Source organism: Arthrobacter sp. SPT-J7 (assembly GCF_059089965.1).
In genome coordinates this window covers 1-51,023 of record NZ_JBNHFF010000014.1, presented here as the reverse complement: position 1 = coordinate 51,023, position 51,023 = coordinate 1, and the positions used below count along the sequence as shown (strand labels likewise).

The following is a 51,023-nucleotide window of genomic DNA, read 5'->3' as shown; positions in this document are numbered from 1 at the left end:
GAGGACAGAACCATGGCCGGACTGACAGCCCCGCTGCTGGGACTGGAAAAGCAAAGCCTGCGCGAGCAGGCGTTAGCGGCGCTGAGAACCGCCATCACCAGTGGGGAACTGGAACCGGGGCGGCATCTCGTCGAAACCGAACTGTCCGAAATGCTCCAGATCAGCCGCGGAACACTCCGTGAAGCACTCCGCCAGTTGGCACAGGAAGGCCTGCTGTCTGCAGGGCCTCGGGGCCGCCTCTCCGTCCGTAACCTCGACGCGAAGGAAATTCGCGACATCTTCGCCGTGCGAGCGGCCCTTGAAACACTAGCGGCACGGACGCTGTGCGAGCTCCCGGACCGGGTTCATGCCATCGAGTCCCTGCACCAGACCATAGACGTCATGGAGGCGGCTCAAGATAAGTCGCTGGCCGAGCGGATCGAATCCGACATGGAATTCCACCGCACACTGTGCCGGCTAACCGGCAACGAAACCCTGCTTCACTCATGGACTTCGCTGGAGGGCTCCATCAGGATGTCCATCATGTTCGCCGGCCGGGAAAAGGGCGTTAAGAACATGAGCGTTGACCGGCATCGTGACATCGTGGCCGCCATCGAAACCGGAGACGCGTCCCTGGTACGCAAAACCATCCGCGAACACATGGACACCGCGGCCGACAACCTCGTGGCCTAGGCGTGCCTCTTCCCATATCTGTCGAACCAAAAGGCAGAGGCAGTTCGTCTCCTTAGGGCACACCCAAACCTGACGTCAGGCAGCAGCGGCAGGGAGCGTCAGAATAGGTTCCAGATCGCGTTACCAGGCATTCCTCCCATGCAGCCATAGGTGTCATCCTGACAGTTCTATCCAGTAGTCATAAACGGCCAAGCCCTGTCAGCACCTTCCTGATCTGAGAGGATGCCAGTGCATGGGAGCAGCAGGTGCTCCGCATCTGCTGAAGGATGGAGGAACGCATGGCCGCTGGCTCCCGGACCGCGCCGGACCGGATCGCGAGGTTCAGTCTCGCTTTCATCGGCGTACTGCTCATCGCGGTTAACCTCCGGGTGTCCTTTGTCAGCGTGGGTCCTGTGCTCGAGAACATCAGTGATGACCTTGGCCTTTCCAGCGCTGCAGCAGGTTTCCTTACCGGCCTTCCGCTTATTGCCTTCGCGGTTTTCTCACCCGTGGCGCCCGGCTTTGCCTCCCGCCTGGGCCTGGACCGGGCACTGTGGATGTCACTGCTGATCCTCGCCGCAGGCATCGTGCTTCGCTCCCTGCCCGTACCCGGCTTCATCTGGGCCGGCACCGCACTGATCGGCCTGGCCATCGCGTTCCTCAACGTCCTGTTGCCTTCCCTCGTCAAGCGGAACTTCCCCACGAAGGTCAGCCAGATCACCGGAAGCTACACCGCCACGCAGGCCGCCTTCGCTGCGGTCGGGGCCGCCGTCGTCGTCCCCGTCTCACAAACGTCCCCGGCAGGATGGCGGCTTGCCCTCGGCATCTGGGCGGGACTGGCCCTCATCGCACTGGCAGCACTCCTGCCATGGCTGCTGCAGCGCAGGGCAGGAACCGCACACCCCAGCACCCCGCATCTCCCCTATCGCTCACCCTGGGCTTCAGCGCTGGGCTGGCAGGTGACGATCTTCATGGGACTGCAATCAATTGCCTTCTACGTCCTGATGGCCTGGCTGCCCACCATCGAACAAAGCCGCGGCATCCCCGCCACTACTGCCGGCATGCATCTGTCCGTCTTCCTCCTCATCAGCGTGTTCGCCAGCCTGGCCACCGGGGCCCTCCTGCACCGGGGCCCGGACCAGCGGCTTGTATCCTTCATGAGTGGCGGCCTCATGGTGGCGACGTTCCTCGGGCTGGCCATCGCCCCGGACCTGGTACTGCTCTGGGTCCTTCTCGGGGCAGTCGGCTGCGGAAGCCTCATCGTCATCGCCCTGTCCCTGTTCAGCCTCCGCACCGTAAATTACCCGCAGGCAGCATCGTTGTCCGGCATGGCCCAGTCTGTTGGCTACGGACTGGGCGCGGCCGGGCCGGTGATGTTCGGAGCTTTGCGCGACCTCAGCGGGGACTGGACGCTTCCCCTCGTTGTAACTGCAGGCATCATGGTGGCTGTCGTGGTAACCGGTGTCCTTGCCGGGCGGAACCGGGTCATCAGCGCCGCCTGACGCGCGAGCGCGAACGTGATTGTCCAACAAGGAGCTGGGAATAGCCGATCTCGGCACCCCGATTTCGGCGAAGCTATCAGGATTCCCACCGGGCATCTGCCCGCGACACCGATTACCTGGTGCCGTAGCTTACGCCAAGGAACTTCCAGGAGCTTCGCCGCCAAGGTGCCCCAGCAGCTCCGCCTCGGCCGCGTCGAGGTAGGCACGCAGTTCCGCCGCGGCCTTTTCGTTCTCGCCTGCGCGCAGCCGCTTAACCAGCTGCGCGTTGCGGTCCACGTAGTGCGCATGGAAATCCGGCGCTGAAGCCATGGTGTGGAAAACCAGCCGCATTTCGGCGAGCACCCACTCCATCATCTTCCGCAGCGATCCGCTCCTGGTGAGTCCTACCACCGCTTCGTGGAACGCCTGGTTCGCGTCGGCCATCTCGGCGACCGACCCGGCGTCGCGCGCGGCCTGGGCCCGCCGGACGATGGCCTCCATCATGTCAAGTTCCCCGGCCGTAGGTTCCGACCACAAAACGGCTGCAGGTTCGATGGTGCGCCGGATCCGGTAGATTTCGCGCACCTCCTCAACTCCGGGCGAGGCCACGAAAACACCGCGGTTCGGAATCCGCGTCACGATGGACTCACCGGCAAGTGTCGTGAACGCCTGCCGGAGCGTGTTCCGCGAAACCCCAAGGGAGGCCGACAGCGCCTGCTCCGACAACTTTGATCCCGGCGCCAGCTGTCCCGCCGCAATCCGCGCACGCAGCACGGACGCAATCCACGCCGTAGTATGCGCGTGTTCAGCAGTCCCCGCTTCATCCTTCAATGCCGTAATCATCGCCTTCGATGCTAGCCGGCAGTACTGATGACCTCGCCCAGCACGTCTCCGCGCTCGACGGCGGCGCCCGGCTCCTGGCTGCCCCGGCGGAAAGAACCGCAGGACAACGCGGACACCACGGTCTCCATCTTCATCGCCTCCAGCACTGCAACAGGCTGGTCGGGAGTCACCCAGGCACCATCCTCAACCAGCCACTTCACCAGGTTTCCGCCCATCGGGGCGGTGACCCTGCCATCCGCTGCAGGGCGGTCCGCCGTGGGGTCGCCGGTGGAAGCAGGTGCCGCGGCAGCACCCCCGCCACCCATCAGGGTAGCGAAAACCTGCGCGGGCAACCCGAGTTGGACTGCCTTGCCATCGATCTCCACGGTGAGGGTCTCCCGCCGTGCGACGGGACCGGCAAGGCCGGTCTCAAGGGAGGCAGCGAGCCGCTCAGAAAATTCGGATTCGATCCAGGTGGTGTACACCCTGAGCCGGTCCGGCTGGGTGAAGTCCTGGTCCCGCACCACGGCCCGGTGGAACGGGACGACGGTGGGCACGCCCTCGATCCGGAGTTCGTCCAGGGCGGTGCGGGCGCGGCGCAACGCCTGTGCCCGGTCCTCGCCGTACACAATCAGCTTGGCCATGAGGGAGTCATATTCGGCGGGGATGGTGGACCCTGACCGGACGCCCGTGTCCACGCGGATCCCGGCACCCGTGGGCGCCTCGAAGACCTCGATCCGCCCCGGCGCGGGCAGGAATCCGCGCCCCGCGTCTTCCGCATTGAGGCGGAACTCGATGGCGTGGCCGTGCGGAACCGGGTCCTCCGTGACGGACAGGGGCAGGCCTGCGGCGATGCGGAACTGCTCTCGGACAAGGTCAAGGCCGGATGTTTCTTCGGTGACCGGATGTTCTACCTGCAGCCGGGTATTGACCTCGAGGAAAGAGATTACCCCATCCGGTGCAACGAGGTATTCCACTGTGCCGGCGCCGGTGTAGCCGGCCTCGCGGCAGATGGCCCGCGCCGACTCATGGATGCGGTGCCGCTGCTCATCGGTCAGGAACGGCGCGGGCGCTTCCTCGACGAGCTTCTGGTGGCGCCGCTGCAGCGAGCAGTCACGCGTTCCAACCACGACGATGTTTCCATGCGTGTCCGCCAGCACCTGCGCCTCGACATGCCGCGGACGGTCCAGGAAGCGTTCCACAAAGCACTCGCCGCGTCCGAAGGCAACGGTCGCCTCCCGTACCGCGGAATCGAAGGCATCCTCGATGTCCTCCAGCCGGTGGGCAATCTTGAGCCCGCGTCCGCCACCACCGAAGGCTGCTTTGATGGCTACCGGCACCCCGTGCTGCTCCGCAAACGCCCGGGCTTCCTCGGCGTCGGCAACAGGCCCATCAGAGCCCGGCACCAGCGGAGCGCCTGCCCGGACCGCGATCTCCCGGGCGGTAACCTTGTTCCCCAGGCTGCTGATCGCCTCCGGCGAAGGACCGATCCAGGTGAGGCCGGCGTCGAGCACGGCCTGCGCGAAATCGGCGTTTTCCGACAGGAAGCCGTAGCCGGGATGCACTGCGTCGGCTCCGGCGCGGGCAGCGACCTCGAGCAGCTTTTGGATGTTCAGGTACGTTTCGGAACCGGCGGAGCCAGCCAGGGCGTAGGCCTCATCGCTGATGCGAACGTGCAGCGCGTCGGCGTCGGGATCGGAGTACACCGCCACAGATGCCAGCTCGGCATCGGCGCAGGCGCGGGCAATCCGGACGGCGATCTCGCCGCGGTTCGCTATCAGGACCTTTTTCATGGCGGCTTCCTTCACGGTTTTTGGCTGGCGATGGGCCGGAGCGTTTCGGGATCCACCTCGATGAAGCGGATGGCGGTACCCGGGGGAAGCTGCGCGGCCACGGGCAGGTCCTCCGGTACGACGACGCCAATCACCGGATACCCACCGGTCACCGGGTGGTCGGCCAGGAACAGCACCGGAAGGCCCGACGGCGGCACCTGCAGTGAGCCGGCCACCACGCCTTCGCTGGGAAGTTCCTCGGGACGCGCGCGTTCCAGGGCGCCGCCACCTCCGGGGGCGGCAAGCCTGACCCCGATGCGGTTGGACTCGGCAGTCACGGTCCAGGCCTGTTCCGTCAGTGCTGCGCGCGATTCCGGCGTAAACCAGTCCTGGCGTGGACCGGCGGTAACCCGGAGGGCCGTGACCGATGCGCCTTCCCTGATGCCGGGGGGCAGCGTGGAAGGCTCGGCGACTCCGACGATACGGTCCCGTTCCACCTCGCCGACGGGTAACACGGTGCCTTGCTTCAGGATGTCCGGACCGATGCCGGACAAAAGGTCGGTGGCGCGGCTGCCGAGCACGGGTTTACATGCGATTCCGCCACGGGCGGCGAGGTAGGTGCGAAGTCCAGCGTCGGGCAACCCGAGGCGCAGGCTTTCACCGTCGTGCAGGGCAAAGGGCGCGTACATGGCAGCGGGCCGGTTACCGCGTGCTCCCTCGATAAGGGCTGGTACCGGCGCACCCGCGAGGGCGAGGGTCAGTTCACCCTGGGCCCGGACCGCCAACCCGCCAAGGACGGACTCAAGGACGGCGTCGCCTGGCTTGTTGCCGACCAGCCGGTTCGCCTGGCGGGCACTTGCCGTGTCTGCGGCACCGGATACCGGAACGCCAAGGTCGCCGAGCCCGGGCCGTCCAAGGTCCTGGACCAGTGACTGCGGCCCCGGCGCGAGGATTTCGAGGGATTGGCCTGCCCTGGCCTCCGCAGGGACGGCAGACTTCCCGGCATGATCGGGGAGCTCAACCAGCTCCCGCACGGGCACATACTGCACCCTCATGCCGGGGCGGAGGAGGGCAGGCTGCTTCCGCCCGAGGTCCCACATCCGCTCAGCCGTGCGCCCGATCAGCTGCCAGCCGCCCGGGGAACGCCGCGGGTAAACGGCGGAAAAGTTGCCGGCCAGCGCCACGGATCCGGCCGGAACAGCTGTGCGGGGGCTGGTGCGGCGGGGCACCGTGAGCGACTCGTCCTCTCCCACCAGGTAGGCGAACCCCGGCGCAAATCCGCCGAAGGCCGCCGTCCAGATCTGGCCGCTGTGGGCCTTGATCACACCGTCCGCTCCCAGGCCGGTAAGCCGGCCTACTTCGGCGAGGTCTTCGCCGTCGTACACCACCTCGATGCGGACCGGGTCGCCGGACGCCAGTGGCCCACTGGACGGTGCGAAGTCCAGGGCTGCGAAGGCTTTGCGGCCAGCCCTGGCATTGGTCCGGGAGTCGAAGACGGCAAGGACCGTCCGGGCAGCTGCTATCACCTCGACCTGCCCGGTTAGCGGATACTCCACCAGGTGGGCGTGCAGGGCGAGGACGGCGTCAAGTGACTCCACCTCAATGAGCAGGGCGCGCGGCCCGGCCCACCGGATTTCCTCTCCAGGGATGCCAGGGCTCACACGAAGCTCCGAATGCTGACGCCGGCAGCGTCATCGCCCATCGTCCAATTACCGAAAGACTGCCAACGTCACTGTTGAGATCGATGTAAGCCACAGTGATCCTCGTCTCGTTAGGTGGCCCCAACAGCATGCACGAGTTTTGCCGATTGTTCAACAATGTTCCAGGGGTACCACCTACAGCACCTTGCGGATGGTCTCCTCGAAGCTGGTGACGTGGTGCAGGGCCAGCTCGCCGGCCCTCTCGGCGTCGCCGGCTGCCACCGCCTTGAGCAGATCGACGTGCTCAGTGATGTGTCCAGTCACCGAGGGAACCTTGTCCAGCACCACGCACCAGATGCGGGTGGCCAGGTTGTCGTAGCGGATCAGCGTGCTTTCCAGGTGCGCGTTCGCGGCCGCCTTGTAAATCAGCCGGTGCACCATCAGGTCATAGCGCATGAGGTCCCGCGACTGCCCGGACGTGGGCTCAATCCCCGCAATGGCATCGGCCACCCGCAGCAGTTCGCGGCGCATGCTCTCGCTCGCCCGGACTGCAGCACGGCGGGCGGCAAGGGGCTCCAGCAGTTCCCGGATTTCCGAGACGTCGGCCAACTCAGTGAAGTCAACATTGGTGGCAAACGTTCCGCGGCGAGGATAGGAAATCACCAGGTGATCCACCTCAAGCCGCTTGATCGCCTCACGCACGGGAGTACGTCCGAAGCCAAGCTCACCCGCCAACTGCCCGTCATTGATCGGCTCCCCCGGGCGGATCTCCAGCATGATCAGCTTGTCCCGCAGCTGCCGGTACGCGGCCTCCGCCTGGGACGGAGCGTCCTCCTCCACAGGGGTCAGAGCAAGAAGTGCATTCAAGGCGCCGCTCCGTTCTTCGATGACGGCCGAACCGGACGCGGTAGCTTTTTGCCGCTTTCGGTCCAGCTATTGACTCTGCTGTGATCCCGATCATACCATTGACCTCAGACTGATATATCAGTTATCAAGCAAATGGTATTTCAAAAGGAGCATCCGTGGTTGAGCAGTTGAACGAGCGACTTTCCGTCGTCGATCCCGAGGTCCAGCAAGCCATCACCCATGAGCTGGGCCGCCAGCAGTCCACGCTGGAAATGATCGCTTCGGAGAACTTCGCCCCGTCCGCAGTCATGGAGGCACAGGGTTCGGTCCTCACCAACAAGTACGCGGAAGGCTACCCCGGCAAGCGCTACTACGGCGGCTGCGAGCACGTGGATGTAGTGGAGCAGCTGGCCATTGACCGTGTCAAGGCCCTGTTCGGCGCCGAATTCGCCAACGTCCAGCCACACTCCGGCGCCCAGGCCAACGCCGCTGCCATGTTCGCCCTGCTGAACCCGGGCGACACCATCATGGGCCTGAGCCTGGCCCACGGCGGACACCTGACTCACGGCATGAAGATCAACTTCTCCGGCAAGCTCTACAACGTGGTCCCTTACCACGTGAGCGAATCAGACCTCCGCATCGATATGGCTGAAGTCGAGGCACTGGCCCTTGAACACAAGCCCAAGCTAATCGTTGCCGGCTGGTCCGCCTACTCCCGTCAGCTGGATTTCGCGGAGTTCCGCCGTATCGCCGACCTCGTTGGCGCTTACCTCATGGTGGACATGGCCCACTTCGCCGGCCTGGTGGCCGCCGGCCTGCACCCGAACCCGGTGCCGTACGCCGACGTCGTCACCACCACTACGCACAAGACCCTCGGCGGCCCGCGCGGCGGCGTCATCCTCGCCAAAGAGCAGTACGGCAAGAAGATCAACAGTGCCGTATTCCCCGGCCAGCAGGGCGGCCCGCTGGAGCACGTTATCGCCGCGAAGGCCGTAGCCTTCAAGCTGGCCGCCACCCCCGAATTCAAGGAACGCCAGGAACGCGTCCTGCAGGGATCAAAGCTTCTCGCCGAACGGCTCCTTCGCGACGACGTTGCCGCAGCAGGAATTTCCGTGGTCAACGGCGGCACGGACGTCCACCTGGTCCTCGTGGACCTCCGCAACTCTGAGCTGGACGGACAGCAGGCCGAAGACGCCCTGCATCGCATCGGCATCACCGTCAACCGCAACGCCGTTCCCTTCGACCCCCGCCCTCCGATGGTCTCCTCCGGACTCCGGATCGGCACCCCGGCCCTCGCCACCCGCGGCTTCGGCGCCGAGGAATTCGCAGAAGTTGCGGACATCATCGCGACGGCGCTGATCGCCTCGGCCGGCAACGGCACCTTGGCCGGGGACGCCGTCGTCGAACTCGGCGCCCGCGTGGCCGCCCTTGCCGACCGGTTCCCCCTCTACCCCCACCTTTCGCAGGATGACAGCGGCACCGATATTGCCGCCTTTGAAACAGACATGATTGGAGCAGCCCAGTGAGCACCCAACAGCTCCCCGAGCACCCGGATTTCCTTTGGCGCAATCCGGAGCCCAAGTCCTCGTACGACGCCGTGATTGTTGGCGGCGGCGGGCACGGACTGGCCACTGCCTACTTCCTTGCAAAGAACCATGGGATGACCAACATCGCCGTCCTGGAAAAGGGCTGGCTGGCCGGCGGCAACATGGCCCGCAACACCACCATCATCCGTTCGAACTACCTCTGGGACGAGAGCGCTGCCATCTACGAGCACGCCCTCAAGCTTTGGGAGATCCTGCCGGAGGAGCTCGAGTACGACTTCCTCTTCAGCCAGCGCGGCGTGATGAACCTTGCCCACACCCTGGGCGATGTCCGCGAAAGCATTCGGCGCGTCGGAGCGAACAAGCTCAACGGCGTGGACGCGGAGTGGCTTGATCCCCAGCAGGTCAAGGAACTTTGCCCCATCCTGAACATTAGTGACAACATCCGCTACCCCGTCATGGGCGCCACATACCAGCCCCGCGCCGGTATCGCCAAGCACGACCACGTGGCGTGGGCTTTCGCCCGCAAGTGCGACGAGCTGGGCGTGGACATCATCCAGAACTGCGAAGTCACTGGCTTCGTCAAGGACGGTAACCGCGTGGTGGGCGTCAAGACCAACCAGGGCACCATCAACACCGAAAAGGTGGGCCTCTGCGCTGCCGGGCACAGCTCGGTCCTGGCCGAAATGGCCGGTTTCCGGCTCCCCATCCAGTCCCACCCGCTCCAGGCCCTGGTTTCCGAACTGCACGAGCCCGTCCACCCCACGGTGGTCATGTCCAACCACGTACACGTCTACGTTTCCCAGGCGCACAAGGGCGAACTGGTGATGGGTGCCGGCGTTGACTCCTACAACGGTTATGGCCAGCGCGGTTCCTTCCACGTGATCGAGCACCAGATGGCGGCCGCCGTCGAGCTCTTCCCCATCTTTGCCCGGGCCCACGTGCTCCGGACCTGGGGCGGCATTGTGGATACGACGCTGGATGCGTCCCCGATCGTGGGCAACACGCCGGTGGAGAACATGTTCGTGAACTGCGGCTGGGGTACCGGCGGGTTCAAGGGCACTCCGGCTGCCGGCATGACCTTCGCCCACAATATCGCCACGGGTGCCCCGCACAGGCTGAACAAGCCGTTCGCGCTGGAGCGGTTCGAGACCGGTGCGCTGATCGACGAACACGGCGCTGCCGCCGTCGCCCACTAGCCGCCAGCGAACCTGCACTTTAGAAAGAAGACGCACATGCTGCTCATCTCCTGCCCCAACTGCGGCTCGCGCGACGAGACCGAATTCCATTACGGCGGCCAGGCCCACGTAGCCTACCCGGAAAACCCGAACGGGCTGACCGACCGCGAATGGGCCGAGTACCTGTTCTACCGGGACAACACCAAGGGTGCCTTCGCTGAACGCTGGCTCCACAGCACCGGCTGCCGCCAGTGGTTCAACATGCTCCGCGACACCGTCACCTACGACATCCAGGCCGTCTACCCCATGGGTGCCCCCCGGCCGGACGCCGCCGGCCAGCTCACCCCCGACGCCGGCACTGCCAGCACCGCCGCTGACAGCACCACCACGGGGACTGCCGCGCCGGACATTTCCGGTACCAGTACTTCTGCAACCAGCACCACCGCCCCGGAAGGAGCAACCAAGTGACTTCCCGTAACGCCCGCCTCGCCGCCGGCGGACGCATCGACCGCACCATCTCCTGGCGTTTCACCGTGGACGGCGAAGAGTTCACCGGCCACCCGGGTGACACCCTCGCCTCCGCCCTGCTCGCCAACGGCCGCATCGCCGCCGGCAACTCGCTTTACGAGGACCGCCCCCGCGGCATCATGTCCGCCGGGGTGGAAGAATCAAACGCCCTGGTCAAGGTGCAGCCGCGCTTCCCCGGTCACGTAGCCGAGTCCATGCTCCCCGCCACCACCGTCACCCTGGTGGACGGCCTGCAGGCTGAACTCCTCAACGGCCTGGGCAAGCTGGACCCCGAGGAAGACCGCGCCGAATACGACAAGAAGTACGTCCACACCGACGTCCTGGTCATCGGCGGCGGCCCTGCCGGCCTCGCCACCGCCCGCGAAGCCGTCCGCACCGGTGCCCGCGTGATGCTCCTGGATGACCAGCCGGAACTGGGCGGATCACTCCTGTCCGGGTCCACGGCACCCGAACTGGCTGAGACCATCGAGGGAAAGCCTGCTTTGGAGTGGGTGGCTGACGTCGAAGCCGAACTCGTCTCCGGTACCGAATCCACCGTCCTGAACCGCACCACCGCCTTCGGCGCCTATGACGCCAACTACGTCATCGCCGTCCAGAACCGCACCGACCACCTGTCCTCGCCCGCCGCGTCCGGTGTGTCCAGGCAGCGTATTTGGCACATTCGTGCCAGCCAGGTGGTGCTTGCCCCCGGCGCCCACGAACGCCCGCTGGTGTTCGAGAACAACGACCGGCCCGGCATCATGCTCGCCTCGGCCGTCCGTAGCTACCTCAACCGCTATGCAGTCGCCGCCGGCCAGCGCGTGGTCATCAGCACCACGAACGACAGCGCCTACGCCCTGGCCGCTGATTTGCGCACCGCCGGCGTCAAGGTCGCCGCCGTGGTGGACGCCCGGCCGCAGCTCTCCGAGGTGGCCGCTGCCGCCGTCGAAGCAGGCACCCGGGTGCTGATCGGCAGCGCGGTGGCCAACACCTCCGGTGCCGAGTCAGCAGACGGCCGCCTGAACGGCGTCACCGTCCGCAGCATTAACGACGACGGCGAACTCACCTCTGGGATCGAACAGATCGCCTGCGATCTGCTGGCCGTCTCCGGCGGCTGGAGCCCGCTGGTCCACCTGCACTCCCAACGGCAGGGCAAGCTGCGCTGGGACGACGAGCTGGCCGCCTTCGTGCCAAGCACCGTCGTCCCCAACCAGCAGATCATCGGCTCGGGCCGCGGCAGCTTCGACCTCGCAGACTGCCTCGCCGAAGGAACCTCGGCCGGCGCGAAGGCGGCCATCGCCGCGGGGTTCGCGTCCGCCTCCGAACCCGCGCCGCTCAGCGAGCCGAAGGCCTCCGCTCCCACCCGCCAGCTGTGGCTTGTGCCCGGCGAGCAGGGGACCCCGGAAGACTGGCACCACCACTTCGTGGACTTCCAGCGCGACCAGTCGGTGGCCGACGTGCTGCGCTCCACTGGCGCGGGCATGCGGTCCGTGGAACACATCAAGCGCTACACCTCCATTAGCACCGCCAATGACCAGGGCAAAACCTCCGGCGTCAACGCAATCGGCGTCATCGCCGCCGCGCTGCGCACCGCAGGCGAAGCGTCCCGCGGCATCGGCGACATCGGCACCACGACCTACCGCGCACCCTTCACCCCCGTTGCCTTCGCGGCCCTCGCCGGACGCCAGCGCCGCGAGCTGTTCGACCCCGCACGCGTCACGTCGATCCACCCGTGGCACGTCGCCAAGGGCGCCCTGTTCGAGGACGTCGGGCAGTGGAAGCGGCCCTGGTACTACCCGCAGGACGGGGAGGACATGGACGCGGCCGTACTGCGGGAATGCGCCGCCGTCCGCGACTCCGTGGGCTTTATGGACGCCACCACTCTGGGGAAAATCGAGATCCGCGGCAAGGACGCCGGTGAGTTCCTCAACCGGATCTACACCAACGCGTTCAAGAAGCTCGCGCCGGGCTCCGCCCGCTACGGCGTAATGTGCACGGCTGACGGCATGATCTTTGACGACGGCGTGACCTTGCGTCTGGACGAGGAAACCTACTTCATGACCACCACCACCGGCGGCGCTGCCAAGGTACTGGACTGGCTGGAGGAATGGCTGCAGACCGAGTGGCCGGACCTGGACGTGCACTGCACCTCGGTGACCGAGCAGTGGAGCACCATAGCCGTCGTCGGGCCCAAGTCCCGCGAGGTCCTCGCCAAGGTGGCACCGGAACTGGCTGCCAACGGCGGGCTGGAAGCCGAAGCCTTCCCGTTCATGACCTTCCGCGAAACCACCCTCGCCTCCGGCGTCCGCGCCCGCGTCTGCCGAATCTCCTTCTCCGGCGAACTGGCATACGAAATCAACGTACCGTCCTGGTACGGCCTGAACACCTGGGAAGCCGTGGCAGCCGCCGGGGCGGAATTCAACATCACCCCCTACGGCACCGAAACCATGCACGTGCTCCGCGCCGAAAAGGGCTACCCCATCGTCGGTCAGGATACGGACGGCACGGTCACCCCCCAGGACGCCGGCATGGACTGGATCGTCTCCAAGGCCAAGGAATTCATCGGCAAGCGCTCCTACTCCCGCACTGATGCACAGCGCGAGGACCGCAAGCACCTGGTGAGCGTCCTGCCGGTGGACGGCACGCTGCGTCTGCCGGAAGGCACCCAGCTTGTGGAAAAGGGCCGCTCCACCAACCCGGCCTACGGGCCCGTGCCGATGGAAGGCTTCGTCACCTCCAGCTACCACAGCGCAGCCCTGGGCAGGTCGTTCGGCCTGGCACTGATCAAGAACGGCCGCAACCGCATCGGCGAAACCCTGGTGGCTGCCGCCGGTGACCAGCTCGTGGACGTCGTCGTCGCCGAAACCGTACTTTTTGACCCCGAAGGAACCCGCAAAGATGGCTGAGACAACAGCACCCGCAATCTCCTACGAGAAGAACCTCTCCCTCCGCATCAGCCCCGCGGCCCAGCTCCGGGCAGCATTTGAAACCGGCTCCGTCCGGGGCGTTGTGGAGCTGTCCGAAGTGGCCTTCCTGACCATGGTGGGCCTTCGGGTCAACCGGAACAGCGACGCCGGACAGCGCGTAGCCACCGTCACGGGCGGCCTGCCTGCGGCATGTGGCGCCGTGAGCGGCACCAGGGACACGTCGGTGCTGTGGCTCGGGCCCGAAGAGTTCCTGGTGGTGGCACCCACCGAAGCCCATGAGTCCCTTGGCGGCGACCTGATCCAGGCACTCCGCGAAGCACTCGGCGACGGCGAAGGCCAGGTGGTGGACCTCTCCGCCAACCGCACCACCTTCGAACTCACCGGACCCCGGTCCCGCGCCGTCCTCGAAAAGGGCTGCTCGCTGGACCTGCACCCCCGCGTGCTGAAAGCCGGCACCGCACTGTCCACGGAGATCGGCAACATCCCCGTGGTCCTGTGGAAAACCGGCGAGGACACCTTCCGGATCTTCCCCCGCGCGTCATTCGCCGATTTTTTGGGCCGCTGGCTCCTCGACGCCATGCGGGAATACGCCTCCCCCGAGGTCCCCTAAATGGCCCTCAGCGTCCTGGACCTGTTCTCCGTTGGCATCGGGCCGTCGTCCTCACACACGGTCGGCCCGATGCGGGCAGCGAAGCTGTTCGCAGACGGACTCAAAGGCGACGGACACCTGAGCTCCACCAGGCGGGTGCAGGCCGAACTGTTCGGCTCGCTGGGCGCCACCGGCCGGGGCCACGGCTCGGACAAGGCCGTGGTCCTGGGCTTCAAGGGGCTGGACCCGGAAACAGTTGACACCTTCACCGCCGATGACCAGGTGGCGGCCGCCGCCCTCGACGCCGAACTGTGGATCGGCGGCGACCACCGGGTGGACTTCAACTGGGACGAAGACGTGGTGTTGCACCGTCGCAAGTCCCTCCCGGCCCACCCCAACGGCATGACCTTCCGCGCGCTGGACCACACCGGGGCAGTCCTCAGCGAACGGAGCTTCTATTCGGTTGGGGGCGGCTTCGTTGTTGACGGGGACGTCGATGCCGGCGACAGAGTGGTGGCCGACTCCACCGTCCTTCCCTACCCGTTTACCAGCGCGGACGAGCTCCTGGAGATCTGCGCACGTGAAGGCATGTCCATCTCGGACGTTATGCTCGCTAACGAGCTGGTCTGGCGGACCGAAGAGGAACTTCGGGAAAAGCTGCTGGGGCTGTGGGCGGTCATGCGCGAATGCGTGGACAACGGCTGCGCTGCGGAAGGGATCCTTCCGGGCGGGCTCAATGTCCGCCGCCGCGCGCCGTCGTTATTCCAGACCCTGGCGGCGGACACCGGGGTGACCGACCCGCTCCGGGCCATGGAATGGGTGAACCTGTTCGCGCTGGCCGTGAACGAGGAAAACGCCGCCGGCGGGCGCATCGTCACGGCACCCACCAACGGTGCGGCCGGCATTGTCCCGGCCGTGCTGCACTACTACGTGAAGTTCGTCCCCGGCGCCAACGACGACGGCGTGGTCCGCTTCCTGCTGGCCGCGGCCGCCGTCGGAATCCTGTTCAAGATCAACGCCTCCATTTCCGGGGCCGAGGTGGGCTGCCAGGGTGAAGTGGGCTCGGCCTGCTCCATGGCCGCCGCCGGGCTCTGCGAAGTGCTGGGCGGCACGCCTGCCCAGGTGGAAAACGCCGCCGAGGTGGGCATTGAACACAACCTTGGCCTTACCTGCGACCCGGTGGGCGGGCTGGTGCAGATCCCCTGCATCGAGCGGAACGCCATCGCCAGCGTGAAGGCCATCAACGCCGCCCGCCTTGCCCTGCACGGCGACGGCAGCCACAAGGTATCCCTCGACAAAGCCATCAAAACGATGCGCGAAACAGGAGCCGACATGAAAACCAAGTACAAGGAAACCTCCCGCGGAGGCCTTGCCGTCAACGTAATCGAGTGCTGAGCCATGACTGCCATCCAGACTGAAACTGTTGCTGCAAATCCCCCCACCACGGTGGAGCACGTCCTCACGCTGGACTGCTCCGAATCGCCCGGCATTGTCCACGCCGTCTCCGGCTTCCTACTGGAGCATGGTTGCGACATCATCGACAACCAGCAGTTCGGCGAGCGTTCCGAGAAGCACTTCTTTATGCGGGTGCATTTTGCGTCCTCCGGCGACGCCTCCACCACGGACACGCTGCGGGCCGATTTTGGTCCCGTTGCCGAACGCTTCGGGATGCGCTGGCGGCTAGAGCCGCACGGTTCCAAGCGGCGGGTGCTGATCATGGTATCCAAGTTCGGGCACTGCCTGAACGACCTGCTGTTCCGGGCACGCATTGGCGAGCTCCCCGTGGACGTGGTGGCGGTGGTCTCCAACCACACCGACCACCAGGCCCTGGTGGAATGGCACGGGATCCCGTTCTTCCATGTGCCGGTCACTGCCGCAACCAAGCCCGCGGCCGAAGCACGCCTGCTTGAACTGGTGGACGAGTTCGATGTGGAACTCGTTGTCCTGGCCCGGTACATGCAGGTGCTCAGCGACAACCTGACCCGGAAGCTGGACGGGAAGGCCATCAACATCCACCACTCGTTCCTGCCGAGCTTCAAGGGCGCCAAGCCGTACCACCAGGCGTACGCCCGCGGCGTGAAGACTGTGGGCGCCACTGCGCACTACGTCAACAGCGAGCTGGATGAGGGGCCGATCATCTCCCAGCAGACCGTGGACGTGGACCATACGTACGGGCCCGAGGACCTGGTGGCCGCCGGCCGCGACACCGAATGCAAGGCCCTGTCCAATGCAGTCCGCTGGCACTGTGAAGGCCGGGTCATCCTGCAGGGTAACCGGACGGTGGTGCTCCGCTAGCCCCCGCGACGCTCTCTCACTTGATGTGGGGTTTCCCGCGGCGCTCTCTCACTTGATGTGGGGTTTCCCGCGACGCTCAGTCGCCGTTGGCAAACCCTGCCGCCTGCGGGTGGTCAAGCCGGCCCCTCCGAAGTGCCCGTTTGATGCGTTGCACTGCACCTTCGAAACCGTCAGCAGAGTCATCCTTGCCAAGCACGAGGATTGTCCAGCCGGCTGATTCGAAGGCGTTGTCCCGTCGCCTGTCGCTAAAGATCTGTGCGTCGCCAAGGTGATGCCCGCCGTCGTACTGGATGGCAAGGCGGCGATGACGGTAACCCAAGTCGGCCGACGGCGACCTCGCGTCTCCCGCGCGCAAAGGCACCTGAAGTTCAGGCTCGGGCAGGCCCGCGCTGACGATAGCCAGGCGGAGCAGCGATTCGGGCGCGGAGTCCGCACCCACCCGCATCAGATCCAGCGCTTCGCGTGCCCTGACGATGCCTTGGAGATTCGGGTGGCGGCCCACCAGGATGCGAAGCCCCGCCAAGGTGTCGTAGGGCTGTGTCCTTCCCTCAAAATGTACCCGAGGGATGCGAATCAGTTCGTCACCCATGCTCACCAGATCATTGAGCGGCAGGACCCGTGCCAGGTCGAGCCAAGTGCGGGAGCGGGTGCTCAGGCTGATGCCGTCAACCACTTCAATCTCATTTTCAAGGGCCAGGACGGTGTGCCCGAATATGCCCTTCCGGCGGACCGACGGCAGCGCACGCGGCTTACTGAGATGCAGTTCCGTGGAATCGGCCAGCCACGGTGGCAGCACTTGACACCGGAGACGGGCCGCGGTCACGTGTGAAATCCAGGCGCCGGGCGACGCAGCGGACAACGCCCTGGCGGCACCTTCCAGATCGAAGTCCCAACCCGCCGGGCGATAGAGACCGCGGCCCACATTGACGACATCCTTGCGTCGAAGCCTGTCCAGAGTGACGCCGGAAGCCCTGGCCGAACCGAAGGTGAAAGGAGCCTCTGCCAACGGCGGGGGCAGGAAATGTTGCTTTCGCATGCTGGCATTGTGCCTCGGCGCGGCAGGACGCTGCAGAAGTTATCCACAGGCCTGCCGTTGGCGTCTGTGAACGAGAGAGGATCGCCGGGAAACCCACGTTAAGTGAGAGAGGATCGCCGGAAAACCCACGTTAAGTGAGAGAGCGTGCCGGGGTTATTTGGGTTTGGAGGGCGGCGAGCCGGGTGGCCAGGTGCAGGGCGGGCAGACGGCCGGTTCCGCGGGGGTCGCCGCCACAGAGGGAGAAAATGCGCTGGAGCCGCTGGTGCATGGACTGCCGCTCCACATGCAGCTCCCGCGCAGCCTGGGCCGTATTGCAGCCGGAGTCCAGCCAGACCCGCAGCGTCTCCACCAGCTTGGACTGGCGCTGGGCGTCGTGTTCAAGGACGGCGGCGAGCTGCTGGCCGACGAACTCCCGGCGCAGGGCCTCGTCAACGGAATGAACTGCAAACCGTTCCACAGCGAAAGCCTGGGCATCCAGGACCTTCCCGTGCCCGCTTGCCCCGGGTGCGGTTCCCCCTGAGCTGACGCGTCCGACGTCGGCAGCAAGTTCCAGCGTGAGCCTCGCCTCCGCGAGCGACCACGGAGCGAAGGATATGCCCGAGGCAATGGGCCCGACGGCGCTCACCGTTCCCTCCGGTACGTCCAACGACTGCAGGCCGTCCACAATCTTTTGCCGCTCATCCTGGGCATTCCCGGAGCGGAGGACACCCAGTGCGAGGAGCTCCGCGTTATCCGCATAACTGGCACCGTGCTGGCCACCCGGGTCCAGCAGGTGCTCCACATTTCTGCGGAGCTGCTTCGAGGCGGAGGACCGGACAACAACCGCCACCACTTGTGCAGAGACAGAAATACCTGCGGCGGGAGCCAGCTCCTGCAACCGCCAGTTTTGCTTGCCGGAATCAATGGCCCGGATCAGGGCAGCGCCGGCCATCTCCTTCAAACCCGGAGGCATCCGTTGCAGCAAGGCAAGGGCCAGGATGTCCACAGACCGGTTGCCGGCGATCCGCGCCAGGTTCACATCGGCTTCGCCGCGCACCTGCAGCGCCAGGCGTGCCGACGGTATTCCGCGCACGGGCACTTCAATATGGACGGTGCTCTGATGCTCGCCGGAGACGCCGTCCACGGAAACGGGTGCTTCACTCTCCCCCGCAGGTTCAGCACTCGCGAGGGTAATCCCGGCGGTAGAGGTGAGCACCACCTCTGCACCGGTGGCCGAAGCCAGGACAGCAAGAATCCGGTCAAGGCTGCCTCCATGCGCGAGCTCCACCGCCATGGCGTGGCTGGCCTGGTCGGCCTCCTGCAATTGGGCGGCGGACTGGCTGACAAGCTGTGAGTTGATTGCCTCCATGACCGCCACAAAAGGCACCACCCTGCGAAGCTCAATGAGCGGAAGCCCCGCTTCCTCGGCAGCCGAAATCATCGAGGAAGGAATGGAGGGCAACACACTCCCGGTCTCGACGGCGAGCGCCGCCACCCCGCGCTCGGCCAAGTCCCGAATGTAGCCCTCGCGGCGCTCATCGGAAGCCAGCGCGAGGGCCTGGCCGCCGGTCAGCAGCAGCTCCCCGCCGCCCAGCAGTAAGGCAATGTCCAAAACCTCACTCGAGTGGATCCACCGGAGCTGGGTTTGGGGAACCATCGCCGCCGCCGCACGGACCACGGGATCGGCGGCAGTGAAGGTGGAATGCCGCAGGACATCTTCCAAACGAACTGGCATGACACTCCGTCATATAAGTAGGAAAAGCTCACGACACATTGTAGATGGTGGATGTGGTCCCCGACACATAATCTTGAAGAATCCCCATCCCCTCAACGAAGAGGCCCCGATGCAACAACAACCCACAGCCCCTCGAGCCGAGCAATCTGTTCACACGGAAGACGTCGAAGCCTGGCTCCAGCCAATTCCCGAATCCCAGCGCACGCACAAGGTCTCCGGCCAGTTCTGGATCTGGGCGGGCGCCAACCTTGCACCGATCAACTGGGTGTTGGGCGCCCTCGGAATCCATCTGGGGCTGGGTTTCGCGGACACTGTGACAGTCCTGGTGCTGGGCAACCTGATCGGCATGTTGCTCTTCGGCTGCTTCGTCCTCCTCGGACAAAAGACCGGCGCCACCGGCATGGTGCTCGCCCGGGCCGCATTCGGCAGGCGCGGGAACTACCTCCCGGCAGCCATCCAGGCGCTCCTGGTCATCGGCTGGTGCGCCGTCAACACCTGGATCATCCTGGACCTGGTTATGGCACTCTTCGGAACACTCGGCTGGGTGGACCCCACAGCCGCCAACTACGGCTGGAAGATTGCCGTCGCCACCGGGATCATGGCCGCCCAGGTAGCCATCGCCTGGTTTGGCTACAAGGCAATTGCTGCTTTCGAAAAGTGGACCGTCCCGCCAACCATCGTCATCCTGGCCGTGATGTCCGCCGTGGCGTGGTTCGGCATGGACATCAACTGGGCCTACGCCGGCCCCGCCGGCAACATCCTGGAAGGCTCGGAGCGGATTGCCGCCATGAGTGCCGTGATGACTGCCATCGGCATCGGCTGGGGCATCACCTGGTTCACCTACGCCGCAGACTACTCCAGGTTCGTCAGCACCGAAGTGCCTAAGAAGAAGGTCTACCTGGCATCAGTCCTGGGCCAGTTCATCCCCGTCGTCTGGCTCGGCGTCCTGGGCGCAAGCCTGGCCACCAACAGCGGTGAAATTGACCCAGGCAAGCTCATCGTCCAGAACTTCGGCGTCCTCGCCCTGCCCGTACTGCTGATGGTGCTCCATGGCCCCATCGCCACCAACATCCTCAACATCTACACCTTCTCGGTGGCCACCCAAGCACTCGATATCACCATCAGCCGCCGCAAGCTCAACCTGTTCGTCGGCGTCTTCTCGCTCGCCGCCGTCGTCTTCTTCATCTTCCAGGAGGATTTCGCAGCAGTCCTCGACGCCTGGCTCATCGGGCTCGTCGCCTGGGTCGCTGCCTGGGGCGGCGTCATGCTGGTCCACTACTTCTGGATCGACAAGCGCTGGCCCGGCAATCCGGAAAGGCTGTTCGACGGCGTCGGCACCAGGCGGCTCCCCGGCTTCAACTGGGCGGGTATCACCTCCCTCCTGGTGGGCATCTTCGCCACCTGGCTGTTTATGTACGGCCTTGTCCCCGCCATGCAGGGTCCCATCGCGGTGGCCCTGGGCGGCTGGGACCTGTCCTGGCTCGCCGGCGGTCTTGCCAGCGCCACCAGTTACGCCATCCTGGGACCAAGGATGCACCGCAAATTCATAGAATCCGCCCCGGCTCCTGCCCACCGCCAGCTGCCCATCGAGCTGACGGGTGCTGCTGCCCAGCCCGGCACGCCCGCCGCTCTCTAAGCCGGACATTGCAGAACCGCGCATTTCCGAACCGTCGCACCTGGGCCAACCCGTTAGGACAGGACATCCCCACCATGACTCTTGAAGCATTCTCCGACTTCGCCCACCCCATCACCTGGCCCGAAGGCAAGCGTGCAGCAGCGTCCTTCACGTTCGACGTCGACGCCGAATCCTGCACCATCGCCCACGACCCCAAGAGCACTAGCCGGATGTCCCTCATGACCCACCAGTCCTACGGGCCCAAGGTGGCAGTCCCCCGCCTGTTGCAGATCCTCCAGCGGCAGGACATCCGCGCCACGTTCTTCGTCCCCGGCTTTACGGCCGAATGCTACCCGGACACCGTCCGCCGCATCGTGGACGCCGGGCATGAGGTGGCCCACCACGGCTACCTGCACGAGCCCATGCAGGGCATCGACGCCGCAACGGAGGCCCGCTACATCGACCGCGGATTGGATGCCCTGGTAAAGGCCGCCGGAGTGGAGCCGGTGGGGTACCGGGCACCGTGGTGGGAGCTCAACTGGCACTCGCCGGCGCTGCTGGCAGACCGCGGCTTCCTCTACGATTCAAGCCTGCTCGACGGCGATGCCCCCTACCGCTTCAGCGTCGCCCCGGGTGACACACGGGACATCGTGGAAATCCCCGTCGACTGGGCGCTGGACGATTGGGAGCAGTACGCTTTCTACCCCGGCGTCACGGGCAGTGGCGTCATCGAAAGCCCGGCCAAGGTCCTCGAGATGTGGACCCTCGAGGCGGAGGCGCACCATGCCCAGGGCAGCTGCTTTGTCCTCACCAACCATCCCTTCATCTCCGGGCGGCCTTCAAAAGCAGTGGCCCTGGAAAGGCTGATTGAACGCGTGAAGGCAATGGACGGCATGTGGGTGGCCGCCATGGAAGACATCGCGGAACACACCCGCCGGACAGTCCAGGAGGTCCATACCCACGCCCGCATCGAGGTACCCGCGTTCCCGGACACGGGGGCGAGGTTCACGCCGCCGGCGGTACGGGAGTCCAGCCCGGCAGCCGCAGGCAGCTAAACCCGACGCAACAAGGGAGTGGCACTGCGCCTTCAGCGAGGGCGCTGTACCACTCCCTTGTGTTCAAGCAGCTGCTGGCCCTTACGCCGCCGCCGACGTCCAACCCTGGGCGTGCAGTTTCTCGATGCCGTCCAGCAGCAGGTCGAGCGCGAACTCGAATTCAAACTGGTCATCGCAGCCCTGGCCAACAACGGCGTCCGGATCGTGGGCGGAAGCCATGGCGATCGTCAGGACATTCGGGTAGCGCCTGGCCATCTCCTGGAGCATTGCCTGCTGGGCCGCCTCGGCCAGGTCCGCCGCCGTTCCGTCTGTTGGCTCGGTCGGTTCCTGGAACAACTCCTGCGTGAAACCCCACATCCGGCTGCCGATGGCGTGCATAACGTGGTGGGTCAGATCGACTGAAAAGCCGCCGTCGAGGAACATCCCGATGAAGGAGTCCATATACCCGAGGACACCAGGCGTTTTGTTGGTACGGGTTTCAAGGACCTGCCGGGCCCATTGATGCCGCTGAAGGACGCTCCTGGCCGAAAGAATCCTGCGCCGGACCACGTCCTTCCAGCCCAGGTCCGTCGCCGGCGGATCGATCTCGGTGATGATCACGTCGATCATGGCGTCGAGAAGCTCATCCTTGTGGGCCACATGTTTGTAGAGCGCCATGGGCACCACGTCGAGCTCCTGGGCGAGCCTGCGCATACTCAGCGGCGCGATCCCTACCTCGTCAGCGAGCGCGACGGCGGCCTGCAGCACCCGGTCGCGGTTGAGGCGCACGCGCTGCGCCGCGCCCTGCCTGCTCATCCATCAGTCCTTCCGTTTCCTTGCACCCCTTGACCAGTGTACGGCGTACACCTACATTTGGTTCTGAAGGTGTACGCCGTACACCTAGTCCTGAAGGACGACCTGCTGGTCCGCTTCCGGAGGACAAGCACGCCGTCACCAAGAGGAGCAGGACAATGCAAACCACAAGGCAAAGTGCACCGGCGAAAGCGCCCGCGACTGCTCGCCGACGGCGGCGGGAGTGGCTTGTTCCCGTCGGCCTGATCTTCCTCAGCCTCATCCCGGTGATCGCCGGCGCCGCCCGGTTGACCGAACTGACCGGTGGAGCGGCAGTGACGGAGCGCAACGCCAGGTTCTTCGACTCCCCCGCACCGGTGGTAATCCACATCGTCAGCGTGACCGTGTACTCCCTGCTCGGAGCATTCCAGTTCGTTCCGTCGCTTCGCCGGCGCTTCTGGCACAGCATCGCCGGGCGGATCCTCCTGCCGGCAGGCCTGCTCGCCGCGCTCTCCGGCCTCTACATGGCCGTCTTTTACACCCTGCCGCCCAGCGACGGGCAGCTGCTGCTTGTCCTTCGGCTCGTTTTCGGTTCCGCCATGGTGGTGAGCCTCATCCTGGGACTTCGCGCAGTGCTGCGCCGCGACTTCACGAGGCATGGTGCGTGGATGACCAGGGCCTACGCCATCGGCCTCGGTGCCGGAACCCAGGCCCTGATCCTCATTGTGCCCGAACTCCTCGCCAGTCCGCCGGACGTCACAACGAGGGCCGTTCTGATGGGCGCCGCCTGGGTCATCAACCTCGCCATGGCGGAATACTTCATTCGCAGGCGCTCCCTTCCCGCGCGCCAAACGTCCCCCGCCCGCTGAGCCGGGCGACGACGTCGTAGGCCTTGTTCTGTGTCTTCCCGAGACGTTCCTTGACGCTGCGATACGCCCTGTTGAGGCTTCGCGACGTCCCCTGAACGCCCGCTACGGGATGATTGTGGCGCTGCCGCGTGCTCCGTAATCTCAACTCAGCATCCGCCCCCGCAAAGGAACGTCTAATGTCAGAGGCTTCCGACAAGAGTCAGGAACAGCAACCGCCGGCGCCAAGGTGCTGGTGGACGAGTAGGACCTGTGGGACGGCTCGCTGTCCGGCAAGCCGGGCGAGTTCCCCACCACCATCCTGATCGTGAGCCAGAAGTTCGCCACTGACCACCCGGACACCGTGAAGGCGCTCCTGAAGGGCCACGTGAAGTCGGTTGAGTGGTTGAACAAGGCGGCCGACGGCGAAAAGGCTTCTATCATCAACGCGGCATTGAAGGAGGCCGCGGGCGCCGAGCCGAAGGCGGACGTGATCGACAGGTCGCTGAAGAACATCGTGTTCACCGTGGACCCGCTCGCCGGAACCTACCAAAAGCTCCTGGCCGGCGGCGTCGCTGCCGGCACCACCAAGCAGGCCGACATCAACGGCATCTTCGACCTGACCGCGCTCAACAGCGTGGCAAGCGAGAAGACCTCGGCAGCGGAGCTCGGCAAGGAGTAAACGCAGCGGCTGGACGCTCTCTCACTAAATGCGTCATCCCGGACAACGCTCTCTCACTTCCATCGAGAAGGTGAGAGTGCGTTGCCGGTTTAAGTCCGTTGAGTGAGAGAGCGTCCCTCCTTGAGTATCAGCTAGACGGATACCTTATATCAAAAAGCTCGCCTTCCTCAAATATATGAAGTGCCTCACAGTAGTTACAGGACCTGCAAGCAACCAGTACCGCAGCCAGTAACCAGAAGGACTTCAACGTGGAAACTCCGCTCTCCCATCTTGCCCACCTCGAGATCACCACCCCGGACGTCGAAGCGTCGGCACGGTTCTACGAGGAAAAGTTCGGCATGCGCACCATCGACCGGGTAGGCGGTAACGTCTACCTGCGCTGCTGGGGCGATTACTACCGCTACAGCCTGGTCATCACCGAAGGCCCCGAAGCATCCCTGGGCCGCATGGCCTGGCGGACCAACTCCCAGGCCGCCCTTGAAGCTGCGGCCCAGCGCATCGAGGCGACCGGCGTCCAGGGCACCTGGACCCCCGGCGGCCACGGCTTCGGCAAGGCCTACGAATTCACCGGCCCCTACGGCCACCCCATGCGCCTCTTCTATGAGGTGGAAAAGTTCGTGGCTGAACCCGGATTCGAGTCCACGTACCCGGACCGCCCGGAGCGCCGGAGCAGCCACGCCGCCGCACCGCGCTTCCTGGACCACGTCACCGTGGCATGCTCGGATGTCCGCGGCTTCGCTAAGTGGTACAACGAGGCCCTGGGCTTCCGCGTGATGGCGTTTGTTGACCTGGACGAAGCTCCCATCACCGTGTTCTCCGTGCTGACCACCAACGAAAAGTCCCACGACCTCGGCGTCGTCCTGGACACCTCCAGCCGCGCTGGCCGCGTCAACCACATCGCCTTCTGGGTGGACGCCACCGAGGACCTGCTCCGCACTGCTGACGTGATGATGGAAAACGGCACTCCCATGGAATACGGCCCCTCCATCCACGGCGTGGGTGAACAGAACTTTCTCTACTTCCGCGACCCGTCAGGCCTGCGCGTGGAGCTCAACTCCGGCGGCTACCGCAATTACGTCCCGGACTGGGACGCCAACACCTGGAAGCCCTCGCTCGGCTCAAACAACTTTTACAAGAACGGCGCCATGCCGCACTCCATGACCGAATCCTTCCCGCCGGCCGAGGGCTTCACCGCCACTGAAGAAGGCGCCTCGCCCGAAATGAAAGAAGCCCTCCTCAACCCCTACGCCAAGCAGGGACGGGGCTAGAAAAATATGCCTGAAGCAACATATGCCCTCATCCGCTTCCAGGAGACCAGCGACAGCAAGGCCCGCACCGGTCTGCTGGTCGACGGCCGGGTCCTGCCGCTGGACGGGGACATCAACTCCCTGATCGAGCACTGGGACACCACCGAAGCCCAGTTGGACAGCCTCGCTGCCTCTGCGGGCGCGGACACCGGCCTGGCGCTGTCCGACGTCGAAATCCTTGCCCCGGTGAAGCCCGCGCAGGTCCTGCAAACCGGCGCAAACTACCGCAAACATGTGATCGACCTCGCCGCGGCCCACCGCGAACCGGGCGAGGACGAAGAGGAAGTGCGCGCCAAGACGGCGGCGATGATGGACAAGCGGGCAGGCCAGGGAACGCCGTACTTTTTCATCGGGCTCCCGACGGCGATCGCGTCGGCCACCGACGACCTCACCCTGCCTGCCTACTCCAAGTCCCATGACTGGGAGCTGGAGTTGGCTGCGGTGATCGGCAGGACCGCGTTCCGGGTCACCCCCGAGGAAGCCCTGGACTACGTTTTCGGCTACACCATGGTCAACGACATCACTACCCGGGAATACGTCTTCCGCAAGGACATGCCGGCCATCGGCTCGGACTGGTACCGCGCCAAGAACGCCCCCGGCTTCCTGCCCACCGGTCCCCTGCTGGTGCCGGCGAAGTTCTTTGGCGACCCGCAGGACGTCCAGGTGACGCTGAAGCTCAACGGCAAGGCCATGCAGGACGAGTCCACGCAGGACATGATCTTCGGCGTGGCCAAGCTGGTCAGCGAAGCCTCCCAGATCATGCCGCTGCGCCCGGGCGACCTGGTGCTCACCGGAAGCCCGGCCGGCAACGGCCAGCACTGGGGCCGGCTGCTGCAGGACGGCGACGTCATGGAAGGCACCATCACCGGACTGGGCACCCAGCTCATCCACTGCAAGGACGAAGTTCAGTGACCACCCAGGACACAGCACCAACCACCGGCACCGGGGAATCAAACGATTTCCCGGTGATCCGGCGTGAAGACCCACTGGGCAGCATCCGTGCCATGGCCAAGGCGCATAACAACTGGGGCCGCTGGGGCGACGACGACGTCCTGGGCACGCTGAACTTCATCGACGCCGCCAAGCGGATCGAAGCCGCCGCCCTGGTACAGACGGGTGAGGCGTTCTCGCTGTCCCAGCCGTTCGACACCAACGGCCCCCAGAAGGGGTGGCGCCGGCGCACCAACCCGGTCCACACGATGACGGATACCGGGGTAGACGCCGAGCGCGGCAACCAGGGTTTCCCGCATGGCTTCGGCGGTGCGGACGACGTCATCGCCATGCCGCTGCAGTGCTCCACGCAGTGGGACGGCCTGGGCCACATCTTCGACCAGGGCAAGGCCTGGAACGGCCGCGCCGCCGGCGACGTGGTCACCTCCGAGGGTGACCTGGTGACCGGGATCGAAACCGCCGCGGCCAAGATCGTCACCCGCGGCGTCCTGCTGGACATCGGCCGTGCGCTCGGACCGGACCTTGGCAGGACCGACGGCGAACTGCCGGACGGTTTCGCCATCACCCCGGAACACCTCCAGCGGACCATCGAACTGCAGGGGCCCAGCTCGAAGGTGGGCCGCGGCGACATCGTGGTAATCCGCACCGGACAGCACACCCGAGTCCGCCGTGACGGCTGGGGCGACTACGCCGGCGGCTCGGCCCCCGGCCTGTCCTTCACTGCCGCGCCGTGGCTGCACCGCTCCGAAATCGCCGGGATCGCCACCGACACCTGGGGCTTCGAGGTCCGTCCCAACGAGTTCGACGCCGCCTTCCAGCCCCTCCACCAGATCGCCATCCCCAACCTCGGATTGTTTTTGGGCGAGATGTGGGACCCGGACGGCCTGGCGGAAGCGTGCGCAGCGGACGGCAGGTACGACTTCCTGCTGACCGCGGCCCCGCTGCCCATCACCGGCGCTGTGGGATCACCCGTCAACCCGATCGCCGTCCGGTAGCTTTTCAGTTAGATCAGCAACACAAACCACCAGCAGTAGCGCCGTCAATACAAAGGAGTCAGCGATGGCAGCAGTACAGAACGTCGGAATCGTCGGGGCCGGAGCCGCGGGACTGACCGCAGCCATCCTCCTGGCCGAAGCCGGAGTCCGGGTGGAAGTCCTCGAGAAGGCCGCAGCACCGCAGACTCTTGGATCCGGCATTACCCTGCAGGGCAACGCCCTGCGGATTCTCCGCCAACTCGGCGTTTGGGAGCAGGTCGAGGCGAAGGGCTACGGGTTCAGCACCCTTGGCCTGCGCGCCCCGGACCCCGCCGGCACCGTCATGGCCGTACTGGACGACATCCGGACGGGCGGCGACGACCTACCCGCCACGATGGGCATGTACCGTCCCGACCTTACCGCCATCCTCCGCGGACGGGCGGAGCAGGCGGGCGCCCGCATCAGCTATGGCAAGACGGTCACCGGCATAACGGAGGACGGCGGCAGCGTCACCGTGAGCACAGCCGACGGCTCCAGCGCCACCTACGACCTCCTCATCGGCGCCGATGGACTGCACTCTGCCGTCCGCAAGGCCATCGGCATCGAGGTTGAACCCCAGTCCACGGGCATGGGCATCTGGCGTGCCTTCGTGGAACGCCCCGAGGAAGTGGTCCGCACGGACCTCACCTACGGCGGCCCCTGCTTCATCGCCGGCTACTGCCCCACCGGCCCTGACACCATCTACGCCTACCTGGTGGAGAAGGCCCAGGAGCGCAAGCACGAGCACGGCCCCCGCATCATGTCTGAACTCGCCGCGGCCTACGGCGGCCCCTGGAACGAGATTCGGGAGAACCTGGACCACGGTGCACGCATCAATTACACGTGGTTCACCACGCACCTGGTCGACGGGCCCTGGAACCGCGGCCGCAGCGTCATCATCGGCGACGCCGCGCACAGCTGCCCGCCCACGATTGCGCAGGGTGCTGCCATGGCGATGGAGGATGCGGCTGTGCTGGCCGAACTCCTGATCATTGCCGACGACGTTACCGAGACGCTCTGGAAAGAATTCACCGACCGCCGCCTGGAAAGGGCCAAGGCAGTTGTCGACGCGTCCGTCCAGTTGGGCCAGTGGATGCTCGACGGCGTCCGGGATGCCAACGTGCCCGGCCTCATGCACTCAATCTCCAGCCTGGTGAAGGAACCGGCATGAACATCCCCACCACTGAATCCCCCACCGTTGACGTCCACGCCCATATCCTGCTTCCGGCCCTTCAACAGCTGGTAACGGAGGCTGATCCCGAGGGCTTCGGCGCCCAGCAGGCCCTGGAAGTGCGGCGCAACGGACCCGAATCGATGGCAGCTTCGGGCCGGATGATCAAGGAGCGTTGGCCGCAGCTGACGGACTTGGACCGCCGGCTCGCGGACATGGACGCCCAAGGTGTGGACGTGCAGCTGGTTTCGCCGTCGCCGTCGCACTTCTACTACTTCGCAGGCGAAGAACTGGCACTGCAGGTAGCGAAGTCCGCCAACCAGGCGGTGCGGGAGTTCGTTGACCGCGCCCCGGAGCGGCTCAACGGCCTGGGCCTGGTCCCGCTTCAGCACCCCGCCTTGATGGTGGAGGCCCTGGAGCACACGGTGCTCGAGTGCGGGCTGCTCGGGGTGGAAATCGGGTCGTTTGCCGCCACTCCCGCCGACGCGGAGCGCAGCACTGTTGAGCTGTCCGATCCCCGGTTGGAACCGTTCTGGAGCCGGGCCGGGGAGCTGGGTGCTCTGGTGTTCCTGCACCCGTTCGGATGCTCCCTGGATGAGCGGCTGGACCGTTTCTATCTCGCCAACACAGTCTCCCAGCCTGCGGAAAACGCCGTGGCCCTGTCACACCTGATTTTCAGCGGGGTACTGGACCGGCACCCGGAACTGAAGGTCTTGGCTGCGCACGGCGGTGGCTACCTTCCCACCACCTTGGGCCGTTCCGACCGCGCCTGGAAGGTCCGGCCGGAGGCGCACGGCTGCGCGCAGCCGCCGTCGTCATACCTGAAGAAGCTGTACTTCGATTCGCTGGTCCACAGCCCGGCCGAACTGCGGGCGCTCGTGGCCGCGGTGGGTCCGGAGCAGGTGCTGCTTGGCTCGGACTACCCGTTCGATATGGGATCCGACCTCCCTGTGGACGAGGTTGTCGAGGCACGCCTTCCCGCAGAGGACGAGGCCCGGGTGCTATCAGGCAACGCTGCCGCCCTTGGCATCACGCCCGCTTCCATCCCCGCCGCCCGCCCAGCCTAAGGAAGATTCTTATGGTCAAGATCGCCCGCTGGAACCACGACGGCGGAACTCAGTCCGGCTTTGTCGACGGCGGGAAGTGCTACGCCCTTCCCGCCGGCCAAGGCATCCAGACGCTCCTGGACGCCGGGCTCGAAGAAACGTTGCACCTTGCCCGGCAGACCATCGGTTCAGGCCGCGCCATTCCGCTGGCGGACGTGCAGCTGCTCGCCCCGCTAGTGCCAGCCACCATGCGGGATTTTGTGGCGTTCGAGGAACACGTGGAAGGCGTCAGGAAGAGCATCGACGGTGTGGCCGGGGTGGTGCCCGAATGGTACGAGGCGCCCACGTTCTACTTCACGAACCCACACACAGTGACAGGCACCGGCGAGGTGATTGGTATCCCGGCGGGCTGTACGGACCTGGACTTTGAAACGGAAGTGGCCGCCGTCGTCGGACGCGTTCCCGGGAGCGACGGCCGCAACCTAACCTCGGCGGAGGCGCACCAGCACATCTTCGGCTACACGGTGCTTAACGACTGGTCCGCCAGGGACCTGCAGCGCCGCGAGATGAAAGTCAGCCTGGGCCCCTGCAAGGGCAAGGACTTCGCCAACACACTCGGCCCATGGATCGTCACCGCGGACGAGTTCGAAGACCGGCACGACGCCGAAGGGTTCCTGCCCATCTCCATGGCCGTCGAGGTTAATGGGCAGCTTATCGGGCAGGACCTGCTCTCCAACATGGGGTGGCCGTTCGCCGAGCTGGTGGCTTACGCGTCGCAGGACTCAGTGGTCCGCCCCGGCGACGTCCTGGGCTCCGGCACCTGCGGCAGCGGCTGCCTCGCCGAGCTCTGGGGACGGAACGGTTCCAAGACTCCCCCGCCCCTGACAACCGGCGACGTGGTGAAGATGACGGTGCAGGGAATCGGTACCATCGAGAACACCGTGGGTGAGCGGCGCGAGGCCGTAACCCTCGTGCCAGCCAGGACCCGTCCGCGCAACCGGGTGGCTACCGCGGTTCCCTCAGGAACCTAGGGTGGTTTCCCTGCAACTTGAAGGCCGGACCGTGGTGGTCACCGGCGCAGCCCAGGGGCAGGGCGCGGCGGAAGCACGGCACCTGGCGGAGGCCGGGGCACGGGTGATCGCCACGGACCTTGCGGCCGAGCCGCCGGCCGGACTGGCGCATGTGTCACCTGCTTCGGACGGTGAGCTGATATACCGCCAGTTGGACGTCGCTGAGGCTTCCGGCTGGTCCAGCCTTGCTGGGTGGGTCCACTTCCAAGGGTGGCGGGTGGACGGGCTGGTCAACAATGCCGGAATCACCCAGCGCAGCCGGCTGTTGGACGCCTCGGTGGCTGACCTGCAGAAGGTCTATGAAGTGAACGTGGCTGGCAGCCTGTTGGGAATCCAGGCAATGTCTCCGCTGATGGGCAACGGCTCATCGATCGTTAATGTTGGCTCTGTTGCCGGGTTGACCGCCCATTATCCGGTGGCGTACACCGCGAGCAAGTGGGCGTTGCGCGGGCTCTCCCAGGTGGCCGCCATGGAACTCGGGCCTCGCGGAATCCGGGTCAATACCGTCCACCCCGGTTTCATTGACACCGCCATGACGGCGTGTGCAAAGCCGGAGTTCCGGCAGGCCACCCTGGCTGAGACCCCACTGGGACGTACCGGAAGCGTGGAGGAAGTGGCCGGCGTCGTGCTCTTCCTCCTCAGCCCGCTGTCTTCCTTTGTGACGGGCGCAGAGATCCCGGTGGACGGCGGCCAGTCAAGCCACGGCGGCGCCAAGTCGGTGTCCGACGCCTTGCGCTAGCCGGGCAGCACAGCCGACCAGCCGCCGTCGACCATCAGGTTTGCGCCCGTCACAACGACGCCTCATCCGACGCCAGGAACAGGGCGCAGTTGGCGACTTCTTCCGGTGCACCGATCCGTCCCAGCGGGATGCTGCCCGCAATGGTCCGCATGGGGTGGTCCGCTGCCAACAGGTCGCCTTCGGTGGGCGCGGTGCGGACCATGCCCGGGCTGACGGCATTGACGCGCAGTCCATGCGGAGCGCCCTCAGCGGCAAGCTGTTTGGTCATGGCCACCACGGCACCCTTTGTGGCTGTGTGTGCCAGCCGGCCGTTAGTCATGGACCCGGTGACTCCTGCAGTCGATCCCACCAGCACAATGGCTGCGTTCGGCGCCTTGATGAGTTCCGGCCAGAAATACTTCACCGGCAGGAACACCACATCCATCTCGTGCTCCACGTTCCATTTCCAATCGGCAAAAGTGAGTTTCTCCACTGGCGCGAACCGCGTAACGGCGGCGTTGGCGTAGAGGATATGGACCGGGCCGTGTTCCGCCGCTACATCCAAGGCCCACCTGGCCACGGCTGCCTCATCCGTGAGATCCACCCGGCTGCTGCTCATCCGGCCACCCGCGGCGGTGACCGACGCAACCGTGGCCGCAGCGCCGTCGTCATCCATGTCGCAGCCGACCACCACCGCCCCTGCCCGGGCGAAGGCCAGCGCTGCCGCCCTGCCCTGGCCGCTGGCCGTCCCTGTGATGACGGCGGTCTTGCCGGCAAGGCGCTGGCTGGAGACAGGCATACAGAGTCCTTCCGAAAGCGTGTTTCTTCCGACTTTCGCAGGGATGGGCTGGACGGGGAACGGCCCTTTGGGTCTAGGTGGTATCTGCCGCGTGGATAGTCACAGGGTGGGCAGTAACCGGGAAGAGTTCGTGCAGCCGCGCGCAGGAACGCTGGACTACGGAGCGAAGCCAGACGCTGGCCGGGTCCTCCGCCTGGGATGGATGCCAATACATGGCCTCCACCAGGGAAGCTTCCGTACCTTCCGAAAACTCCAGCACAACGATGTCCGCGCCCCGTTGGGCCCGGGCCGCCAGCATCCGCGGGACCATCGCCACCAAATCCGTCCCTTCGACCAGTAGCGGCAGGGACAGGAACCCGGCCACCACGGCAGCCACGCGCCGCTGGATGCCCCGCGACTCGAACAGCTTGTCCGCCGGGGTGCTGATGCCCTCGCCGAAATATCCGACGGCGTGGGGAACCGAGGCCAGGTCCTCCAACGCCAGCCGGCGCTGCTGGAGCAGGGGATTGGCGGCGTCGGCAATAGCCACGAAGCTGTCACGGAACACTTGCTTGCTGGCGCCCTGCATGTGGTACCCGGTAGGCCCCACGAGCAGGTCGATTTTCGAGTAGTCGGCCATTTGGCCCTGGATCCCGGAACCGGCGGTGGGCACGAAGTCCACGGATACGCCCGGGGCCTCTTGGCGCAGGATGCCGCGCAGCGGACCCACAATCAGCGCCGCCGCATAATCCGAGGCGGCGATGACGAACTCCCGCTCACTGGAGGCGGGGTCAAAACCGGACCGCACACGCGTGGCCCGCTGGATATGAAGCATGGCTTCATCAACCAGCGGAACCAGGGACTGCGCAAAGGGCGTGAGGTCATAGGTGCGGCCGTTCCGCACCAGGAGTTCGTCATCGAAATGGCGCCGGAGCCGGGCCATGGCAGCACTGGTGGCCGGCTGGCTGAGCTGGAGCCGCTCCGCTGCCCGGGAGATGTTCCGCAGTTCAAGCAGGACCTGCAGGTGGGGCAGCAGGTTCAGGTCCAGGTTCTTCACGCTCATAGGTTATCCGGCCACCAATCCCCCTAGTGGCTGACGGGCACCATCCGGTCCCCTGACCAGGACAGCCGTGCACGCGGTTCCCAGTCCGCCAAGGGCAATGCTGAGGCTGGCGACTGCTGCCGCAGCCGCTGGCAACCACTGCAGGATGGCAGGACCAATTTGCGCCCCTGCAGGCTGCTTCCGCGCGGGAATCTCCAGGCAGATCAGGCGCCCAGTTCTTCTGCAACCTTCCGCGCGCCGCGGACTGCAATAGCAACGCTCATCAGTGTGGGATTCATGGCCGTCGCGGTCGGAATGAGGGCGTTGCCACCCACCACCAGGTTCTCGTAGCCCCACACCCGGGACCAGGGATCAGCCACCGAAGTGCCGTCGTCGGTCCCGCCCATCCGCAGGGTGCCCTGGTAGTGCAGGCTGGAGCCGTTGGGCATGAGCCTGGGCTCAGCGACGAACACGCCGAGGGCCTTGCCGGCGCGCCGAAGCCGTTCGGTCGCCTGGGCGATCTCCACGTTTTCCCGCTCGGTGAGCTCGTATTCGATGGTCATGTTGGGGAATCCCCGGTAGTCCGGCTCGTTGTCGTCGAAGGTGACGGCGTCCTCGTAGCGGGGGTGTTTGCGCATTCCGTAGCCCATGTTGACGTAGCCCCAGCGGTTCTCGGAGTACGGTGCACCCGGGTCCATGGGGAAAGGGGTCGATTCGGAATACATCACCTGGACGGAGAAAGGGTGCTCCGGCTCCGAGAACGGAATGCGGTTCACCGCTGCCACCGGGTCTGCCGGGTTCTGGGCACGGCGGGCCAGTTCGGCGTCGAGGTCCTCCTCGGTGGCAAAGCGGGCCATCTTGTCCGGGTCCAATGCCACTGTGGAAATAACCACGGGATGCTCCGTCAGGTAGTGTCCCAGTGCCGGTGGCCGGACGCCCGATGCCCACAGGAGCTGCGGGGAACGGAAGGCATCGGCGGCCACCACAACAACGTCAGCTGCCACAGTAGACGTCCCGCCCGTGCGCAGGTCCTGGACCGTGACCCCGGTGACACGGCGTCCGCCCAGTTCCACGCGCCGGACCAGGGTGAGGTCGCGGAGTTCGAAGCGCTTGGAGAGCGGGCTCTCCTTATCGATTAACGGTCCAAGGACGACGTCGGCCCCCGCCCAGCGCACGGACCCGTCAGGCTGCGGGTCCCCGGCCACCGGGAGGGTGCCCACCCCATAGCCTTCCGGCAGTTCCGCGGCGAACTCCTCATCGAGGAGGGATCGAATGGCTTCGCCAACTTTTGAATCGGCGAAAGCGGCGCTGTGGACGTGCAGCAGCTGCTTTGCGTCCTCAATCAGCCCGTCCCATTCGGCATCCCCAATGAAGGGGACCTTTTCGCTGAAGGCGGGCGACGGCGTCGCGCAGGTCCAGTGCGCACCCTGGCCGCCCACGTTGGTGGCCGCAGCCGCTGCGGGGAAGGAAGGTGCGTGGGCCGAGCCAGCTCCGCCGAAGTCGAGCAGGTGGGTGCCCTGCCGGGCAGTGAACATGCCTTCAGTAACAGTTCCGGCAGGGATGCCGAGCGACTCCCGGTAGGCACCGGCTTGCGGTCCCTGCGACATTTCCCGGGCGCGGGCCTTTTCCGCCGGGTCGTGGATGTTGCGGACACTCTCACCGGGAACTTCAGTGAGCTGCGGCCCGGCTTCGAACATGATCACCCGGGCGTTCGGGACCTGCTCCACAAGCAGCCGTGCATAGGTCGAACCGATAGGCCCGCTGCCAACGATGGCGATGGTGGGGTTAGACATGATGTCTCCTTTGGAATCAGGCCGAAAGGGATTCGGAAGTTGTTTGGGGAACGGCAACGGGTTCATCGGAAAGGCGGCCGTGCGGAAGCAGGACAGCTGCGAGAATTCCCACCGCATATGTGGCCGCCAGGGCGATGAAGATAGGTGTGAAAACCGCGCTGTAGATCTGCGCCACGCTGGCCTGGACTGCCGGGTCAGCTCCGTGGACCAGCTGCGGAGTCAGGGTTGAAGCCTCAAGGCCAGCTGGCAGACGGGCCGCCACGCCGAAGCCGATAACCCCGCCGATGATCGCGGTTGCCACTGTTGATCCGATCTGCCGCACCAAGTTGACGGTGGCGGTGATGGTACCGGTTTGGCTGGCCGGGACGGCGCCCTGTACCACTGCAACGATCAGGCTCATGAACGCCCCCGTGCCAATGCCCACCACGCCCATCACAATCATGGGTACCCACAGCGGAAGCCCGGCGGGCAGGACGGCCATCACGAACAGCCCGGCTGCTCCCAGGGAGGTTCCCAGGATCGGGAAGACCCGGTAGCCGCCCGTCCGGCTGGCCAGCCATCCGGTGAGCAGGTTGCTGATCAGCATGCCGAAAACGGTGGCGATGGGAACGAGCCCGGACACGGTGGCGGTAGTTTGGTATGCCATCTGGAAGTACGTGGGCAGGTACGCAGTGATGGAGAAGAGCCCGACGCCGATAATCGCCGAGAGCGCTGTGCCCGCCGCAATGGTCCGGTTGGCGAAAAAGTGGAGCGGCACGATGGGCTCGGAGGCGCGGCGCTCGATAAAAAAGAACGCCACAAAGCCGAGGACGCTGAGCGCGAGCGCTGCAGCGGTGGCGGGGCCAGCGCTACGTTCCGCAGCCCAAGTGACGGCGAGTACGAGGGCCACCAGGGCGGTGGTGAAGACGGCTGCCCCGGCAACGTCGAAGTGGCGGGGCGCGGGGCCTGGCTCCAGATGCGGCACAGCAATCAGCGCGAGGGCCAGGGCGGCCGCACCCACCGGTATGTTGATCCAGAAGACCCACTGCCAGCCCCAGTAGTCGGTGATCGCGCCGCCAAGGACGGGGCCTACCAGGATGGCAATGGGGAAAGCCGCGCCGATGATGGCCATGTAATGGGGGCGTTCACGCTGGGTGGTGACGCGGGCAATGATGGTTTGGGACATCAACTGCAGGCCGGCAGAACTCATACCCTGGAGGACGCGCGCGGCGATAAGCCACGCCATGTCCGTGGCGAAACCGCATGCGAGCGAGGCGGCCAGGAACATCACCAGTGAACCGATGAAGATCCGCCGGGCTCCCAGCACATCACCGAGTTTGCCGAGCACCGGCAGCAGCACGGTGCTCGCGAGGGTGTACCCCACAACAACCCAGCTCATTAGTTTCAGCGCGCCCAGCTCACCGGCGATCGTGGCCAGGGAGGTGGACACCACGGTGTGGTCAAGGGCACCGAGGAAGGAGACCGTGAGCAGGGAGATAACAAGGAGACGCAGTCTCAAGGGAGAAAGTGGCATAGTGATCTACCCGAACGATCGGGCCGTCGACGCGACGTGTTGTGTCCCCGCCGCACCATCACGACAGGGAACGGGTCCGTCAGGACCCCGGCGCCATTACTCACAATACCCGCACTTTGGTCTAGAAACAACAAAAGAATGCGGGGAACGAACGTACAGTAGCGTTTATCGGAGCAGATCTCTGGTAAGGGCCATATCCTTGAGCAGATCATCCAGGTCCATAGCGGGTTGGCCCGAAGCGCAGGCCTCCAGCGCCCGCCGGAGCGCTAGGCGCGCTGATGATTCATAACGTTCCGGGGCCCGCAATGTCCCTTCCTCCGTAAAGGTCTCCATCCGCGTCAGCCCGGCAGGCTGGTCGACCGCCACCTCCGTTCTTACCTCGCCGAGGGCCAGCACCTGGAGTAGGCCTCCCACGTGGAGACCCCCGACGGCGGTCGCCGACAGGGTGGTGGGAATCGTCCCGGCGTCGGAGTCGCCTGAGTTCAGGAGGGCGATCATGCTGTGCGCGGTGGCGATGCTTGACCGAAGCTCCAGGGATGCGCTGACGAGGGACCGCATCCAGCCAAAGCCGTCGCAGATAAGCTCATCGAGGCCTGTGGCGGGGGCAGCACATTCAACGGTCACGATCCGGGCGCGGCTGCCGCGTCTTGCCGCAACAGCATCAGCAACAACATCGGAACGGAGGCGCGGACGCTCAACGATGACCGGGATATCGCCTGGCCAAGGATGGGCTTCCAGGACCCCCCTCGGGAGCACGGCCGGTTCCGCAATCACCACCGCTAATGCTCCCGCGGCGCGCGCCGCCAGCAAGGAGTGCCACCAGTCGCCGGTTCCCGGGACCACCGCCACTGCGCCGCCCACGTCATCCACGAGTGCGGCACTAACAGGAAGTTCGGCAACAGCGGCGAGATAGGAAGGCATCGCGGCAAAGACGCCAAACCCTCGATCTCCTGCCCTCATTGCGGGGCACCTTCGAGGACTTTTGCTGCGGCGTCCGCGAGCTCGATGGCATAGTGCGCGTCAGCCAGCAGTTCGTCATACTCCACCGGAGCCTCACCCTCAAGGAGCGAGGCAAGCAGGCGCCACTCCGCCACATAACCGTCTTCCGGATCGCGGGGGTACTCCGTCCACTGCCCATCCACGTTCCGCACACGGATGGCAGCGCTTCCGGCATGGACAAACGCCGGCGGAAAGTTGACTTCGAGCCGGTCGTGGGAAGTGGTGATGTTCAACCGCCACAGGGCATCCGGCCCCTGCGGAAGCATGGTCAGCGCCAACTGGACCAGGACCCCGCCCGCCTCGTACCCCACGAGGTAACCGATCGGCGGAGCAATCCGCGCGTACACCACCTCGGCAATGCCGGGCGCAACGTCCCTCACGCCAGGAAGATCATGGACCGCGAGACCGGTAAGTAACTGCCTCAGGACAGTGGCCGCGACGGTTCGATTGCCGAGGTCAGGGCGTCCCCGCCGGGCAGCCTGGAAGGGCCCTCCTTCGGCAACCAGCCGGTGGTACCTGTCATTCGAGGGAAGCGCCAGCGTCACGGAGATGGCCTGCACCCGCCCCTCGAGGGCCACAAGGTGATGCTTGGCGCGCCCCCAGGCGGCATCAAAGAGGTGGTTCGTTCCCACCAGCAGGACCGTGCCGGACTCCCGGCAGGCAGCGATCAGCTCATCGGCTTGCTGCCGGCTGGCGGCCAGCGGCTTCTCGCAGAAAATGGCTCGCTTGCCGGCCGCCACGGCAGCCAGGATTTGGCGGGCATGCTCAGCAGGTGGGCTGCATATAGCAACCACATCCACCGCCGGGTCGGCAAGGAGCTCGGCCTCCCCCTCCGACCAGCGTGCGCCAAGCCTTTCCGCAGGCACCCGCGCACGGCCGCTTCCCGCGTCGGCAATATGGACCACCTTGTACAGGTCCCCCAAGCGTCCCAACACCGGCAGATGCAGCGCCGCAACGCCCGGCCCGGATCCCAGTATCCCCACGTTCCAAGGCATCGTCGCCTCCTCACTTTTGCCTCTATTATTCATAAGTTAGAACGCTTCTGGCTATAGTCGCGCTTAACCGCACCTTAGTCGGCCCATCTGTGGGAGAATTGTTGCCATGACCACAGACTCCACCCTCCGCTTTGGAGCACAGACGGACGAAGTGACGAGCCTCCTGCGGATCGTCAACCTTGTGCGAACGGGCGAGGCCACCACGCGGCCCGAAATCGGCAAGGTGACAGGGCTTGGCAGGGGCGTTGTCAGCCAACGCGTGGATCAGGCCATCTCAATGGGCTTCCTCGGGGAGGGCGACTTCGGAGCCTCGTCCGGCGGCCGTGCACCCCGGACCCTCCGCTTCCGCGCGGAGCAGGGACACATCGTCATCTGCGCCCTTGGAGCGGCTCATATCAGGGTTGGCGTAGCAGCGCTCGACGGCGACATCCTGGAACACACGCACCGCACCTGGAACATCGCGCAGGGTCCGGAGAAAACCATCGACGCAGTCATGACCCTTGTCGAGAAAGTGCTCGGGCAGCACCCCGACGTGCCGGTCTGGGGTGTAGTGGTGGGCCTTCCCGGACCAGTGGACTTCGCCTCGGGACAGCCCGTGGCACCTCCGATTATGCCCGGATGGAACGGCTTCGACGTCCGCACCCCCTTCGAGGAACGGTTCAAGGCGCCCGTGTGGGTGGATAACGACTCCAACCTGCTTGCCCTTGGCGAACGTGCCCGTCGGCGCGACTCGCTCGCGGACCTCATTTACTGCAAGATCGGCTCGGGCATCGGAGCCGGCCTGCTGTCCAAGGGCAGGATCCACCGCGGCGCCAACGGCGCGGCAGGCGACATCGGCCATGTCCGGGTTTCCGACTCCGATGCCCAATGCCGCTGCGGCAAAACCGGATGCCTGGAAGCCGTGGCCGGCGGCTGGGCACTGATCCGGGACGCACAAGAGGCCATCGCGGAAGGCGTCCACACGTCCCTGGGCGCGCTGGCGAAGAAGGGAGGGCTTTCCCTCGAGGAGATCACCCTTGCAGCCCAGGCCGGGGATTCCCTTGCGATCACCCTCGTCCAAAAGTCGGCGCGCGTGGCGGGCGAGACCATTTCCGCCCTGGTGAATATGTTCAACCCCGGAGTTATTGTCATCGGCGGCGCCATGGGATCGGCCGGCGAGGTATTCCTTGCCGAAGTGCGCCAACGCGTCTATGAACTGTCCCTGCCGCTGGCCACCCGCGACCTCACCATCACCCTCTCCGTTAACGATGAGCGTGAACCACTGCGGGGAGGAGCCGAACTGGCCCGCGAGCAACTGTTCGACATCACCTTCCCGCGCTGGTTCGCGGACGGACGGCCGTCGCCGGAACGGGTCGCCCTTTCCGCCTAGGGTTGCACCGCGGCGGGGCCCGGACCTCCTCAGGCCACGTCTCGGGACACGCTGGGGACCGGTACCCGGTCAAGCTCCAGACGGGCCTCCAGGTGAAATGGCAGGACCAGCGGAAAGCCGGGACGTGCCTGCAGGTAGGGCACCATCAGCCGGAAGTCGACGGCGACGGCGTGTGGCCCGCGCGGGAGTTCGCGCCGGCCCGCCAGGACGAGCCTGTCCTGCACGAACCACCAGCCGGGCTCTGACTGCAGCGCATCAGGGTGCACGACGCGGGAACCGAGCATCACCATCAACTCCCCCGGCGCCAGCGCAACGCCGTCCACCTCAATGGACAGGCCGTCAACGCTGGACAGTGGCATCGAACGGATCCACGGCAGGCCAAGCCGAAGCTCAAAGCCTCCCGAAGCGGCAGTCAGCCCATCTTCGCGCAAAGCGGTTTCCAACATGACTTCCATCCTTTATCCTGAAACTGACATAAGTTTGTCATTAACAAGCATAAAGGGGAAGACGTCCTATGGCTCCCGAAATTCCAAGCAGCTGGACGCTTTGCGCCAGCTCCTTCAACTGGACCCCGCACATCATCGCCGCCCGCCAGACGGCGCAGGACATCGTCACCGGCATCGCGGACTCGGTGGTGAAAACAGTAGAGCTCGAGCCCGGGCTGGTGTGGCGGTCTTTTCCCGCTCCGCAGAACGACGAGGTGGACGGACTGCGGGATGCCCTGGCGGCAAAGGGCGGATCTGTCAGCATCGTTGGGGCCAGCCTGGACGACTTCACGTCGCCCACGGACCGCCGCTCCCTGCAGCAGCGCCTGGATTTTTTGGTCCCCCAGATCCATGCCGCGCACCGCGTTGGAGCCCGCGGAGTCCGCCTCCCCATAGGGCAGGCGGGGATGGAACTGCTCACGCGGGTGCAGCCGCTCCTGCACGAGCTTGACCTGGTGCTGTACGAGGAGATACAGGGGCAGCAGACTCCTGGCAACCCCGCCGTCGAACCCGCATTGGAAGTCATTGCCTGGCTCGCAGATGATCACGTGAGGGTGCTCGTGGACATCAGCATGCTGATGCCGGCCCTTCCGATCACGTACCTCGAGGAGCTGCGGCAGGGCGGTGTTTCCCCGGATCTTCTGGTGCGACTGGAAAATGAGTGGCGGGATCCCGCCACCCTCGACGCCGTCACCGCCCTGCTCCGCGCAGGAAACGTGCCGCCGCGGATCCACACCCTCTTTATGAACCTGCTCATCCGCTTCGGCCGCAGCGACGCATCTGAGCTGCAGGACGTCCTCCCCCTGGTAGGCGCCTTTCACCTGAAGTTCTGGGACCTGGACGACGACGGTGGCCGGGTTTCGCAGCCGCTACGGGACCTGGGCAGCCTGCTGAGCGGGAACGGCTTTAGCGGCACGCTCACCAGCGAGTGGGGCGGCCACGAGTGGCTGCACAACGACCCCACCGAGATGACCCAGAGTCACTTGGCCCTGGCCGCGGGGTCCCTTGCGGAGGGGCGCCAGCCGCTCACGGCGTCGGTGCTTGCGGAACCCGTTTCGGGCTAAGAAACGCTCCGCCACCTCCCGCAGCATTCCCAGCAACGCCCCACCACCTCCCGCAGCTTTTGGCTCATCGCTCCATCAGCTCCTGATGAAGCCCAACTGCAGTGGCGTAGGGGAAGAGTCCGGCATCTACCGCCCAAATCCGAACGTGATGGCGGGTGCCCCAATCGTTGCAGGACGTGATGGAAGGTGCCCCAATCGTTGCAGGAGGTGATGGAAGGTGCCTGATTGGCAACGCAAGAACGGCCGGCCCCGGAGTTCTGGGGCCGGCCGTTCTTGTGGTCTGCTACTTGGTGCTGAAGGCGGCGTCGAAGGCTGCCGCGGAGGGCTCGTAGCTGGAGAGCCTGCGCACAAAAGCCAGCGCCTCGGGGGCGCCGTCCAGGCGGTCCATCCCGGCGTCCTCCCACTCCACGGACAGCGGGCCGCGGTAGTTGATGGAGTTGAGCATCCGGAAGGCGTCCTCCCACGGCACGTCGCCGTGGCCGGTGGAGATGAAGTCCCACCCTCGGCGCGGATCAGCCCACGCCAGATGGGAGGATAGCCGGCCGTTGCGCCCGTTGGACAGGCGCTTCTTCGTGTCCTTGCAGTGCACGTGGTAGATGCGGTCCTTGAAGTCCCAGAGGAATCCCACGGGATCGATGTCCTGCCACACCATGTGGCTCGGATCCCAGTTCAGCCCGAAGGCTTCGCGGTGTCCGATCGCTTCCAGGGCCCGCTGGGTGGTCCAGTAGTCGTAAGCGATCTCGGACGGGTGCACCTCGTGCGCGAACCGGACACCCACCTCGTCAAAGACATCGAGGATGGGGTTCCACCGATCGGCAAAGTCCTGGTACCCGGCGTCCACCATCTTTTCTGAGGCGGGCGGGAACATCGCCACGTACTTCCAGATGGACGAACCCGTAAACCCGGTCACCGTCTTCACACCGAGCTTGGCGGCGAGCCGTGCCGTGTTCTTCATTTCCTCGGCCGCGCGGCGGCGCACCCCTTCAGGGTCGCCGTCGCCCCAAACAGCGTCCGGCAGGATGCCGCGGTGCCGTTCGTCGATGGGATCATCGCAGACGGCCTGGCCCTTGAGGTGGTTGGCGATGGTCCACACCTTCAGGCCGTGGCGTTCCAAAACGTCCAGCTTGCCCTGGACGTAGGCGTCGTCGTCCCAGCGCCAAGGGTCCAGGTGGTCCCCCCAGCAGGCGATTTCCAGCCCGTCGTAGCCCCACTCGCCGGCGAGCCGGGCCACCTCCTCGAACGGCAGGTCGGCCCACTGGCCGGTGAACAAGGTAATCGGTCGTGCCATGTGTTTCCCCTCCTACGAAACCTGCGCCGGGACGTCGGCAGCAACGTGCGTCCAAACGGAATCATTCTCGGAACTGCGCTCGACGGCGTCGAGCACCCGTTGCACCTTCAGCCCGTCAGCGAATGTGGGATGCGGGTCGGTGCCGCCCACGATGCCCTCCACGAGGTCCTTGACCTGGTGCGAGAACCCGTGCTCATAGCCGAGCATGTGGCCTGCCGGCCACCACCCGGAGACGTAGGGATGCTCCGCTTCGGTAACCAGGATCTTTCGGTAGCCCTGGCGGTCAGCGGGTGCTGTACGGTCGTAGAACCCGACGCTGTTGAGGTCCTCCAGGTCGAACGCCACGGCGCCCTTGTCGCCCGAAACCTCGATCTGCAGTGCGTTCTTCCGCCCGGTGGCGAAGCGTGAGGCCTCAAAGGAGGCCAGGGCCCCGGATTCGAAGCGGCCGGTGAAGATGGCAATATCGTCCACCGTCACCTTGCCCTTGCCCGCACCGGCGGTGCCGGAAAGCCCACTGCCGGAATCAAGAAGGGGACGCTCTTTCACGATGGTGTCGATGGTGCCGGACACCGTCTCCAGGCTCAGCCCGGTAACGAACTGGGCCAGGTCGATGGCATGGGCGCCGATGTCCCCCAGCGCACCGGAACCGGCATGCTCCTTCTGCAGGCGCCAGGCCAGCGGCATGTCCGGATCCACCAACCAGTCCTGCCGGTATGAGCCGCGCACCTGGTTGATGGTCCCCACAGCGCCTTCGGCGATCAGGTTCCGCAGGAACGTGACGGCCGGGACCCGCCGGTAGGTGAATCCCACCATCGCCCGTATTCCTTTTGCGGCGGCCCGCCCAGCAGCCTCGGCCATCGCTTCGGCCTCGGCCACCGTATTCGCCAGCGGCTTTTCGCACAGCACATGCTTTCCGGCTTCCAGTGCCGCGATCGCGATCTCAGCATGGGAGTCCCCGGGGGTGACGATGTCGACGACGTCGATATCGTCCCGGGCGATCACTTCGCGCCAGTTCGTGGCCGATTCGGCCCAGCCCCATTTGTGGGCGGCGGCAGCCACCGCTTCGGCATTCCGTCCGACAATAACCGCCATTTCCGGTTCTGCCGGCAGGTCGAACACTCGCGGTGCAGTCCGCCAGCCCTGGGAATGGGCTGCCCCCATGAAGCCATAACCGATCATGGCCACGCGCAGGGTTGTCATGCCAGCACTACTTTGCGTTCAACAGCCACGCGGTTCCCCACGTAGCGCATCGGTGCGATCTGCATGTAAAGCAGGCGCAGGGTGAGGATGACTTCGACGTCGATCTCCTCGCCGGCGTCCGGGACGCGGTCCAGCGGGATGATGACGTCGGGCTTGTCTGCCACGAACCACAGGGTTTCCCATTGCTCGGGCAATTCCGCGATGGTGTAGGACTTGCCCTGCAGTTCGAAGCGGAGGGCTTCCTTGGGGATGGCCACGCCATCGACTGTGGCCGCAACATCGTCCACGGCGGACAGCCAAAGGCTGCGGTACCAGGGCAGTTGCACGGACACCGAAATGCCCTCCGGGTGCCTGCGGACGTCGGCGTCCTGGAACAGGGAGTTGTGGGTTGCCATGGCTTTCCTTACTTTGCAGTCTCGACGAGGGTCGGGTTGGAAACACTTGCGTTAACGGATTCTTCAATGGCCCGCCGCATGAGAGAGTGTTGCTTTTTGACCAGGTCGATGGGATCGGATTCGCCCAAATCGGCGAAGGCGTGTCCTTCCCACTCGCTGGACAGGAAGCCCTGGTAGCCGCCCTCGACAAACTGGCGCACAATTCGCGGGATATCCATGGCGGGCTCGTTGCCGTTCCCGTCGATGTCGTAGAACTTGGCGTGTACGTGGAACATCTGGGGCATGATGTCCAGCCACTCTTCCGGCGGAACCAGCCCGTGCATGTTGAATGCGAGCCGGGTGAAAGGGCCAAGGCCCGCCGGATCGAAGTTGTTGGCCCGAAGGTAATCCTCGAACTCCTGGTTCCGCTCCTGCATGGGCAGGGGCTTGCGCCATATGTCCTGCATGACGGCGAAGTGCTCCTCGGGCAGCCCCATCTGGGTCAGTGTGCGGAAGAGGGTGGGGGAAAGGCTGTGCATCGTGGAGCTGAAATCGGCAGTGAAGCCGAGCCGGTCGCTGCCGAGCTCCGCGTACATTTCACGAATCTGCAGGATCTTGGGGTCGTTCGGTCCCTGGGGCGCGTGGATTTCGTAGCCGAGCTTCTGGTCATACTTCTCGGCCAGGGGCAGCAGCCGGCGGAGCAGTTCCTTGCCGGCGGAGCGGATGACGATCTTGTGGAAGCCGAGGGTGTTCGCCGTCTTCAGCTGCCGTGCGAAGAAGTCGTACTCCTCATCCGGGGTCATGTCCCGGTCCTTGCGGCGGCCCATGTCCAGGTTGGTGCCCACAGCGCTGGGGGTCAGACCATAGCGGTCCATGCTGTCCCGCCACAGGCGGACGAAGTCCTCGTCCACATCGGGGTAGGTGCGCAGCATCTGGGCGATGTTGAACTCGACGCCGGGGCCAAGGCCTTCATCGGCGACGGCCTTGATGAGGGTCTCGGGGGTGTAGAGCCCGGCGGCGAACTCGGAGGTGAGCGAATAAAGGGTGATGCCAAGCTCGATGCCCGAGCCTGCGATGCCTTCTGACATTGGTCTGTTCCTTTGTTTCAGCCGCGGACGGGCTGGGCGAGGTGGCTGTTGAGGATGCGGCGGGCTTGTGCGGCGTCGGTGATCATGGCCGAGCCGGCATCGGCCGCCGCTGAACGTTGGACGGCCTGCTCGCCGCGGATGATGTCGAACGGATCCTGCCAGTTGTTCCAGTGCCAGCCTTCGTATTCACTGGAGATGGCACCGGAGTAGCCGTTTTCCACGAGTTGCCGGACCAGGTCACGCACCGGCACCGAGGGCTCTTCGCCGTTTTCGTCGATGCCGAAGAACTTGCCGTGAACGTGGCGGACCCAGGGCATGATTTCCAGCCAGGTGTCCAGCGGAGCAGGACCGAACAGGCCCGTTCCGTTGATGCCGAAGTCTATGCCCAGGTCCGGCCGTCCATTCCGGGCGGCCAGGCCAATGAAGGCGCCGAAGCGCTCACCGTGGACCTTCTGGGTGTTGGGCGGTCCTTCCGCGTAGAAACCATTCCAGAGCTCAACCACCTGCCGGAGCAGGTCCTCCGAAGCGCCGCGACGCCGGTAGGACTCCAGCAGCGAGGGGGCAAAGCCTGTGACGGTGGCCCCCCAGTCGGCGGTGAAGCCCAGCAAGGGTGAGTCCAGCTTTTCGTAGCGGTCACGCAGGGCCAGGACCCGTTCGTGCGCGCCGTGCTGGTCGGCGTGGACCTCGAGGGCCAGGGTGACCCCGTACTTTTCGGCCACGGGCAGCAGGCTTTCCATGGCGTCCGGGGTCAGCGAGATCTGGACGCGTGCGATCGGGAAACCGAGCCGGGCGGCCACCTCGATCTGCTTGCGCATGTATTCGACCAGCTCGTCATGGTTCATGAGCCGGTCACGGCGGATGCCGGTGTCCACGTTGACCGCCAGGGAGGTGGGAACGAGGTCCACTTCGGCCACCAGGTCGCGGAACTGACCCACGAAGGTGTCGTCGATGCGGTCCGGGAAGCCGCGGAGGCTGGAGAACCCGATGACCTCAAGGCCCGGGCCAAAGCCTTCGGAAGCCACCTTGCGGATCAGCCCGTCGAGGTCGTACTGGCGGGCGTGGAAGGCCCGGGTGAAACTGTAAAGGGTGACGCCCTGGATCGGCGTGCCGAGGCTGGTCATCGCTGCGCTGCCTTCATGGTCTTGGTGTCGTGCTCTTCGATGTGCAGCACGCCGTGGTCGGTGATGATGTACGGAATGTAAAGCTTCAGGTCCACCCGGACCTCGTGCTCGGCCTGGTCATCCCGGACGGGAAGATCGCCGGACAGGACGGCGGAGTCCAGCGGGTACCACCACTCGCCGGTCTCCTCCACGAGCTCTTGGAAGCTGAAGGTGCGGTTGTTCATGGTCCAGCGCAGCGAATCCTCGGGCGCGGCGACGCCGTCCACTGTCAGTGCCGCGCCCGCAATGCACGAACCCGGGAGGGCGCGGTACCAGGGGATGCGGACTTCGACGGCGGTGCGGCCGTCCTGTGTGGTGAGTGTTCCTTGCTCGATAATGCGGTCGGCGATCATCGAGACCTCCTTGTCTGCGGCGTGTCTTGCCTGTGATTGAACGAAAGGGTGACCTTGCGCCACTTCTTCATTATTTACTCATACTATTGTCGTATTCAGACCTAAGTAAAGAGCTGGTGAGCTGGTCTGCGATCCTCCGGGCACCGCGCACAGCAAGCGCTACCGCTGTCAGCGTGGGATTGCATGCCGTGGCGGTGGGAATAACGCCATTGCCGGCCACGAACAGGCCGGGAACCTGCCACACCTGGCTGTCGGGGGAACAGACGCTGCCTCCGTCATCTTTTTCGCCCATCCGCGTTGTGCCCTGGTAGTGCAGCGATGCCCCGGGGGGCATCACGAAAGGACGGTCGTCGAGCGGTTCACCGACGGCCCTCCCGAGGCGGACGATTTCCTTCTTGGCACGATCAAGGACCTCGTGGTCCCGCTCAGTGAGGCGGTAATGGATGCGCATAGCGGGCATTCCGTAGGAGTCGCGCGCGTCGTCGTCGAACGCCACCCGGTCATCCCACTGAAGGTCCTTGGCGCAGAACAGGCCCAGCCCCACGATGGATCCCGGCACAACGGGGTCATCGTCGGCCAGCGGAACCGGGGACGCGTCGAGTTGCATGATTTGGCCGTGGAAGGGTGCCTCGTCAGTGTAGGGAACCCACGCCACCCCGCTTTGCTCACTGAGCGCACCGTCAGCGGCACGCGTCACATGTTCCGCCGAGACGCCGCGCAGCCTGCTCGCGAAGACCACCTGCGCCTGGTCGTTGAGGTAGCGGCCCAGGGCGACCGGCCGGATGCCGGAGGCCCACAGCAGCTGCGGCGTGCGGAGCGCATCTCCACCCACCACAACATAGCGGGCAGCCACCTGGTGGGTCGCGCCGCTGCGGCGGTCCTGGACTTCGATGCCGGCAGCAATGCCGTCCTCCACCAGGACACGCGTCACCAGCGACTCATCAAACAGTTCGAACTGGGGGTTGTTCCGGGTGACGTCACCCATCACGACGTCGGCGCCTGACCAGACGAGGCCGCCGTCCTCCCGCCGGTGTACGGCAAGCGGCATCGGCTGGACGCGGAACGCAGGGTCGCGGCCCTCGTTCACTGCGGCGGACAGGCGCTTGATGACCAGGTCCGAGAAGGGTGCGGCGTCGAAGGCGTGCGTGGTGACACCCAGCAGGCGGTCGGCCTCGCCAAGAAGCTGCTCCAGGTCCGGCAGGAACGGAATGCGCTCCTTGCCGCCCGGGCGGGGGCAGGCCGCGGTCCAGTGCGCAGCCATGCCGCCCACATTGCTGGACATGGCCGCGACGGGCATCCCGTCTTCCCCCGGAAAGGCATAGCCTTCCGGCAGCAGGTAGGTGCCCGCCCGGGCCCGGCGCTCTCCGCTCTTGACGGCGCCGGGAGAGTTCACCGTTGCGGCGCCTGCCCCCGGGCCTTCGGAGGCGCGCTGCGCCAGGCCGCGGAGTTCAGGATCCTCGATGTTCTTGACGTGCGCCCCGGGCGGATTGCTCACGGTGGGGCCGGCTTCGAACATGGCGATCGTGGCGTCAGGCGCCTCCTCGCTCAAGATCCGCGCATAGGCCGATGCCGTGGGCCCGCTGCCAACGATGGCGACGTCCACGGCGGCCGGATACCGCAGACCGCTCACCGCCCCGCCACCAGTTCCTGGATGCGCCGGACGGACTTTGCCGAGTCGATGGTCGGGTAGTACTCAAGCCCGATAGGCCCGGTGTAGCCGCTGTTCCGCAGGTCCGCGAAGCGGGCGGGCCAGTCAATGGAGCCGGAACCCGGTTCGCCACGGCCGGGAGCGTCGGCGATCTGGACGTACTTGATGAGGTCACCGGCGTTGGCGAGCTCTGCCGCAACGTCCTCGCCCTCAACGGTTGAGTGGTAGAGGTCGTAGAGGACCCCGAAGTTGGGCGAGTTGACGCCCTTGGCAACGTAGACAGCTTCCAACGTGCGGTCCAGCAGTGCACCAGGGTGGTCCACCCTGGTGTTCACCGGCTCGAGGACCAGGGTGATGCCGGAACCCTCGACGTGGGAAACCCCCTTGGTGAAGATTTCGATCAGTTCGTCCAGCTGGTCCTGCCGCTTGCGGCCACCGAAGCCGGTGCCGCTGCCCACCACTATCCGCGGGCAACCGAGCTGCTGCGCCACCTCGACGCCCGCGTCCAGTCCCGTGTAGAACGGTGCGTGGTCCTTGGGCGGGATCATGAACTGCATCCGCGGCTCTGCCAGCTGGGCGGTGAGCTGGACTCCGCTTTCCTCAAGGGCTTCCTTGAGGGCAGGAATATCCTTGCCCGTGGGGCCCCACATTTCGACGGCGTCGAAGCCGGCGGCTGCGGCCGCACGGACCCGGTCGGCGGCGCTGTCGCCTGCTTCTGAGAACAAAAGATCGATGTTGGGCGCAAGTTGGTACATGCGGGTCTCCTGAAAGTTGAGGGTGGTGGTAGCTGGAATAAGGGCAGCAGCGGGGCTGATTGCACCGGTTTTTGGGTGTGGGGCACCACCGCGAAGCGTTCGGGAGCTGTGCGGGTTGTTAGGTGCGGCGCAGGTCAGCCTTTCAGGCCGCCGGAGAAGCCCTGGATGAAGCGCTTCTGCGCGAACAGGAACAGGGCGAGGATGGGAATCATGGACACGATCACGATGGCGAAGATCGAGTTCCACTGCGAGACCAGGGAACCGATGTAGTAGTACATGGCGACCGGCAGTGTCTGGTTGGCGGAGCCGCCCAGGAAGATCAGCGAGGTGAAGAAGTCGTTCCAGACGATGAGCCCGGCGAAGATGGTGACGGTTCCGGTGGCGGGCGCCATCATGGGCAGCACCACCTTGGAGAAGATCTGGGACTTGCTGGCGCCGTCGATCGTTGCCGCTTCCTCGTAGTCGGTGCCCAGGCCGCGGAAGAAGTTGGAGTAGAGGAAGATCGACAGCGGCAGGAGCATGCCGGTGTAGAGGATGATCAGGCCCCACGCCGAGCCGGTCAGGCCCAGGGCGCGTGCCCCCATATAGAGCGGGACGGCGCCCAGCTGGCCGGGCAGGATGATGGCGAGCAGGAAAAGGTAGTATGCGCCCTTGCTCCAGCGGCGGGTGCTGCGGGAAATCACGTAGCCGGTGACGGAACCCAGGGCAATCAGCCCCACGATGCTGCCGGCGGTGATGATGGTGCTGTTGACCAGTCCCATCATGACGTTGGAGTTCCCGGTGGCCGTCAGGACGTCAACGAAGTTGCTGAAATCCGGGCTTTTCGGCATGGCCAGGGGCGAGGTGGTGTACATCTCGCTGTCCGGTTTCAGGGCGGTAGTGATGAGGAAGTAGAACGGGGCCAGGAAGACCAGCGCCAGGGCCCAGAGGCCAACTTCGCGGAGCAGAGTGAGTTTGGTGTAGCGGAACATGTCTTAGTCCTCCGGGTTCTGCCGGGTCAGCCGCTGCTGGATGACGGCGAAGAACAGGATGATGACGGCGAGCACCAGGGCAAGGGCGGCGCCGCCGCCGAAGTTCCCGAGCGCAAAGGCCTGCTTGTAGACCTGGGTGGCCAGGGTCTCGGTGGCGCCGGACGGTCCGCCGCCGGTCAGGGCCATGATGGGGTCGAAGACCCGGAGGCCCTGCACGATGCCGAGGGTGGTGGCGATGGCGACGGCGGGACGGATGGCCGGGAGCGTGACATTCCGGAAGCGCTGCCACAGGTTGGCGCCATCGATCGCGGCGGCCTCTTCGACTTCCACGGGGACGCCGGCCAGTCCGGCCATAAAGATGACCATCGCGAAACCGGTGGTGCCCCAGACCAGTACCACGAGTACCGTCCAGATGGCCCATTGCGGGTCCGCAAGCCAGGGCTTGGCGAGGTGGCCGGCACCGATCGAGGTGAGGAAGACGTTGATGGGGCCGTCAAAGTCAAAGATGAACTTCCAGATGTAGGCCGTGGCCAGCGGGCTGAGGACCACGGGCATAAAGAAGAGGGTGCGGAGGATGTACCGCGTCTTGACGATCCGGTTCAGGCCCAGGGCGATGACGAGCCCGGCTACGTTGCCCAGGAACACTGAGCCGAAGGCCAAAAAGAGTGTGTTGGTCAGGGCACCGATCTTGGCCGGGTCCTTGAAGATGGCCTCGAAGTTCTGCCAGCCGACGATCTTGAACGCGCCGATGCCCGTCCAGTTGGTAAAAGCAAAGAAGCCGCCGATGCCTGTTGCCACATAGTGGATAGCGAACACAAGGGCGATTCCGGGCAGCGCCCACCACCAGTGGCCAAACTCCAGGCCCCGGCCCCGGGGGCGGGTGTCAGTACCCGTCCCCGGAG

The 51,023-nt window shown here is 65.5% G+C and carries 45 protein-coding genes and 1 pseudogene; 22 read left to right on the top strand and 24 right to left on the bottom strand.

The features are described from left to right. The first annotated feature begins 12 nt into the window (after positions 1-12). Both AC5RWX_RS17650 and AC5RWX_RS17645 read left to right on the top strand, forming a co-directional pair. Positions 13-672, top strand: coding sequence for a GntR family transcriptional regulator (locus AC5RWX_RS17650; RefSeq protein ID WP_494097678.1), 660 nt, complete (start codon positions 13-15; stop codon positions 670-672). A gap of 278 nt (positions 673-950) precedes the next feature. Continuing rightward, complete coding sequence (locus tag AC5RWX_RS17645; RefSeq protein ID WP_494097676.1) at positions 951-2,153, top strand: MFS transporter; 1,203 nt, start codon at positions 951-953, stop codon at positions 2,151-2,153. Positions 2,154-2,282: 129 nt separating this feature from the next. On the opposite strand, the gene AC5RWX_RS17640 is transcribed toward AC5RWX_RS17645, so the two are convergent. The 4 genes from AC5RWX_RS17640 to AC5RWX_RS17625 form a co-directional block, all read right to left on the bottom strand. Next, positions 2,283-2,975 carry a GntR family transcriptional regulator gene (locus AC5RWX_RS17640; protein WP_494097675.1) on the bottom strand — a complete coding sequence of 231 codons (693 nt, stop codon included), beginning with the start codon at positions 2,973-2,975 and terminating at the stop codon, positions 2,283-2,285. 11 nt (positions 2,976-2,986) lie between these two features. Then, the gene (locus AC5RWX_RS17635; protein WP_494097674.1) at positions 2,987-4,747 is read right to left on the bottom strand and encodes an acetyl/propionyl/methylcrotonyl-CoA carboxylase subunit alpha; all 1,761 of its coding nucleotides are present in this window, start codon (positions 4,745-4,747) and stop codon (positions 2,987-2,989) included. 11 nt (positions 4,748-4,758) lie between these two features. Continuing rightward, positions 4,759-6,387 (bottom strand): 5-oxoprolinase subunit B/C family protein, encoded by a 1,629-nt coding sequence (locus tag AC5RWX_RS17630; protein WP_494097673.1) that lies wholly within the window; start codon positions 6,385-6,387, stop codon positions 4,759-4,761. 174 nt (positions 6,388-6,561) lie between these two features. Next, positions 6,562-7,233, bottom strand: a complete 672-nt coding sequence (locus AC5RWX_RS17625; RefSeq protein WP_494097672.1) for a GntR family transcriptional regulator — start codon at positions 7,231-7,233, stop codon at positions 6,562-6,564. Positions 7,234-7,388: 155 nt separating this feature from the next. Here AC5RWX_RS17625 and glyA point away from each other — a divergent pair, with 155 nt between their 5' ends. The 7 genes from glyA to purU are packed head-to-tail and all read left to right on the top strand — an operon-like array spanning position 7,389 to position 16,252. After that, entirely contained in the window at positions 7,389-8,738 is a 1,350-nt protein-coding gene (gene glyA, locus AC5RWX_RS17620) for a serine hydroxymethyltransferase (protein ID WP_494097671.1), read from the top strand. Next, the gene (locus tag AC5RWX_RS17615) at positions 8,735-9,955 is read left to right on the top strand and encodes a sarcosine oxidase subunit beta family protein (RefSeq protein ID WP_494097670.1); all 1,221 of its coding nucleotides are present in this window, start codon (positions 8,735-8,737) and stop codon (positions 9,953-9,955) included. Before glyA ends, AC5RWX_RS17615 begins: the two co-directional genes overlap by 4 nt. Before the next feature lie 36 nt (positions 9,956-9,991). Next, positions 9,992-10,402 carry a sarcosine oxidase subunit delta gene (locus AC5RWX_RS17610; RefSeq protein WP_494097669.1) on the top strand — a complete coding sequence of 137 codons (411 nt, stop codon included), beginning with the start codon at positions 9,992-9,994 and terminating at the stop codon, positions 10,400-10,402. Further along, positions 10,399-13,347, top strand: a complete 2,949-nt coding sequence (locus AC5RWX_RS17605) for a sarcosine oxidase subunit alpha family protein (RefSeq protein ID WP_494097668.1) — start codon at positions 10,399-10,401, stop codon at positions 13,345-13,347. Before AC5RWX_RS17610 ends, AC5RWX_RS17605 begins: the two co-directional genes overlap by 4 nt. Then, the gene (locus AC5RWX_RS17600) at positions 13,340-13,978 is read left to right on the top strand and encodes a sarcosine oxidase subunit gamma (protein ID WP_494097667.1); all 639 of its coding nucleotides are present in this window, start codon (positions 13,340-13,342) and stop codon (positions 13,976-13,978) included. Before AC5RWX_RS17605 ends, AC5RWX_RS17600 begins: the two co-directional genes overlap by 8 nt. Then, complete coding sequence (locus AC5RWX_RS17595) at positions 13,979-15,352, top strand: L-serine ammonia-lyase (RefSeq protein WP_494097666.1); 1,374 nt, start codon at positions 13,979-13,981, stop codon at positions 15,350-15,352. It begins immediately after the preceding gene. A gap of 3 nt (positions 15,353-15,355) precedes the next feature. Further along, positions 15,356-16,252, top strand: a complete 897-nt coding sequence (gene purU, locus AC5RWX_RS17590; RefSeq protein ID WP_494097665.1) for a formyltetrahydrofolate deformylase — start codon at positions 15,356-15,358, stop codon at positions 16,250-16,252. Positions 16,253-16,328: 76 nt separating this feature from the next. Here the strand turns inward: purU and AC5RWX_RS17585 are convergent, their stop codons facing one another. Beyond that, complete coding sequence (locus AC5RWX_RS17585) at positions 16,329-17,288, bottom strand: endonuclease domain-containing protein (protein WP_494097664.1); 960 nt, start codon at positions 17,286-17,288, stop codon at positions 16,329-16,331. A 130-nt stretch (positions 17,289-17,418) separates the two neighbouring features. Beyond that, on the bottom strand, positions 17,419-19,002 hold the full coding sequence (locus AC5RWX_RS17580; protein WP_494097663.1) for a PucR family transcriptional regulator: 1,584 nt from the start codon (positions 19,000-19,002) through the stop codon (positions 17,419-17,421). Between the two features lie 109 nt (positions 19,003-19,111). Here AC5RWX_RS17580 and AC5RWX_RS17575 point away from each other — a divergent pair, with 109 nt between their 5' ends. Together AC5RWX_RS17575 and AC5RWX_RS17570 are read left to right on the top strand one after the other, a co-directional pair. Beyond that, positions 19,112-20,638, top strand: coding sequence for a purine-cytosine permease family protein (locus AC5RWX_RS17575; RefSeq protein ID WP_494097662.1), 1,527 nt, complete (start codon positions 19,112-19,114; stop codon positions 20,636-20,638). 74 nt (positions 20,639-20,712) lie between these two features. Next, entirely contained in the window at positions 20,713-21,672 is a 960-nt protein-coding gene (locus AC5RWX_RS17570; RefSeq protein WP_494097661.1) for a polysaccharide deacetylase family protein, read from the top strand. 81 nt (positions 21,673-21,753) lie between these two features. Here the strand turns inward: AC5RWX_RS17570 and AC5RWX_RS17565 are convergent, their stop codons facing one another. Continuing rightward, on the bottom strand, positions 21,754-22,467 hold the full coding sequence (locus tag AC5RWX_RS17565) for a TetR/AcrR family transcriptional regulator (RefSeq protein WP_494097660.1): 714 nt from the start codon (positions 22,465-22,467) through the stop codon (positions 21,754-21,756). Positions 22,468-22,622: 155 nt separating this feature from the next. On the opposite strand from AC5RWX_RS17565, the gene AC5RWX_RS17560 reads away from it, so the two are divergent. The 9 genes and pseudogenes from AC5RWX_RS17560 to AC5RWX_RS17520 all read left to right on the top strand — a co-directional run bounded on the left by AC5RWX_RS17560 (position 22,623) and on the right by AC5RWX_RS17520 (position 31,267). After that, positions 22,623-23,312 (top strand): DUF2306 domain-containing protein, encoded by a 690-nt coding sequence (locus AC5RWX_RS17560; protein WP_494097659.1) that lies wholly within the window; start codon positions 22,623-22,625, stop codon positions 23,310-23,312. 214 nt (positions 23,313-23,526) lie between these two features. After that, a pseudogene (locus tag AC5RWX_RS17555) lies at positions 23,527-23,970 on the top strand (substrate-binding domain-containing protein); the annotation flags it as partial. A 248-nt stretch (positions 23,971-24,218) separates the two neighbouring features. Further along, positions 24,219-25,238, top strand: a complete 1,020-nt coding sequence (locus tag AC5RWX_RS17550) for a VOC family protein (protein ID WP_494097658.1) — start codon at positions 24,219-24,221, stop codon at positions 25,236-25,238. Between the two features lie 6 nt (positions 25,239-25,244). After that, a complete protein-coding gene (locus tag AC5RWX_RS17545) occupies positions 25,245-26,189 on the top strand; it encodes a fumarylacetoacetate hydrolase family protein (protein ID WP_494097657.1) in 945 nt (314 codons plus the stop codon). Further along, positions 26,186-27,223, top strand: coding sequence for a cyclase family protein (locus AC5RWX_RS17540; RefSeq protein WP_494097656.1), 1,038 nt, complete (start codon positions 26,186-26,188; stop codon positions 27,221-27,223). The genes AC5RWX_RS17545 and AC5RWX_RS17540 overlap by 4 nt, the downstream gene beginning before the upstream one ends. A 64-nt stretch (positions 27,224-27,287) precedes the next feature. Beyond that, complete coding sequence (locus tag AC5RWX_RS17535; RefSeq protein ID WP_494097655.1) at positions 27,288-28,412, top strand: FAD-dependent oxidoreductase; 1,125 nt, start codon at positions 27,288-27,290, stop codon at positions 28,410-28,412. Continuing rightward, positions 28,409-29,479, top strand: coding sequence for an amidohydrolase family protein (locus tag AC5RWX_RS17530; RefSeq protein ID WP_494097654.1), 1,071 nt, complete (start codon positions 28,409-28,411; stop codon positions 29,477-29,479). The genes AC5RWX_RS17535 and AC5RWX_RS17530 overlap by 4 nt, the downstream gene beginning before the upstream one ends. A gap of 11 nt (positions 29,480-29,490) precedes the next feature. Continuing rightward, complete coding sequence (locus tag AC5RWX_RS17525; RefSeq protein WP_494097653.1) at positions 29,491-30,489, top strand: fumarylacetoacetate hydrolase family protein; 999 nt, start codon at positions 29,491-29,493, stop codon at positions 30,487-30,489. 1 nt (position 30,490) lies between these two features. After that, positions 30,491-31,267 (top strand): SDR family NAD(P)-dependent oxidoreductase, encoded by a 777-nt coding sequence (locus AC5RWX_RS17520; RefSeq protein WP_494097652.1) that lies wholly within the window; start codon positions 30,491-30,493, stop codon positions 31,265-31,267. Positions 31,268-31,316: 49 nt separating this feature from the next. Here the strand turns inward: AC5RWX_RS17520 and AC5RWX_RS17515 are convergent, their stop codons facing one another. From AC5RWX_RS17515 to AC5RWX_RS17490, 6 genes are all read right to left on the bottom strand, one after another. Continuing rightward, positions 31,317-32,045 (bottom strand): SDR family NAD(P)-dependent oxidoreductase, encoded by a 729-nt coding sequence (locus AC5RWX_RS17515; RefSeq protein WP_494097651.1) that lies wholly within the window; start codon positions 32,043-32,045, stop codon positions 31,317-31,319. Positions 32,046-32,118: 73 nt separating this feature from the next. After that, entirely contained in the window at positions 32,119-33,081 is a 963-nt protein-coding gene (locus AC5RWX_RS17510; protein WP_494097677.1) for a LysR family transcriptional regulator, read from the bottom strand. Positions 33,082-33,290: 209 nt separating this feature from the next. After that, entirely contained in the window at positions 33,291-34,859 is a 1,569-nt protein-coding gene (locus AC5RWX_RS17505; protein ID WP_494097650.1) for a GMC oxidoreductase, read from the bottom strand. Positions 34,860-34,875: 16 nt separating this feature from the next. After that, the gene (locus tag AC5RWX_RS17500; protein ID WP_494097649.1) at positions 34,876-36,357 is read right to left on the bottom strand and encodes an MFS transporter; all 1,482 of its coding nucleotides are present in this window, start codon (positions 36,355-36,357) and stop codon (positions 34,876-34,878) included. 180 nt (positions 36,358-36,537) lie between these two features. Beyond that, positions 36,538-37,332: a hypothetical protein gene (locus tag AC5RWX_RS17495; RefSeq protein WP_494097648.1), complete on the bottom strand. Its 795-nt coding sequence runs from the start codon at positions 37,330-37,332 to the stop codon at positions 36,538-36,540. Then, positions 37,329-38,366, bottom strand: coding sequence for a Gfo/Idh/MocA family protein (locus AC5RWX_RS17490; RefSeq protein ID WP_494097647.1), 1,038 nt, complete (start codon positions 38,364-38,366; stop codon positions 37,329-37,331). The genes AC5RWX_RS17495 and AC5RWX_RS17490 overlap by 4 nt, the downstream gene beginning before the upstream one ends. A 106-nt stretch (positions 38,367-38,472) precedes the next feature. On the opposite strand from AC5RWX_RS17490, the gene AC5RWX_RS17485 reads away from it, so the two are divergent. Continuing rightward, the gene (locus tag AC5RWX_RS17485; protein WP_494097646.1) at positions 38,473-39,735 is read left to right on the top strand and encodes an ROK family protein; all 1,263 of its coding nucleotides are present in this window, start codon (positions 38,473-38,475) and stop codon (positions 39,733-39,735) included. 29 nt (positions 39,736-39,764) lie between these two features. Here AC5RWX_RS17485 and AC5RWX_RS17480 read toward each other — a convergent pair whose 3' ends face one another. Beyond that, positions 39,765-40,181, bottom strand: coding sequence for a C-glycoside deglycosidase beta subunit domain-containing protein (locus AC5RWX_RS17480; protein ID WP_494097645.1), 417 nt, complete (start codon positions 40,179-40,181; stop codon positions 39,765-39,767). A gap of 68 nt (positions 40,182-40,249) precedes the next feature. On the opposite strand from AC5RWX_RS17480, the gene AC5RWX_RS17475 reads away from it, so the two are divergent. Beyond that, positions 40,250-41,284 (top strand): apurinic/apyrimidinic endonuclease family protein, encoded by a 1,035-nt coding sequence (locus AC5RWX_RS17475; protein ID WP_494097644.1) that lies wholly within the window; start codon positions 40,250-40,252, stop codon positions 41,282-41,284. A gap of 283 nt (positions 41,285-41,567) precedes the next feature. Here AC5RWX_RS17475 and AC5RWX_RS17470 read toward each other — a convergent pair whose 3' ends face one another. From AC5RWX_RS17470 to AC5RWX_RS17425, 10 genes are all read right to left on the bottom strand, one after another. Continuing rightward, positions 41,568-42,572, bottom strand: coding sequence for a sugar phosphate isomerase/epimerase family protein (locus AC5RWX_RS17470; RefSeq protein WP_494097643.1), 1,005 nt, complete (start codon positions 42,570-42,572; stop codon positions 41,568-41,570). A gap of 12 nt (positions 42,573-42,584) precedes the next feature. Beyond that, entirely contained in the window at positions 42,585-43,772 is a 1,188-nt protein-coding gene (locus AC5RWX_RS17465) for a Gfo/Idh/MocA family protein (protein ID WP_494097642.1), read from the bottom strand. Beyond that, a complete protein-coding gene (locus AC5RWX_RS17460; protein WP_494097641.1) occupies positions 43,769-44,167 on the bottom strand; it encodes a C-glycoside deglycosidase beta subunit domain-containing protein in 399 nt (132 codons plus the stop codon). Before AC5RWX_RS17460 ends, AC5RWX_RS17465 begins: the two co-directional genes overlap by 4 nt. Before the next feature lie 8 nt (positions 44,168-44,175). Continuing rightward, complete coding sequence (locus AC5RWX_RS17455; protein ID WP_494097640.1) at positions 44,176-45,234, bottom strand: sugar phosphate isomerase/epimerase family protein; 1,059 nt, start codon at positions 45,232-45,234, stop codon at positions 44,176-44,178. Between the two features lie 17 nt (positions 45,235-45,251). Further along, positions 45,252-46,355: a sugar phosphate isomerase/epimerase family protein gene (locus AC5RWX_RS17450; RefSeq protein ID WP_494097639.1), complete on the bottom strand. Its 1,104-nt coding sequence runs from the start codon at positions 46,353-46,355 to the stop codon at positions 45,252-45,254. Next, positions 46,352-46,747 carry a C-glycoside deglycosidase beta subunit domain-containing protein gene (locus AC5RWX_RS17445; RefSeq protein WP_494097638.1) on the bottom strand — a complete coding sequence of 132 codons (396 nt, stop codon included), beginning with the start codon at positions 46,745-46,747 and terminating at the stop codon, positions 46,352-46,354. Before AC5RWX_RS17445 ends, AC5RWX_RS17450 begins: the two co-directional genes overlap by 4 nt. Before the next feature lie 70 nt (positions 46,748-46,817). Beyond that, positions 46,818-48,377 (bottom strand): c-glycoside 3-oxidase CarA, encoded by a 1,560-nt coding sequence (carA, locus tag AC5RWX_RS17440; RefSeq protein WP_494097637.1) that lies wholly within the window; start codon positions 48,375-48,377, stop codon positions 46,818-46,820. After that, positions 48,374-49,150, bottom strand: a complete 777-nt coding sequence (locus AC5RWX_RS17435) for a TIM barrel protein (RefSeq protein ID WP_494097636.1) — start codon at positions 49,148-49,150, stop codon at positions 48,374-48,376. The genes carA and AC5RWX_RS17435 overlap by 4 nt, the downstream gene beginning before the upstream one ends. A gap of 134 nt (positions 49,151-49,284) precedes the next feature. Further along, positions 49,285-50,121 (bottom strand): carbohydrate ABC transporter permease, encoded by an 837-nt coding sequence (locus AC5RWX_RS17430; protein WP_494097635.1) that lies wholly within the window; start codon positions 50,119-50,121, stop codon positions 49,285-49,287. Positions 50,122-50,124: 3 nt separating this feature from the next. Beyond that, positions 50,125-51,023: carbohydrate ABC transporter permease (locus tag AC5RWX_RS17425; protein ID WP_494097634.1), on the bottom strand; the 899-nt coding region annotated here is incomplete at its 5' end.

What these genes read in the sequence shown, in the direction of transcription:
- AC5RWX_RS17650 (WP_494097678.1), top strand. Translation starts at nt 13, where the DNA reads ATGGCCGGACTGACAGCCCCGCTGCTGGGACTGGAAAAGCAAAGCCTG.
- AC5RWX_RS17645 (WP_494097676.1), top strand. Translation starts at nt 951, where the DNA reads ATGGCCGCTGGCTCCCGGACCGCGCCGGACCGGATCGCGAGGTTCAGT.
- AC5RWX_RS17640 (WP_494097675.1), bottom strand. Translation starts at nt 2,975, where the DNA reads ATGATTACGGCATTGAAGGATGAAGCGGGGACTGCTGAACACGCGCAT.
- AC5RWX_RS17635 (WP_494097674.1), bottom strand. Translation starts at nt 4,747, where the DNA reads ATGAAAAAGGTCCTGATAGCGAACCGCGGCGAGATCGCCGTCCGGATT.
- AC5RWX_RS17610 (WP_494097669.1), top strand. Translation starts at nt 9,992, where the DNA reads ATGCTGCTCATCTCCTGCCCCAACTGCGGCTCGCGCGACGAGACCGAA.
- AC5RWX_RS17600 (WP_494097667.1), top strand. Translation starts at nt 13,340, where the DNA reads ATGGCTGAGACAACAGCACCCGCAATCTCCTACGAGAAGAACCTCTCC.
- AC5RWX_RS17595 (WP_494097666.1), top strand. Translation starts at nt 13,979, where the DNA reads ATGGCCCTCAGCGTCCTGGACCTGTTCTCCGTTGGCATCGGGCCGTCG.
- purU (WP_494097665.1), top strand. Translation starts at nt 15,356, where the DNA reads ATGACTGCCATCCAGACTGAAACTGTTGCTGCAAATCCCCCCACCACG.
- AC5RWX_RS17585 (WP_494097664.1), bottom strand. Translation starts at nt 17,288, where the DNA reads ATGCGAAAGCAACATTTCCTGCCCCCGCCGTTGGCAGAGGCTCCTTTC.
- AC5RWX_RS17580 (WP_494097663.1), bottom strand. Translation starts at nt 19,002, where the DNA reads ATGCCAGTTCGTTTGGAAGATGTCCTGCGGCATTCCACCTTCACTGCC.
- AC5RWX_RS17575 (WP_494097662.1), top strand. Translation starts at nt 19,112, where the DNA reads ATGCAACAACAACCCACAGCCCCTCGAGCCGAGCAATCTGTTCACACG.
- AC5RWX_RS17570 (WP_494097661.1), top strand. Translation starts at nt 20,713, where the DNA reads ATGACTCTTGAAGCATTCTCCGACTTCGCCCACCCCATCACCTGGCCC.
- AC5RWX_RS17565 (WP_494097660.1), bottom strand. Translation starts at nt 22,467, where the DNA reads ATGAGCAGGCAGGGCGCGGCGCAGCGCGTGCGCCTCAACCGCGACCGG.
- AC5RWX_RS17560 (WP_494097659.1), top strand. Translation starts at nt 22,623, where the DNA reads ATGCAAACCACAAGGCAAAGTGCACCGGCGAAAGCGCCCGCGACTGCT.
- AC5RWX_RS17545 (WP_494097657.1), top strand. Translation starts at nt 25,245, where the DNA reads ATGCCTGAAGCAACATATGCCCTCATCCGCTTCCAGGAGACCAGCGAC.
- AC5RWX_RS17535 (WP_494097655.1), top strand. Translation starts at nt 27,288, where the DNA reads ATGGCAGCAGTACAGAACGTCGGAATCGTCGGGGCCGGAGCCGCGGGA.
- AC5RWX_RS17530 (WP_494097654.1), top strand. Translation starts at nt 28,409, where the DNA reads ATGAACATCCCCACCACTGAATCCCCCACCGTTGACGTCCACGCCCAT.
- AC5RWX_RS17525 (WP_494097653.1), top strand. Translation starts at nt 29,491, where the DNA reads ATGGTCAAGATCGCCCGCTGGAACCACGACGGCGGAACTCAGTCCGGC.
- AC5RWX_RS17515 (WP_494097651.1), bottom strand. Translation starts at nt 32,045, where the DNA reads ATGCCTGTCTCCAGCCAGCGCCTTGCCGGCAAGACCGCCGTCATCACA.
- AC5RWX_RS17505 (WP_494097650.1), bottom strand. Translation starts at nt 34,859, where the DNA reads ATGTCTAACCCCACCATCGCCATCGTTGGCAGCGGGCCTATCGGTTCG.
- AC5RWX_RS17495 (WP_494097648.1), bottom strand. Translation starts at nt 37,332, where the DNA reads ATGAGGGCAGGAGATCGAGGGTTTGGCGTCTTTGCCGCGATGCCTTCC.
- AC5RWX_RS17490 (WP_494097647.1), bottom strand. Translation starts at nt 38,366, where the DNA reads ATGCCTTGGAACGTGGGGATACTGGGATCCGGGCCGGGCGTTGCGGCG.
- AC5RWX_RS17485 (WP_494097646.1), top strand. Translation starts at nt 38,473, where the DNA reads ATGACCACAGACTCCACCCTCCGCTTTGGAGCACAGACGGACGAAGTG.
- AC5RWX_RS17480 (WP_494097645.1), bottom strand. Translation starts at nt 40,181, where the DNA reads ATGTTGGAAACCGCTTTGCGCGAAGATGGGCTGACTGCCGCTTCGGGA.
- AC5RWX_RS17475 (WP_494097644.1), top strand. Translation starts at nt 40,250, where the DNA reads ATGGCTCCCGAAATTCCAAGCAGCTGGACGCTTTGCGCCAGCTCCTTC.
- AC5RWX_RS17470 (WP_494097643.1), bottom strand. Translation starts at nt 42,572, where the DNA reads ATGGCACGACCGATTACCTTGTTCACCGGCCAGTGGGCCGACCTGCCG.
- AC5RWX_RS17465 (WP_494097642.1), bottom strand. Translation starts at nt 43,772, where the DNA reads ATGACAACCCTGCGCGTGGCCATGATCGGTTATGGCTTCATGGGGGCA.
- AC5RWX_RS17460 (WP_494097641.1), bottom strand. Translation starts at nt 44,167, where the DNA reads ATGGCAACCCACAACTCCCTGTTCCAGGACGCCGACGTCCGCAGGCAC.
- AC5RWX_RS17455 (WP_494097640.1), bottom strand. Translation starts at nt 45,234, where the DNA reads ATGTCAGAAGGCATCGCAGGCTCGGGCATCGAGCTTGGCATCACCCTT.
- AC5RWX_RS17450 (WP_494097639.1), bottom strand. Translation starts at nt 46,355, where the DNA reads ATGACCAGCCTCGGCACGCCGATCCAGGGCGTCACCCTTTACAGTTTC.
- AC5RWX_RS17445 (WP_494097638.1), bottom strand. Translation starts at nt 46,747, where the DNA reads ATGATCGCCGACCGCATTATCGAGCAAGGAACACTCACCACACAGGAC.
- AC5RWX_RS17435 (WP_494097636.1), bottom strand. Translation starts at nt 49,150, where the DNA reads ATGTACCAACTTGCGCCCAACATCGATCTTTTGTTCTCAGAAGCAGGC.
- AC5RWX_RS17430 (WP_494097635.1), bottom strand. Translation starts at nt 50,121, where the DNA reads ATGTTCCGCTACACCAAACTCACTCTGCTCCGCGAAGTTGGCCTCTGG.